55 protein-coding genes and 2 pseudogenes (1 of these 57 running past the window's edge) are annotated in these 54998 nt (G+C 62.9%); 33 read left to right on the top strand and 24 right to left on the bottom strand.

The features are described from left to right. Nucleotides 1–153 precede the first annotated feature (153 nt). Nucleotides 154–1302, bottom strand: a complete 1149-nt coding sequence (locus ACZXDY_RS26815) for an acyl-CoA dehydrogenase family protein (RefSeq protein ID WP_464347576.1) — start codon at nucleotides 1300–1302, stop codon at nucleotides 154–156. Between the two features lie 112 nt (nucleotides 1303–1414). On the opposite strand from ACZXDY_RS26815, the gene ACZXDY_RS26820 reads away from it, so the two are divergent. The 4 genes and pseudogenes from ACZXDY_RS26820 to ACZXDY_RS26835 all read left to right on the top strand — a co-directional run bounded on the left by ACZXDY_RS26820 (nucleotide 1415) and on the right by ACZXDY_RS26835 (nucleotide 4229). After that, the gene (locus ACZXDY_RS26820; protein ID WP_028166359.1) at nucleotides 1415–2323 is read left to right on the top strand and encodes a LysR substrate-binding domain-containing protein; all 909 of its coding nucleotides are present in this window, start codon (nucleotides 1415–1417) and stop codon (nucleotides 2321–2323) included. A gap of 130 nt (nucleotides 2324–2453) precedes the next feature. After that, nucleotides 2454–2681, top strand: a complete 228-nt coding sequence (locus ACZXDY_RS26825) for a hypothetical protein (protein WP_035691221.1) — start codon at nucleotides 2454–2456, stop codon at nucleotides 2679–2681. Nucleotides 2682–2932: 251 nt separating this feature from the next. Beyond that, nucleotides 2933–3100, top strand: a pseudogene (locus ACZXDY_RS26830) (serine hydrolase); the annotation flags it as partial. A 67-nt stretch (nucleotides 3101–3167) separates the two neighbouring features. Further along, nucleotides 3168–4229, top strand: a complete 1062-nt coding sequence (locus ACZXDY_RS26835) for a serine hydrolase domain-containing protein (protein ID WP_051396992.1) — start codon at nucleotides 3168–3170, stop codon at nucleotides 4227–4229. 78 nt (nucleotides 4230–4307) lie between these two features. Here the strand turns inward: ACZXDY_RS26835 and gcvA are convergent, their stop codons facing one another. Continuing rightward, nucleotides 4308–5216 carry a transcriptional regulator GcvA gene (gene gcvA / locus ACZXDY_RS26840; RefSeq protein WP_245287452.1) on the bottom strand — a complete coding sequence of 303 codons (909 nt, stop codon included), beginning with the start codon at nucleotides 5214–5216 and terminating at the stop codon, nucleotides 4308–4310. An 89-nt stretch (nucleotides 5217–5305) separates the two neighbouring features. On the opposite strand from gcvA, the gene ACZXDY_RS26845 reads away from it, so the two are divergent. Beyond that, on the top strand, nucleotides 5306–6118 hold the full coding sequence (locus ACZXDY_RS26845) for an SDR family oxidoreductase (protein WP_464347577.1): 813 nt from the start codon (nucleotides 5306–5308) through the stop codon (nucleotides 6116–6118). A 52-nt stretch (nucleotides 6119–6170) separates the two neighbouring features. On the opposite strand, the gene ACZXDY_RS26850 is transcribed toward ACZXDY_RS26845, so the two are convergent. Further along, nucleotides 6171–6734: a GrpB family protein gene (locus tag ACZXDY_RS26850; RefSeq protein WP_028166362.1), complete on the bottom strand. Its 564-nt coding sequence runs from the start codon at nucleotides 6732–6734 to the stop codon at nucleotides 6171–6173. 387 nt (nucleotides 6735–7121) lie between these two features. On the opposite strand from ACZXDY_RS26850, the gene ACZXDY_RS26855 reads away from it, so the two are divergent. After that, nucleotides 7122–8657, top strand: a complete 1536-nt coding sequence (locus tag ACZXDY_RS26855; protein WP_464347578.1) for a L,D-transpeptidase family protein — start codon at nucleotides 7122–7124, stop codon at nucleotides 8655–8657. Between the two features lie 55 nt (nucleotides 8658–8712). Here ACZXDY_RS26855 and ACZXDY_RS26860 read toward each other — a convergent pair whose 3' ends face one another. Together ACZXDY_RS26860 and ACZXDY_RS26865 are read right to left on the bottom strand one after the other, a co-directional pair. Continuing rightward, nucleotides 8713–9474, bottom strand: a complete 762-nt coding sequence (locus tag ACZXDY_RS26860; RefSeq protein ID WP_464347579.1) for a bestrophin-like domain — start codon at nucleotides 9472–9474, stop codon at nucleotides 8713–8715. Between the two features lie 369 nt (nucleotides 9475–9843). Next, entirely contained in the window at nucleotides 9844–10125 is a 282-nt protein-coding gene (locus ACZXDY_RS26865) for a hypothetical protein (protein ID WP_155255368.1), read from the bottom strand. Nucleotides 10126–10572: 447 nt separating this feature from the next. Between ACZXDY_RS26865 and ACZXDY_RS26870 the strand changes: the two genes are divergently transcribed. Genes ACZXDY_RS26870 through ACZXDY_RS26880 form a run of 3 tightly spaced genes read left to right on the top strand, consistent with a single transcriptional unit; the run spans nucleotide 10573 to nucleotide 13734 of the window. Then, complete coding sequence (locus tag ACZXDY_RS26870) at nucleotides 10573–11586, top strand: catalase (RefSeq protein ID WP_464347580.1); 1014 nt, start codon at nucleotides 10573–10575, stop codon at nucleotides 11584–11586. A gap of 4 nt (nucleotides 11587–11590) precedes the next feature. After that, on the top strand, nucleotides 11591–12307 hold the full coding sequence (locus ACZXDY_RS26875) for a hypothetical protein (RefSeq protein WP_155255369.1): 717 nt from the start codon (nucleotides 11591–11593) through the stop codon (nucleotides 12305–12307). Continuing rightward, a complete protein-coding gene (locus ACZXDY_RS26880) occupies nucleotides 12304–13734 on the top strand; it encodes a Dyp-type peroxidase (RefSeq protein WP_464347581.1) in 1431 nt (476 codons plus the stop codon). The genes ACZXDY_RS26875 and ACZXDY_RS26880 overlap by 4 nt, the downstream gene beginning before the upstream one ends. A gap of 219 nt (nucleotides 13735–13953) precedes the next feature. On the opposite strand, the gene ACZXDY_RS26885 is transcribed toward ACZXDY_RS26880, so the two are convergent. Both ACZXDY_RS26885 and ACZXDY_RS26890 read right to left on the bottom strand, forming a co-directional pair. Further along, on the bottom strand, nucleotides 13954–14418 hold the full coding sequence (locus ACZXDY_RS26885; RefSeq protein ID WP_245287455.1) for a DUF3455 domain-containing protein: 465 nt from the start codon (nucleotides 14416–14418) through the stop codon (nucleotides 13954–13956). A 187-nt stretch (nucleotides 14419–14605) separates the two neighbouring features. Beyond that, complete coding sequence (locus ACZXDY_RS26890; RefSeq protein WP_028166370.1) at nucleotides 14606–15820, bottom strand: NADP-dependent isocitrate dehydrogenase; 1215 nt, start codon at nucleotides 15818–15820, stop codon at nucleotides 14606–14608. Between the two features lie 371 nt (nucleotides 15821–16191). Here ACZXDY_RS26890 and ACZXDY_RS26895 point away from each other — a divergent pair, with 371 nt between their 5' ends. Then, nucleotides 16192–17403: a TrmJ/YjtD family RNA methyltransferase gene (locus tag ACZXDY_RS26895; RefSeq protein WP_464347582.1), complete on the top strand. Its 1212-nt coding sequence runs from the start codon at nucleotides 16192–16194 to the stop codon at nucleotides 17401–17403. A gap of 101 nt (nucleotides 17404–17504) precedes the next feature. Here ACZXDY_RS26895 and ACZXDY_RS26900 read toward each other — a convergent pair whose 3' ends face one another. Together ACZXDY_RS26900 and ACZXDY_RS26905 are read right to left on the bottom strand one after the other, a co-directional pair. Then, nucleotides 17505–18719 carry a diguanylate cyclase gene (locus ACZXDY_RS26900; RefSeq protein WP_464347583.1) on the bottom strand — a complete coding sequence of 405 codons (1215 nt, stop codon included), beginning with the start codon at nucleotides 18717–18719 and terminating at the stop codon, nucleotides 17505–17507. A 57-nt stretch (nucleotides 18720–18776) separates the two neighbouring features. Beyond that, nucleotides 18777–20735 carry a sigma 54-interacting transcriptional regulator gene (locus tag ACZXDY_RS26905; RefSeq protein ID WP_464347584.1) on the bottom strand — a complete coding sequence of 653 codons (1959 nt, stop codon included), beginning with the start codon at nucleotides 20733–20735 and terminating at the stop codon, nucleotides 18777–18779. Nucleotides 20736–20908: 173 nt separating this feature from the next. Here ACZXDY_RS26905 and ACZXDY_RS26910 point away from each other — a divergent pair. From ACZXDY_RS26910 to ACZXDY_RS26935, 6 genes and pseudogenes are all read left to right on the top strand, one after another. Beyond that, nucleotides 20909–22290: pseudogene (locus ACZXDY_RS26910) on the top strand (CmpA/NrtA family ABC transporter substrate-binding protein). Between the two features lie 28 nt (nucleotides 22291–22318). Further along, nucleotides 22319–23158, top strand: coding sequence for a nitrate ABC transporter permease (gene ntrB, locus ACZXDY_RS26915; RefSeq protein WP_464347585.1), 840 nt, complete (start codon nucleotides 22319–22321; stop codon nucleotides 23156–23158). Nucleotides 23159–23162: 4 nt separating this feature from the next. Next, on the top strand, nucleotides 23163–24089 hold the full coding sequence (locus ACZXDY_RS26920; RefSeq protein ID WP_464347586.1) for an ABC transporter ATP-binding protein: 927 nt from the start codon (nucleotides 23163–23165) through the stop codon (nucleotides 24087–24089). A gap of 64 nt (nucleotides 24090–24153) precedes the next feature. Next, nucleotides 24154–24642, top strand: coding sequence for a cyanase (gene cynS, locus ACZXDY_RS26925; protein ID WP_208828608.1), 489 nt, complete (start codon nucleotides 24154–24156; stop codon nucleotides 24640–24642). A 131-nt stretch (nucleotides 24643–24773) separates the two neighbouring features. Then, a complete protein-coding gene (locus ACZXDY_RS26930) occupies nucleotides 24774–24962 on the top strand; it encodes a hypothetical protein (RefSeq protein ID WP_455998053.1) in 189 nt (62 codons plus the stop codon). 36 nt (nucleotides 24963–24998) lie between these two features. Further along, nucleotides 24999–25157: a hypothetical protein gene (locus ACZXDY_RS26935; protein ID WP_245287454.1), complete on the top strand. Its 159-nt coding sequence runs from the start codon at nucleotides 24999–25001 to the stop codon at nucleotides 25155–25157. A gap of 17 nt (nucleotides 25158–25174) precedes the next feature. Here the strand turns inward: ACZXDY_RS26935 and ACZXDY_RS26940 are convergent, their stop codons facing one another. Further along, entirely contained in the window at nucleotides 25175–25498 is a 324-nt protein-coding gene (locus ACZXDY_RS26940) for a DUF1476 domain-containing protein (RefSeq protein ID WP_028166375.1), read from the bottom strand. Between the two features lie 334 nt (nucleotides 25499–25832). Here ACZXDY_RS26940 and purC point away from each other — a divergent pair, with 334 nt between their 5' ends. The 5 genes from purC to ACZXDY_RS26965 all read left to right on the top strand — a co-directional run bounded on the left by purC (nucleotide 25833) and on the right by ACZXDY_RS26965 (nucleotide 30213). Further along, the gene (gene purC / locus ACZXDY_RS26945) at nucleotides 25833–26600 is read left to right on the top strand and encodes a phosphoribosylaminoimidazolesuccinocarboxamide synthase (protein ID WP_008974302.1); all 768 of its coding nucleotides are present in this window, start codon (nucleotides 25833–25835) and stop codon (nucleotides 26598–26600) included. Between the two features lie 16 nt (nucleotides 26601–26616). Beyond that, on the top strand, nucleotides 26617–26856 hold the full coding sequence (purS, locus tag ACZXDY_RS26950; RefSeq protein ID WP_028166376.1) for a phosphoribosylformylglycinamidine synthase subunit PurS: 240 nt from the start codon (nucleotides 26617–26619) through the stop codon (nucleotides 26854–26856). After that, nucleotides 26856–27557, top strand: a complete 702-nt coding sequence (gene purQ / locus ACZXDY_RS26955; protein WP_456644461.1) for a phosphoribosylformylglycinamidine synthase subunit PurQ — start codon at nucleotides 26856–26858, stop codon at nucleotides 27555–27557. Before purS ends, purQ begins: the two co-directional genes overlap by 1 nt. Continuing rightward, entirely contained in the window at nucleotides 27554–28522 is a 969-nt protein-coding gene (locus ACZXDY_RS26960; RefSeq protein WP_463327624.1) for a tripartite tricarboxylate transporter substrate binding protein BugD, read from the top strand. The genes purQ and ACZXDY_RS26960 overlap by 4 nt, the downstream gene beginning before the upstream one ends. Before the next feature lie 86 nt (nucleotides 28523–28608). Further along, entirely contained in the window at nucleotides 28609–30213 is a 1605-nt protein-coding gene (locus ACZXDY_RS26965; protein WP_464347587.1) for an ABC transporter substrate-binding protein, read from the top strand. 15 nt (nucleotides 30214–30228) lie between these two features. On the opposite strand, the gene ACZXDY_RS26970 is transcribed toward ACZXDY_RS26965, so the two are convergent. Together ACZXDY_RS26970 and ACZXDY_RS26975 are read right to left on the bottom strand one after the other, a co-directional pair. Beyond that, nucleotides 30229–31224 (bottom strand): DMT family transporter, encoded by a 996-nt coding sequence (locus ACZXDY_RS26970; protein ID WP_464347588.1) that lies wholly within the window; start codon nucleotides 31222–31224, stop codon nucleotides 30229–30231. Between the two features lie 70 nt (nucleotides 31225–31294). Continuing rightward, entirely contained in the window at nucleotides 31295–31774 is a 480-nt protein-coding gene (locus ACZXDY_RS26975; RefSeq protein ID WP_464347589.1) for a PaaI family thioesterase, read from the bottom strand. A gap of 180 nt (nucleotides 31775–31954) precedes the next feature. Here ACZXDY_RS26975 and purL point away from each other — a divergent pair, with 180 nt between their 5' ends. Then, nucleotides 31955–34162, top strand: coding sequence for a phosphoribosylformylglycinamidine synthase subunit PurL (gene purL / locus ACZXDY_RS26980; RefSeq protein ID WP_464347590.1), 2208 nt, complete (start codon nucleotides 31955–31957; stop codon nucleotides 34160–34162). Nucleotides 34163–34212: 50 nt separating this feature from the next. On the opposite strand, the gene ACZXDY_RS26985 is transcribed toward purL, so the two are convergent. Continuing rightward, nucleotides 34213–35397, bottom strand: coding sequence for an acyltransferase family protein (locus tag ACZXDY_RS26985; RefSeq protein WP_464347591.1), 1185 nt, complete (start codon nucleotides 35395–35397; stop codon nucleotides 34213–34215). A gap of 173 nt (nucleotides 35398–35570) precedes the next feature. Here ACZXDY_RS26985 and ACZXDY_RS26990 point away from each other — a divergent pair, with 173 nt between their 5' ends. Together ACZXDY_RS26990 and ACZXDY_RS26995 are read left to right on the top strand one after the other, a co-directional pair. Beyond that, nucleotides 35571–35936 (top strand): hypothetical protein, encoded by a 366-nt coding sequence (locus ACZXDY_RS26990; RefSeq protein ID WP_464347592.1) that lies wholly within the window; start codon nucleotides 35571–35573, stop codon nucleotides 35934–35936. A 109-nt stretch (nucleotides 35937–36045) separates the two neighbouring features. Continuing rightward, entirely contained in the window at nucleotides 36046–36219 is a 174-nt protein-coding gene (locus ACZXDY_RS26995; RefSeq protein WP_028166384.1) for a DUF1328 domain-containing protein, read from the top strand. 121 nt (nucleotides 36220–36340) lie between these two features. Here the strand turns inward: ACZXDY_RS26995 and ACZXDY_RS27000 are convergent, their stop codons facing one another. Further along, complete coding sequence (locus ACZXDY_RS27000) at nucleotides 36341–36700, bottom strand: DUF427 domain-containing protein (RefSeq protein ID WP_028166385.1); 360 nt, start codon at nucleotides 36698–36700, stop codon at nucleotides 36341–36343. Nucleotides 36701–36873: 173 nt separating this feature from the next. Here ACZXDY_RS27000 and ACZXDY_RS27005 point away from each other — a divergent pair, with 173 nt between their 5' ends. Both ACZXDY_RS27005 and ACZXDY_RS27010 read left to right on the top strand, forming a co-directional pair. Beyond that, nucleotides 36874–37119: a BolA/IbaG family iron-sulfur metabolism protein gene (locus ACZXDY_RS27005; RefSeq protein ID WP_028166386.1), complete on the top strand. Its 246-nt coding sequence runs from the start codon at nucleotides 36874–36876 to the stop codon at nucleotides 37117–37119. 83 nt (nucleotides 37120–37202) lie between these two features. After that, a complete protein-coding gene (locus ACZXDY_RS27010) occupies nucleotides 37203–38405 on the top strand; it encodes a low temperature requirement protein A (RefSeq protein WP_464347593.1) in 1203 nt (400 codons plus the stop codon). Here the strand turns inward: ACZXDY_RS27010 and egtD are convergent. Both egtD and egtB read right to left on the bottom strand, forming a co-directional pair. After that, nucleotides 38381–39352, bottom strand: a complete 972-nt coding sequence (gene egtD, locus ACZXDY_RS27015; RefSeq protein ID WP_028166388.1) for an L-histidine N(alpha)-methyltransferase — start codon at nucleotides 39350–39352, stop codon at nucleotides 38381–38383. The two genes, ACZXDY_RS27010 and egtD, sit on opposite strands and share 25 nt — an antisense overlap. Before the next feature lie 109 nt (nucleotides 39353–39461). Next, entirely contained in the window at nucleotides 39462–40715 is a 1254-nt protein-coding gene (gene egtB, locus ACZXDY_RS27020) for an ergothioneine biosynthesis protein EgtB (protein WP_464347594.1), read from the bottom strand. Between the two features lie 302 nt (nucleotides 40716–41017). Here egtB and grxD point away from each other — a divergent pair, with 302 nt between their 5' ends. The 3 genes from grxD to ACZXDY_RS27035 are packed head-to-tail and all read left to right on the top strand — an operon-like array spanning nucleotide 41018 to nucleotide 43228. After that, entirely contained in the window at nucleotides 41018–41350 is a 333-nt protein-coding gene (gene grxD, locus ACZXDY_RS27025; protein WP_028166390.1) for a Grx4 family monothiol glutaredoxin, read from the top strand. Nucleotides 41351–41355: 5 nt separating this feature from the next. Beyond that, nucleotides 41356–41901, top strand: a complete 546-nt coding sequence (locus ACZXDY_RS27030; RefSeq protein ID WP_464347595.1) for an O-acetyl-ADP-ribose deacetylase — start codon at nucleotides 41356–41358, stop codon at nucleotides 41899–41901. Nucleotides 41902–41944: 43 nt separating this feature from the next. After that, nucleotides 41945–43228, top strand: coding sequence for a serine hydrolase domain-containing protein (locus tag ACZXDY_RS27035; RefSeq protein WP_464347596.1), 1284 nt, complete (start codon nucleotides 41945–41947; stop codon nucleotides 43226–43228). Between the two features lie 149 nt (nucleotides 43229–43377). Here ACZXDY_RS27035 and ACZXDY_RS27040 read toward each other — a convergent pair whose 3' ends face one another. The 4 genes from ACZXDY_RS27040 to ACZXDY_RS27055 all read right to left on the bottom strand — a co-directional run bounded on the left by ACZXDY_RS27040 (nucleotide 43378) and on the right by ACZXDY_RS27055 (nucleotide 47278). Further along, entirely contained in the window at nucleotides 43378–44445 is a 1068-nt protein-coding gene (locus ACZXDY_RS27040) for a threonine aldolase family protein (RefSeq protein WP_464347597.1), read from the bottom strand. A 183-nt stretch (nucleotides 44446–44628) separates the two neighbouring features. Next, nucleotides 44629–45246: a 30S ribosomal protein S4 gene (rpsD, locus tag ACZXDY_RS27045; protein WP_130226225.1), complete on the bottom strand. Its 618-nt coding sequence runs from the start codon at nucleotides 45244–45246 to the stop codon at nucleotides 44629–44631. A 302-nt stretch (nucleotides 45247–45548) separates the two neighbouring features. Next, complete coding sequence (locus ACZXDY_RS27050; protein ID WP_464347598.1) at nucleotides 45549–46322, bottom strand: acyltransferase; 774 nt, start codon at nucleotides 46320–46322, stop codon at nucleotides 45549–45551. 179 nt (nucleotides 46323–46501) lie between these two features. Further along, nucleotides 46502–47278 carry an HpcH/HpaI aldolase family protein gene (locus ACZXDY_RS27055; RefSeq protein WP_464347599.1) on the bottom strand — a complete coding sequence of 259 codons (777 nt, stop codon included), beginning with the start codon at nucleotides 47276–47278 and terminating at the stop codon, nucleotides 46502–46504. A 167-nt stretch (nucleotides 47279–47445) separates the two neighbouring features. Between ACZXDY_RS27055 and bla the strand changes: the two genes are divergently transcribed. Next, a complete protein-coding gene (gene bla / locus ACZXDY_RS27060) occupies nucleotides 47446–48303 on the top strand; it encodes a class A beta-lactamase (protein ID WP_464347600.1) in 858 nt (285 codons plus the stop codon). An 18-nt stretch (nucleotides 48304–48321) separates the two neighbouring features. Here the strand turns inward: bla and murI are convergent, their stop codons facing one another. After that, nucleotides 48322–49107: a glutamate racemase gene (gene murI / locus ACZXDY_RS27065; protein ID WP_464347601.1), complete on the bottom strand. Its 786-nt coding sequence runs from the start codon at nucleotides 49105–49107 to the stop codon at nucleotides 48322–48324. A gap of 198 nt (nucleotides 49108–49305) precedes the next feature. On the opposite strand from murI, the gene ACZXDY_RS27070 reads away from it, so the two are divergent. Then, nucleotides 49306–49857 carry a cytochrome b gene (locus ACZXDY_RS27070; RefSeq protein ID WP_464347602.1) on the top strand — a complete coding sequence of 184 codons (552 nt, stop codon included), beginning with the start codon at nucleotides 49306–49308 and terminating at the stop codon, nucleotides 49855–49857. A gap of 15 nt (nucleotides 49858–49872) precedes the next feature. Here ACZXDY_RS27070 and purB read toward each other — a convergent pair whose 3' ends face one another. The 3 genes from purB to ACZXDY_RS27085 all read right to left on the bottom strand — a co-directional run bounded on the left by purB (nucleotide 49873) and on the right by ACZXDY_RS27085 (nucleotide 53370). After that, nucleotides 49873–51180, bottom strand: a complete 1308-nt coding sequence (gene purB / locus ACZXDY_RS27075) for an adenylosuccinate lyase (protein WP_464347603.1) — start codon at nucleotides 51178–51180, stop codon at nucleotides 49873–49875. Between the two features lie 166 nt (nucleotides 51181–51346). Next, on the bottom strand, nucleotides 51347–52000 hold the full coding sequence (locus ACZXDY_RS27080) for a response regulator (RefSeq protein WP_464347604.1): 654 nt from the start codon (nucleotides 51998–52000) through the stop codon (nucleotides 51347–51349). Then, nucleotides 52000–53370 (bottom strand): sensor histidine kinase, encoded by a 1371-nt coding sequence (locus tag ACZXDY_RS27085; protein WP_464347605.1) that lies wholly within the window; start codon nucleotides 53368–53370, stop codon nucleotides 52000–52002. The genes ACZXDY_RS27080 and ACZXDY_RS27085 overlap by 1 nt, the downstream gene beginning before the upstream one ends. Nucleotides 53371–53635: 265 nt before the next feature. On the opposite strand from ACZXDY_RS27085, the gene ACZXDY_RS27090 reads away from it, so the two are divergent. Together ACZXDY_RS27090 and ACZXDY_RS27095 are read left to right on the top strand one after the other, a co-directional pair. Continuing rightward, complete coding sequence (locus ACZXDY_RS27090; RefSeq protein WP_464347606.1) at nucleotides 53636–54397, top strand: MotA/TolQ/ExbB proton channel family protein; 762 nt, start codon at nucleotides 53636–53638, stop codon at nucleotides 54395–54397. Further along, nucleotides 54387–54998, top strand: the 5' portion of a protein-coding gene (locus ACZXDY_RS27095) for a hypothetical protein (protein WP_464347607.1). 60 nt of this gene lie beyond the right edge of the window; only the first 612 of its 672 coding nucleotides appear in the window; its start codon is at nucleotides 54387–54389; its stop codon lies off the right edge, out of view. Before ACZXDY_RS27090 ends, ACZXDY_RS27095 begins: the two co-directional genes overlap by 11 nt.

The raw sequence follows: 54998 nt of genomic DNA on the forward strand, positions 1-54998 counted from the left end.
AGCGAGACCCCGGCGAGTGGATGACGCAAAAGGGATTGACTGAGCAAGGCCCGTTACAGAAGGGTGGGCAAAGCGACTTGTCTGCCGTAGCTCAACGAGTGAAGGTGGAAGCGTGCCCACCATCACGAGCGGTGCGCCAGCTCCTTGAGCACTTCAAAGTCTCGCCGTGCCGGGATCGAGGCCGAGGCGGATGCGGCCGGAGACGACGTAATTGTTCGGGCTCATCGCCACGTGCTGGCTTGCGGCCTGGATGTCGCGGAGCGCCCGCTCCAGCGGGCAGGATTCGAAGATTGAGATCGCGCCTGCCTCCGCCGCGAGCAGATGGACGATGCGCGATGCGCTCTCCGCCGCATTCGTGCATGCCGTGCGATAAGCGGCGCGTGCGCTCGTCGATGGTTCGCCACGCTCGGCGTCCGCCATGAGGTCCGTGATCGCGTCGGCAAGGAAGGCCCGCGCCGACCTGTACAGCGTTTCGGCTCGCCCGACGCTGGCCTGCACCGTTTCGCGGTCGCGAAGCACGGCGGAGCTGCCGCTGCGGGATCTGCTTTCGGCGAGGGTGACGAAGGTCTCGATGGCGCCACGGGCGATCCCGAGCGGGACGGCCGCGATCGTCCAGGGAAACAGGGTTGCGGGCGGCAGGCGGAACATGAGGCCGGGCTGTGATGGACTTGGCTCCAGAAAGCTGTGCGTGTGCGCGGCAGGCACGAACACATCCCGCGCCTGGAAGTGACAGCTTCCGGTGCCGCGCAGACCCGATACCTGCCAGGTGTCGTCAAGTTCGACGGCCTCGCGGTCCATGTAGCAACACAAGAGCCGGCTTTCGCCATTCGTCTTGTCAGCGGCAAGACCCATGAACAGCGTCGCTCCGTGGGCGCCGCTGCCGAAGGGCCAGCGCCCGGAGACGCGGTAGCCGCCATCTGACGGCAGCGCTTCGCCGATGGCGCCGGTCGCGCTCGCGATGAAGGCGCCAGGATTGGAAAACCAGCGGCGCGCGGTCGGCTCGGGGACGTAGCCGCCGATCCGGCTCATGCCTGCGCCATTGCCGACGATCCAGCCGAGCGAGCCATCCAGCGTCGCGACTTGCTCGACCACCGCCATGAATTCGAGCGGCGACAATTCCGGCCCGCCCAATGCCTTGGGAAGCCACAGCCGGAACAGCCCGGCGGAAGCGAGTGCCGCGAACATCGCCGAAGAGAGCCGGCGGTCGCGATCGAACTGCTCGCGTAACTCGGCGACACCAGGAGCAAGGGCGGCAATGGCCTCCAGATAGTGCGCGATGACAGGAGAATGATCGATCCGCATGCTTGGGTCCGATTGATGAGGGCGGCGGCCATAATGCTCTCACGGCACTTTAGTCGCGGCAAAATCGAATATCTCAGTCGCTGGATGAATTGGATTCATCTAGACTGCGGGCATGAGAAAGCTTCCGCCGCTGGGATCCCTTCGCGCCTTCGAGGCCGCCGCCAGACGCCTGAGCTTCAGGGACGCGGCGGCCGAGCTCGGCGTCACGCCGACCGCCATCAGCCATCAGATCAGGATTCTCGAGGAGATCTGCGGACGGCCGCTGTTTCGCCGGCGCCCGCGACCGCTGGCGCTGACGGATGCGGGCGAGCGGCTATTTCCGGTGATCCGGAACGGCTTTGATACATTCGCGTCCGTGGTCACCGCGGTGTCGGCGAAGACCGCCAGGACCACGTTGCGCGTGACCAGTCCGAACGCGTTTGCGAGCCGCTGGCTGGTGCCGCGCCTGCCGCGATGGCGCAAGCTGTATCCGCAGATTCGGCTGGAGATCATCGGCACTGACGCCGTGCTCAATCTGCGCGCCGGAGATGCCGATCTCGCGATCCGCTACGCTCGGACGATGCCGACCGATCTGGCTGCGCGGGAAATCTTCCGCGACAGTTTCTTCCCGGTCTGCAGCCCGGCGCTATTGAGCGAAGGCGGCCCGGCGATCACGCGCGCCGCCGACCTCCTTCACTATCCACTGATCCATTACGACTGGCTGAACGGGGATCGCGAGGCGCCGAGCTGGTCGCGATGGCTCGCCGTCGCTCGCTCCGTCGATCCGGATATCCCTGCCGCGACCGAGCATTGGGACCTCAGCTTCCGCGAGGAGATCCACGCCATCGATGCGGTCGCAGCGGGACAGGGGATCGCGATCTGCAGCGACGTCGTGGTGAGCCATGAGATCGAAAGCGGCGCGCTGGTGAAGGCGCACGATCTGGCGCTGCCCGGCTACGGCTTCTACGTCGTCCACGTCCCGGACCACCCGCGGCAAGCCAGCATCGAAGCGTTTGCAGCGTGGATGCGGTCGGTGGCGTAGAAGGACTTATGCCTGTTATGACTTTTCTGTAACTTGCGCCAATGGACACTTGTGAATTAGGCAAGTTGCGATTGCTTCCAACGTCGTCCGCAATCGACTCAACCGCTTCCGCAATCGGCGCAGCGTCGTCTTGATCGGCGGCAATTTCTCCCACAACAATCGACGCATCGGCATTTCTGTCTTTATGACGGATTCGGACAATTCACATATCGAAGGCGCCATTCAGATGTTGCTCTGGGCCATCGAGGAGATTCAGAAGACTGGCAACAACAAGGCCGAACGCCACGCGCGCTCGGCGTTGAAGCATTTGCGGGCGGGCGCGCCGCCAAACGAACTGACATCTCGCCGACGTCCTTGACGATAACCGGAGAAAGTAAGGTCAGAAAATGACGGTCCGCGCGGCACCGCTGCGTCGTCGCCGCTAGAGACCAAGGCGTTGTTGACTATCATGAGTTCACCACTACAACCCTCGGTCGTCGCTACAATTTGGGAATGGGCCTCATGTCGACCTCAGCCCTGGAAGAACGAATCCGTCGGGTGATGTCGGACTTGCGCGAGGAGACCACCATTCCGGGCCAGTATGGTTCGCCCTCTCCAGTAGATCAAAGAATGGCGCAAACTTGCACACCGGCTCTGAGCGCAGGAGTGATCGATAACTTCGAGGTGGCGTGGGCAAGCGGCTTCGGCACGCTCGCCGCGGCGGCCGACCCCGCAACAGCGAATACGCCCTTCCAGTCGGGTTCGATCAGCAAGCCGGTGTTCGCGCTCGCCGTGATGAAGCTGGCCGAGACCTGGGACCGTAGATCTCGACGTCGACGTCAACGACTACCTCAAATCGTGGCACTTGCCTGGCAAAGACGGATGGCAACCACGCATCACGCTGCGGCAGTTGTTGAGCCACACCGCCGGCACCACCGTGCACGGATTTCCGGGTTATCCGGCTTCGGGGCCATGGCCCACGGTACCTGAAAGCCTGCGCGGCATTCCGCCGGCGAACACTCAGCCGGTCGTGGTCGATATTCTTCCTGGTTCGCAATTCCGCTACTCGGGTGGCGGGACGACGATTGCCCAGCAGGTCGTCGTCGACGTGACGGGAACGCCGTTTCCGGAACTCATGCGCGAGCTCATTCTCGATCCGCTTGGAATGAAGGATAGCGGCTACGAACAGCCCGCGCGTTCCGTTTTCGTCAAACGAGCGGCCAGGGGGCACCCTTTGAACGGCACCGAGATAGAGGGAGGCTATCACGTCTATCCCGAGATGGCAGCGGCGGAACTCTGGACCTCTGCCGCCGATCTTGCGCTGCTCGGCGCGGAGGTCATGCGCGCGTTGCGCGGTGACGCTTCGAAACTCGCGCTCGCGCCGGAGACGGTGAGCAGCATGCTTCGGCCTCAGCTTCCGGACCAGGAGATAGGGCAGGAGTTCGTCGGGCTAGGTTGGTTTTGCGCAGGTAAAGAGCAGAATTTTCGATTTTTCCACGACGGCTGGAACCATGGGTATGTGGCCTCAATGCTGATGCTGCCCACAATTGGCAAAGGCGCGGTCGTAATGCTGAATTCCAATCAGGGCTGGATGTTGCGAGGCGAGGTTACGGCTGCCGTAGGCCGTGAATACGGCTGGCCTGCGCTCAAAGATATTCCGGAGATCAGCGATATCGTACCAAACGTAGCGTATCCCGGAACCTATGAGAGCGTGAACGGCAAGATCATGGTGGCACGTGACGGCAACCGCCTTCTCGTCGAGTTCGCGCATCAGCAGGCGCTTCCGGTGTATCCTGCGGCCGCCGGGGAATTCTTCGCAACAGCGATTGACCTGCGATTGCGATTTGCCGGCGGCGATCAGGCAAGACCGTCCGAGCTGACGGTTGTCAATGGTAACAAGACGGCGTCGTTCAAGCGCACCGACTGAAGTCATTGTCGTCCGGGTGGCCGCAACGCGAACATTCCGTCGTCAGTTCTGATATCGCCATCGCTGTTTCGAAAGCCACTAGCCGACCTTCGCTTGATCAGTTTCCGCTTCGGCGCAGATCCACTCCTTGAACGCCACGATTTCCGGGTCGCCGTCGGCGCCGGGACGATGGACAACATAGTAGGCAAGCTCACAGTTGAGTGCTTCGCCGAAAGGACGAACAAGGCGGCCCGTCTCCAAATCCAGGGCGACCAGTGTCGTCCGACCCAGGGCAACGCCACTTCCATTCATCGCCGCCTGGTAGGCTGCTGCTGAATCATTGATCTGCAGCCCACGGTCGCAGTTGATGTCCGGAAAGCCTGCTGCTTGCAGCCATGTCCGCCATGTCGGGAATGCATTTTCAAACGCCATCGAACGATCATGGATAAGCGTGTGATGCTTCAGGTCTTCAGGGCGTCGTAGCGGGTGCGGCCCTTCGAGCAACGCTGGACTGCAGACCGGAAAAAATGCGTCGCGCAACAGGAAGGTCGATTTGAGGCCTGGCCAGTGACCACTGCCGTAACGAATGCCGAGACTCATTCTCTCTGCCGCGAAATCAACGAGCCGGCCGCTGGTATCGATGCGCAGATCATACAAGGGATGATCGGCCGCAAAACGCTCGACGCGCCGCAGTAGCCACTTGTCCGCAAAGGCTGGCGGCACGGTGATATTGATCGTGACGATCCCGCGCGATGCTTTCAAACGTTCAAAGGCCGCGGTCAGGTGATCGAATCCGGCTTGAAGCTCGGGTAGCGCAGCTTGCGCGGCTTCGGTCAAAACAAGTCGTGCGGGGCCAGCCTGAGAGCGGTGAAAAAGTTCGACTCCGACAACCGCTTCGAGGGTCCGCACGAGGCTTCCCACCGCCGCTGGCGTCACGTTGAGTTCGTCTGCCGCCGCAACGTAGCTGAGGTGCCGGGCAGCCGCCTCGAAGGCGCGGAGTGCGTTCAAGTGGTTGGGAGCCCGCATAAATCTCCGAACAAGTTTTTCTCTGCCGCCCGCACAGATCATCTCTGTTGCGGCAGCGAGGGTCAACGATCATGTTTGCTGACAACGGAACGCGCGCTCCGGTCACAAACCCAAAACCTTTGGACCAGGAGAGAATCATGAAACTATCGAACAAGATCGCCCTTGTTACCGGCGGAACCTCTGGCATCGGCCTCGAAGCGGCAAGGTTGTTTCGGGACGAAGGAGCTACCGTGATCATCGTCGGGCAGAATCCTGCCCGGTTGCAGTCGGCGGCAAGTCAGCTCGGGGACGGCGTTGTCGCGTTGCGCGGCGACGTGAGCAAGCCGGCAGAGATTGAAAATATCGTTCGTCAGATCGGCGAGACGTTCGGCCGTATCGACGTGCTGTTCGCGAACGCCGGCATGGGCATAGCGGCCCCGCTGGAAGCCGTCACGGAAGATCAGGTCGACACGCAGTTCAACGTGAACTTCAAGGGCGTCTTCTTCACCGTTCAGACGGTCGCTCCACTGCTGGCCAAGGGTGGAAGCATTATCATGACGACGTCGTTCCTGAACGAAGTTGGCTCACCGGGCCTTTCCATTTTGGCGGCCACGAAAGCGGCAGTGCGTTCGCTGGTGCGGTCGTTGGGCGCAGAGCTTGCGCCACGTGGCATCCGCGTGAATGCCATAAGCCCGGGTCCGATCAGCACTCCGTTTCATGGCAAGCTCGGGCTTTCCGAGAAGCAACTCAATGAAGCGGCCGCGACAATTGAGGATGAGATCCCGCTGCATCGTTTCGGTGAAGCGGAGGAAATCGCCAGGGCGGCCCTGTTCCTGGTAAGCGAGGATTCCTCCTTCATGACCGGATCGGAACTGGTTGTCGATGGCGGCATATCGCAGCTTTGACATGCTCGATGCAAGAAGGCGGCGGCTGAGAAATCGGCCGCCGACGCCGTGCTCAATTTGCGCGCTGGAGACGGCCAAGGCTCGCGCGCCATGCACGAGCCTTGGCCGTCGTCTCTTCGACGAAAATATCTTTGCCTGTTCGATAGGCCTCTATGTCGTCTTTTGAAGACGCAGCAAGGGCTCGCTTAACGCTGGCGTAGGCGCGTGCTGCGTCGGGATGTGCGCGAAGATAGTCGCGAAACACCAAACGTGCCTCCCAACGAGGATGGGACGGCTCCATCAAGTGCACATGGTGGGTCCACGGTCCCGGAGGCCCCTTACGGAAGAACAACTCACCGGGGAGCCATGACGCGTATTCCGGTATGTACTTGTAGCCAAGTGCCACAAACGGCTCGATGCAACGTTCCTTTGCCTCTTCAAGGCTAGGTACACCAACCAGCAGGTCAACGATGGGCTTTGATGGGAGACCTGGAACCGCTGTGCTCCCCATATGCTCGATGACCAGGACGAACGAGCCGAGAGCATGCTTGATCCTCATGCACTCCTGTTCGAACAACGCCGGCCAGTTGGGGTCATATTCGGAGACGACAATCGACCCGGCCCCGTATTTCTCCATGTTCGGCCCCCGATTGTGCCTTCATGCCAACATATCACGATGGTAGAGTTCGATGCATCACGACTGGGTCATCCAGCAAGATCCGGTTAGAGCGTGATCCGGAAAAGTGGAAACCGGTTTTCCGAAAAGATCATGCTCAAACAAAGAGATGAGATCATGATCCGATTCCGTCTAATCGGATCATGATCCAGGGTCAGAAGCCGGCGTTATGGCCAACCCAAGCTTGGCCCGCTTTACATCTGGGAGCGGAGCTTGCCAGCTTCAGCGGCCAAATCGGTCACGGGCTGAGCAGCCGACATCGGGTCGGTCTAGCCGTATCGGGGTGAGTCAAATAAGCTGGTCGCCGATCTCGATGGACGCGGACAGGCATTTCAACCGGGACATGGCATGGCAAATCGGTTCATCACGACGCAATCCACCGTGGAGACGCGGCGCTGGGGGAGGTCCGCCATTGTGGCGCTCGTGGCGATGGCGGCGCTGACCGCCGACGCCGCGGCGAGACAGGCGCGCCCCGCGCCGCCCACCGAGGCGACAGCGCCGCGCGATGCGGGCGAGCCGATCATGGCGATCGTGTCGATCAAGTCCCAGCAGGTCACTTTCTACGACGCCGAGGGCTGGATCCTGCGCGCGCCGGTGTCGACCGGCACCAAGGGTCGCGAGACGCCTGCCGGCATCTTCGCCGTCATCGAGAAGGACAAGGACCACCACTCGACCCTTTACGACGATGCCTGGATGCCGAACATGCAGCGCATCACCTGGAACGGCATCGCGCTGCACGGCGGCCCGCTGCCCGGGTATGCGGCCTCGCACGGCTGCGTGCGGATGCCCTACGACTTTGCGGAGAATTTGTTCGACAAGACGCGGATCGGCATGCGGGTGATCATCTCGCCGAACGACGCGGAGCCGGTCGAGTTTTCCCACCCGGCGCTGTTCGTGCCCAGCGCGGCGGCCATCGCGGCTGCGCCGGCGCGGGCCGAGACGCTTGCCCGCGAGGCGGACGAGGCTGCCAGGACAGCCGACCAGGCGAAGAAAGCCGCCGCGACAGCGGCGCGCGAGACAGCATCGCTCACGGCGTCGCTGCGCAAGCTGGAGGGGCTCAAGACTCGCGCCGACGCCGAGCTCGCAGCCGCCGACAAGAAGCTTGCCGCCGCAAATACGGACCAGGCCAAGGCGCAGGCCAGTGAGCAGAAGGAGAAGGCCGCCAATAAGGCCGCGGAAGCGGGGACGCAGCTCGACGCCGCCAAGGCCGACGCGACGTCGAAGCTTGCCGCCGTCGCCGCCGCAAAGGACGCCGCCAAAGCGGCCCAGACCAGGAAGATCGACACCGCCAAGGCGGCGAGCGAAGCGAAGCTCGCGCTCGAGCCGGTCTCCGTCTACATCAGCCGCGCGACGCAGAAGCTTTACGTGCGGCGCAACACTCACAAGGAGTGGCCAGACGGAGGCGAGGTGTTCGATGCGACCATTGAGGTTCCGGTCACGATCCGCGATCCCGACAAGCAGATCGGCACGCATGTGTTCACGGCGATGGCGCGCAACGACGCGGGCCTGCGCTGGACCGCGGTCACGATCGACAGCGGGGACGACGCCAAGCACGCGCTCGACCGCATCACCATCCCGCAGGATGTGCTCGATCGCATCGCGCCGACGGCATTGCCGCGATCCTCGATCATCGTCTCGGATGAGCCGCTGAGCCGCGAGACCAACTATCGCACCGAGTTCGTCGCGGTGCTGAACAACCAGCCCCAGGGCGGCTTCAAGATGCGCCGGCCTACGGTCGTCAACGTCCCGGTTGCGAGCGGCAACGACTGGGGCAACAACAACGGCTTCGGCTTCTTTTTCCAGCCCAATTGGAACCCCCAACCTGGCAATACACGCCCGCGCGCCGGCCAATACTATCAACCGATGCAACCGCGCTGGTGGTAAGACGCGGCCCGCCGCACGCAGGCCGCCTAGAGCGTTTTCGAGCGAAGTGGAGAACTTACGAGTTCAGCGGCGGGAGCGCACTCCGCAATGTCGAGCTTGAAATCCCCATCAGTCCCGTGAAGGGGTCATCCAGCTCCAAAACCAGAAAGATCGCGCCGGCAAACGACAGCGCGCATACAAACAGCGCGATCGTGACGACGATATTCGCTCGCACGAACAGGGTGGCGCTCACAAAGATCGCGCTCAGCCAAAATACCATGATGATCAGAAAAGGCGTCGGAATTGAACTTCCGGCCTGCGTAAACAACCGCAGTCGCATCTGCGCGCCTTCCGTGAAAGCCGCAATGGCGCGAGTCTGCAGGGAACGTTGCATATCGTTGTTCGGCGATAGCCGTTCGAGTTCATCATAGAATGTCCATGCCTCGACGCTGGACTCGAAGCGCGTGGGTTTCCCGTTTGAGTTCGCTTGCTCGTGCCAAATGCGATCAGCCATCGGCGGTATGCTCTGCCGCAGGAGCATTCGGACAGGGGTTGCTTCCGATCCATATTGCGTAACCAGATCGTCCAGAAGGATGATCGTTGCGGTCAACTGCCGGACCTGGCTTGCCTTCTGGTCGAACGTGGTTTTTGCGGATGCGATCAACAGACCCAGTACGAGTGCGGTCAGTGTGCCAATCAGGCCCGCGGTCAGCTTTACGACGTCCTTGGAGTCCGACTGCAGGTGATGTTCCGACAACAACGGCCGAACCGCCATCCCAGCCAAGGCGCCGCCAAATATCAGCGCGAACACAAGCAACGAAATCAATAGGTTCGTCATATTTTCGAATGCTCCACCATGTCGGTGAACATGCGGGTCCTAGCTCCGATTGTTCGGGCTCATCCAAAGACCCGTTCTTGAGACCAAGTTCAAGCAGAACCGGACGGGGCGCGTCTCAGCGCGAATGAGGGGGGCTCGCGATCGCCATGAGCATTGTGGGTGAGATGCGGTGGACGGGGTGTCACGACTGACGAGCGTGGCGCTCACGGACGGCTAAGTCATGCGGTCCTGTCATCCCGTCTCAGGGCGGGTCCCAATAGGCTCTGGTTCAAACCGATGATGTCCGCTTGTCCTGAGTAGCGAAGCAAAAGCGGCTGGGCCGCTAAATGGCGATGCCTGGCTACGCCACCGCTGCTTCACGAGCTCTCATCAACCGCGATCTACAGGCGGCTTGAAAAGCCAGTCGATGTTCCATTGCAAAGGAGCGGAACGAAGTCGGCATGTCGGTTGCGCGCGGGCAAGGTTAAGTTCGCTCGGTTGGGCGGTTGCGAGCGTCCTCTCCATCGCGAGATCGAATGGGGTTGGAATAGAAGCTGCGATGCCGGCCCGAATGGGCTGGCCCAGGGATATCGCCGCAATCGTGATTATCGCTACAGATACCAGTGCTACAAGCACATCGGTCATGATGCGCGTCGAAAAGTACTTCGTCATGGCTTGAGCCCTCACGGCCGATAGAAGCGCATGCTCGCAATTTAGTTCGTATGCAAATGGCATATGAATGGGAGTTCACCGCGCGGAGCGGGTCATCCATTAGTAGTATGGCAGCGACCAACTATGTAGCAGTGATCCAGACCTAAGGAGCCAATCCGTTCAGCCTCCTGTCGCTCGGAAATGGATGCGGCCACCGGATCGCGTTTGACGATCTCCGCTTGGCTCCGGACTCAGCCCATCGTTTTATCGGTGCGCGAGCACCGTCTGGAGCTATCAGATCCGAATTGCTTGGCGCTTCGTTCGGCTAATTTGTGAACTACGTCACATATCCGACTTCCGATCAAATGTAAGGTTTGGGGAAGGGCGCAGGCTGAATTCGATCGACATCGCCAACGCATCGAGCGCCAACGGCATTCGGGATGGCGGTCCGTTCGCAATGGAGGGGGCATGGGCGATTCATCGGAAGCAAGGCGGCTCGTCGACGCCATCATCGCCAATTTGCCGGAGCCTTGCCCCGGGCAAAGGCCGGTGCACACGATCGGCGTGGGCGTGGACGGCTATTTCATGGCTTCGGACGTGGCGCGCAACTATTGCATCGCAGAGCACTTCAAGGGACAGCGCATTCGCGTGTCGGTGAGGTTCTCCAACGGACAAGGGGGGCCGAAGCAGCATGATGGATGGTCCGATGTTCGGGGAATGGCGACACGTTTCCACCTGCAGGATGGGACGGCAGCCGACCTGATCGCTACGACGCTCGCCGAATTTTTCGCCCGCAATGTTGAGGATTTTTTCGAGTTCACCAAGGTCGCGAGGCCGCAGCCGGTTCAAAGAGAATCCCCGTGGCGGAAGATTCTCGACATGCTGCAGCTCAAGGAGCCTGCTCACGACCCGTACCCAAAGCAAACCACGAGTGACGGTGCGGGAATACTCAGTTACGCAAATCAACACCGGTTCGCCCAGTTGGCAGTGTTCGAAGCCGGGGTGATCGGCGCTCCGGTGAGCTATGCCCGCGCGGCCTATCACGCCATCCATACCTTCATGGTGGAAGATCCCCATGGAGTACGTCGTCCCGTTCGCTTTTCCTGGCAGCCGGTTGCAGGCGTCCGTACCACCGATCCCACTGCCACGCCGGTTGATAAATATCTGCGCCATGAACTTGAAGAGCGCCTGCGGCGGTGGCCGGCCCGGTTCATGCTGATGATGACAATCGGCGAAGCGGGCGACGCGCTCGACGATCCCACAAAGCCTTGGCCGGCCAGGCGAGTCCGGGTCGTCATGGGCACCCTTACGCTCACCAATCTCGCCAAGGATCAGGTCGCGGACGGCGAACGCATCAGTTTTAATCCCTGGCGTCTCGTACCTGGCATCGAGCCCTCCGGGGATCCGATCCTCCACGCCCGCCGGTGCGCTTATGAAGTCTCGCGTGAAATGCGCGACGGGTGTCCCTTCAGGTGGAGTTAAGCTGGTGCCAAGTGCGGAAGGATGGTTCGATCGGTTTGTGAACGGGTTGCCCGAGACGCGCATATTCCAGCGCTTGGCGTCGTGGGTCCTGGTGCCTTACTGGGCGTGGCGCACGCCGGTGAAGCCGCTGCCCGGTGGTCCCCACCAATCAATTCAGCCTGGCGACAATCTCCAGTGCATGATGAACCTGATCATGCCGCTCAAGGAGAAGTCGCCGATCGGTCGAGCGAAGGCAGCGCTGGCGATCGCGCAAAACAAGGATGCGATATATGCCGGATTGGACAATGTCGGCACGGTGCACTTTGCGCGCTTCGTCATCGTCGGCGACAATATTTGCATGTTCTCCGTCTACGACGGAGACTTCACCAACTACATTCGTGACTTCATCGCCACGATCGGCAGCGTGTTCAACGCCGTGGTCGAACTTGTCGAAGGAGGGGAGGCCGTGATTCCCTGCGAGCATAATGTCGAGGCGTTCATCCAATGGGTGCACGAGCGCGACCTGTACCAGGTGCCGGACACGGCCACCGATCTTCTGAGAGACCAGGAAGCTTTGAACGGCGACAAGGCCGCATCCGGCAATGACGATCTGCGCCTGCTTCCGCGCAAGGTGGTGCTCCAGCTCCGCGCCAACGCGAACGTTTCGCTCGGCAGCGGCTACCGGGCCTATCCCGGATTTTCGGCGGCTCAGGTCCGCAACCAACTGGGGATAGGCTGGTGAGCGCAGCATTCGACGCCGCTGATATACAGGGCAATATTTTGCGTGGCTATCGCAAGCCTCGCGTGCGGTACCTCATTCTTGAAGTCGCCGATCGCATCGCGGCCCGGCGCTGGCTCGCCGCCTCGACGTCGGGCCGCGGCGACGATGTTCCGCAGATCACGACCGGGAATTGGGGGAGAACCAAGCCGGACACCTGTTTCAACATTGGCCTGACCTACGAGGGACTGCGCGCCCTCGGCACGCCGAATTCTTCCCTTGAAATGTTCCCCAACGAATTCATCGAGGGCATGAACGCCCGCGCCTTGAAGCTTGGCGATGTCGGGCCGAATGCGCCGGAAACCTGGCCAACCCCCTTCGACGCCCCCAAGCGGATCCATCTCATCGCCACGATCTACGCCGACGAGGTCGCGCAATTGAACCAAGTCCAGCAGCGCGCCCTCTCCGACGGAAAAGCCTTCAGGCTGCTCGGCGCTCTCGAGGGGTGCGCCTTCCCCAAGGACGTCGTTCACTTCGGGTATCGCGACAACATCATGCAACCGAGATTCGCGGAGGTTCACGACGGACAACGCTATGAAGACGGACAACCCAAGGCGCCGCTCGGCACCGTGTTGCTGGGACATCCGACCAACTTCGAAGGTTTGACGTGGCGGGTGCCTCAACCCGAAGCATTGGGACACAACGGCACCTTCAATGCCTTTCGCGTGCTGGAACAGGATGTGGTCGGCTTCGAGGAGTATCTCGACCGAGCCGCAAGCGATTTGATCAAGCATCCGCAGGTCGACGAGTTGCTGCCACCGGGTGCTGAAGCGAAAATCGGCCAAGCCTTGTCAATCGAAGGCCTGTCGCGTCATGCGGCGTTGCGCGAGGTCGTCGCCGCCCATTTGTGCGGCCGGTGGCGCGATGGCACGCCGATGGCACTGTCCCCGGATGCGCCTGATCCCAAAGTGGATCAGGCGAATTTTGACTACGTTGGCGACTCCCGCTGCCCCTACGGAGCCCATATCCGGCGGTGCAACCCGCGGGGCGGCCAGATCGTGCAACGGGTGGCGAACAACAGTCGGCGTCTTGTTCGGCGCGGGATGCCTTATGGACCACTCTATGATCCGCAGAAGCCTCGTGATCCGAGCAAACCCGAACCGCAACGGGGCCTGCTCGGCAACTTCATTGGGGCGAGTCTCGGCGCACAGTTCGAGGCCATGTCCTGTGATTGGCTGAATCTTGGCTTGCAGGACCCACGCATCACCGGCTCCAACGATCCGATCACAGGCGCCAACGATCCTGGCACCAGTTGGTTCGACCTGCCGCTCAAATCCGGCACGACGATCCGCCTGCGGGGGTTGCCGCGGTTCGTCCGGACTCGGGGCGGCGCCTATGCGTTCCTGCCGAGCATCCCGGCGATCCGTTTTCTGGGATCGCTGATGGCGTGACTTGCCCACAGGCGCTTGTGGCGTGCTCCGCTGCAACGGTTGCTCGCTCCACAATACCTCGCTGTGGTTATCGATCCCTGCTTTCGCAGGGACGACATCGATGTGAGATTCGAGGGAATCGTAGGATGGGTAGAGCGAAAGCGAAACCCATCATCGCGCGGCTTGCTCCGAAGCTGATGGGTTACCCATTCCACGGCACCGCCCTTGCCGACGGGCCGCTCAGCCCTTGCGGAGAAACACGTAGTCCGCGGAATAGGGCGCGCTGTGGGTCGCGCCGGCCTTGTCGCAGGGGCCTTCGAGAATGCCACCCGCGGTGTTGATCCGCTGCACCGTCGTGACACCGGACAACGTGCCGCTGCCGCGCCGTGAGATCACATCAAGCTTGAGCCAGGGAATGTCGTTCGGTGTCGCGCCGGGCGCATTGCTGGAAGTCCGGCCGAGTACGACGCTGCCGTCGACATGCTCCCAGTTCGGTCCGGCATAGTGGCGGCCGACGGTCTTGCCGTCGGCCATCAGCGTTGCGATCGGTTCACGAAAGGCCCAGGCCAGCTTGCCTTCGAGGCCAGCCTTGCATTCGTAGACCTGCGCGCCTTCGGCGTGAACGCTGAGCACGATCGCTTCTCCCGGTGCAGCGATAGCCTCGGGAAGGGGGTCTGCGACGCAAGCTTCCGTCGCGGAACCCATTACCAGAAGGGCGATCGTGGCTGTCCTAAGCGACGGCATAAGATCCCCTTATTGGAGCGGCGCTTGCCAAATTCCGTCATTGCGAGGAGCAAAGCGACGAAGCAATCCATGGTGCCGCAGGGGGTAGATGGATTGCTTCGCTACGCTCGCAATGACGGGCGATAGAGCTTCGCGAGTGGAAGGCGGCTTAGGCCGCCATCGCCTTGGTGAGGTTCTCGGCGACCTTGTCGAGGAAGCCGGTCGTGGACAGCCAGCGCTGGTCGGCGCCGACGAGGAGCGCGAGGTCCTTGGTCATGTAGCCGTCCTCGACCGTCTGGACGCAGACCTTCTCCAAGGTGTCGGCGAACTTCGCGAGCTCGGGGTTGTTGTCGAGCTTGGCGCGGTGGGCGAGGCCCCGCGTCCAGGCGAAGATCGAGGCGATCGAGTTGGTCGAGGTCTCCTTGCCCTTCTGGTGCTCGCGGTAGTGCCGGGTCACGGTGCCGTGGGCGGCCTCGGCTTCCACAGTCTTGCCGTCGGGGGTGAGCAGCACCGAGGTCATCAGGCCGAGCGAGCCATAGCCTTGCGCCACGGTGTCGGACTGGACGTCGCCGTCATAGTTCTTGCAGGCCCAGACATAGCCGCCGGACCATTTCAGCGCCGAGGCCACCATGTCGTCGATCAGGCGGTGCTCGTAGGTCAGGCCCTTGGCGTCGAACTCCTTCTTGAATTCGCGGTCGAAGACATCCTGGAAGATGTCCTTGAAGCGGCCGTCATAGACCTTGAGGATGGTGTTTTTGGTCGAGAGGTAGACCGGATAGTTCCGCATCAGGCCGTAGTTGAAGGAGGCGCGGGCGAAGTCGATGATGGAGTCGTCGAGGTTGTACATCTGCATCGCGACGCCGGAGCCGGGCGCCTTGAACACCTCTTTCTCGATCACGGTGCCGTCCTCGCCGACGAACTTCATCGACAGCGTGCCCTTGCCCGGGAATTTGATGTCGGTGGCGCGGTACTGGTCGCCATAGGCGTGGCGGCCGATGATGATCGGCTTGGTCCAGCCGGGAACCAGGCGCGGCACGTTCTTGCAGATGATCGGCTCGCGGAAGATCACGCCGCCCAGGATGTTGCGGATGGTGCCGTTCGGCGACTTCCACATCTCCTTGAGGCCGAACTCCTTCACCCGGGCTTCATCCGGGGTGATGGTCGCGCATTTGACGCCGACGCCGACCTTCTTGATCGCTTCCGCCGCATCGATCGTGACCTTGTCGTTGGTCTTGTCGCGGTACTCCATCCCCAGGTCGAAATACATCAGGTTGATATCAAGGAACGGGTGGATCAGCTTGTCCTTGATGTACTGCCAGATGATCCGGGTCATCTCGTCGCCATCGAGTTCGACGACGGGGTTGGTCACCTTGATTTTTGCCATGGGAATAGGGCCTCTTGGGGGAACAGCACGCTTTGGGGCGCGACTAGCGGATTATCCTCGGGGCTATAGCACCGGGAACGCGCCGGCGGAAGCCAAGGGGTTATGCAGTTTCGGCTCATCTTTTAGCCGAGAATGCCGCCGCTATGTCTCATGCTTCAGGCGGCAGCGGAAGAGTGGAAGTGGGGTTGCGACGCTTCGCATCTCAGGTTTCGGATGAAGATTCAAGAACAGCCGTAAAGCCATTATTCCGCTTGAGAAATTTGCGCCCACGGGGCAATCCGGGCGTAGCAGGAAACTTGGCACTCTGATTCAACTCCTTCAGGACCTGAATCAGATTGTTCAGAGATTGAATCAGGAAGCGAAGTTTTAAGATGTCCGGCACCGACAAGACCAAGACCGGCCACGACCTCAGGGGGCCCGTGGTGATCCTGGTCGAACCGCAGCTTGGCGAGAACATCGGGATGGCTGCGCGCGCGATGGGCAATTTCGCGCTGTCTCGGCTCCGGCTGGTCAATCCGCGCGACGGCTGGCCGAACATCGCCGCGCAGCGCGCCGCAGCGGGCGCCGACCACATTCTCGACCATGTGGAGCTGTTCGACACCGTCACCGAGGCTGTCGCCGATCTCGACCTGTTGTTCGCCACCACCGCCCGCGCCCATGACCAGGCCAAGCCGGTGGTCGGGCCGGAAGCGGCCGCGCGCGAGATCGTGGCGTATGTCGCCGCCGGCGGCGGGGCCGGCATCCTGTTCGGCCGCGAGCGCGCCGGACTGACCAACGAGGAGGTCGCGCTCGCCGACCGCATCGTCACCTTCCCGGTCAATCCCGGCTTTGCCTCGCTGAACCTCGCTCAGGCGGTGCTGCTGATGGGCTATGAGTGGTTCAAGCTTTCGACCGCGGGCGTGCTGCCGTTTGCGATGCCTGAGCGATCCGAGCGCGCCTCCCAGCACCAGGTTCAGGCGTTCTTCGACAATCTGGTCGCCGAGCTCGACAAGGTCGAGTTCCTGCGGCCGCGCGAGAAGCGCGACACCATGCTGGTCAACCTGCGCAACATCTTCACCCGGATGGAGCCGACCAAGCAGGACATGCATACCCTGCACGGTGTGATCATGGCGATCGCCGAGGGACGCAAGGGGCCGGCCAAGGGCGGCGTGCTCGACGGCGAGCAGGCGACCCGGCTGCGGGCGCTCCTCGCCGAGCAGGGGCAGGGCGGCGGCGCCTCCGCCGATGCCAGCAGCACGGTGCGCGGACTGGCGCGGCTCCTCCGGCGCAACCCGACCGATGCGGAGCGCATCCTGTGGCAGGCGCTGACCAAGGATCGCCGCTTTGCCGGCCTGTTCAAGCGCCAGACCCCGGTGGGGCGTCATATCCCCGATTTCGTCTCCTTCATCCACCGGATCGCGATCGAGCTGGAAAACCCTGACGAGAGCGAGACCATCGTGGCCGACCGGGCCAAGCGACGGGAATGGCTGGAGGAGCGGGACTATCGCGTGCTCAACCTGCGCGCGGCCGAAGTCGAGCGCGATCTGGCCGGCGAACTGGACCGGCTCGCATCGAACCTGCCAGCCCGGCGAGACGCTCCGTAGCCCGGGTGGCGCGCCAGCGTAACCCGGGGCCGCTCGCAAGAGTCGACGCAGAAGTCCCGGGTTGCGCTGCGCTCCACCCGGGCTACGAGACCCTTCAAATTCTAGGCCGCCATCCCGGCGGCCTTGGCCGCGCTGCTGTGTTGGAGCCGCTGCAGGGCCGCGAGGTTGATCTCGAAGGAAGCGAGGCAGCAGCGGGACTTGCCGGTGGATTTCGCTTCATAGAGCGCGGTATCGGCGGCCGAGAGCAGCTCCTCGGCCTCGGTGCCGTGCTCCGGCGACATCGCAACGCCGACGCTGACGCCGACCTGGACGCAAATCTCCTCGCCTAGCCGATAGGACATCGCGACCTCATCGATGATCCGATGTCCGATGGCGAGCGCCTGCTCTGCGGTGATGCTGTCGGCCAGCACGACGAATTCGTCGCCGCCCATGCGCGCGATGACGGCGCTATTGGGCAGGGCGCGACGGAGCCGGTCGGCGACCAGCTGGAGCACCTTGTCGCCGGCCGCATGCCCGAAGGTGTCGTTGATCGGCTTGAAATTGTCGAGATCGAAGAACAGCACGGCAAAGGAGCCGTCGTCGCGACTGGAGGCTTCCAGCTTCCTGTTGAGAGCATCGACGATACCGGCGCGATTCCACAGCCCCGTGAGCGCATCGTGGTGGGCCATGTGGCCGTTCTCGCGCTCGGCGCGCATCGTCGCGATCAGCATCCTGTTGAGCCGGAAGGCCGCGTCCGTCATCGCCGCGAGATAGAGCGGCACCTGCAGGAACACGAGGTAAAGCAGCGGCTCGCCGGCAAGCGCGGCGCCGGGGACGATCGGGCCGAGGGCGAACAGGATCATCGTCCCGGCCAATCGCGGTGCGCTGAAATTGCGGAAGCAGATGCCGCCGACCATCGCCGCCGCCGACAGGCAGGCGAGCAGTGCGACGACCCGGTCGCCGCTGGCGAGGCTGACGGCCACGCCGAATCCGACGCTGGCGCTCCAGGCGACCGCGAGCAGCACATGCAGGTCGGTCGGGGTCCGGCGCCGGCCACGCGCCCGGCGATGGGCGACGACCAATACCGAAAGGCGGGCGAGGCAAATCGCGACTTCGAGGATGAACCAGGCGATGAACAATGCGGTCGGTTGCCGGATCGCGATCACGCCTGCCACCGCCATCGTGTTGACCGCGCCGGCCGCAAACACCGGTAGCGAGCCGTGGAGGTCGGCGATCAGCGCCGCGCGGATATCCTCAGGCGCGCCGGGACCGGCGTCGGCCAGCCAGCGCGTCACGCCCCAGCGCGGCCGGCTGTAAGGTCCCTTGTCGGACTTCATTGCAGAGCACCCCTGTCTTCCCGGGGTACAACAACACCGCGCCCGCCTAACAGGCTTTTAGGGTGCGCCCCGATCTCTTGCCGTGCTTGACGGGGGGTAAACCGGTCGCCGCCGCCCAGCAATTCCGAGCGCCTTGATCCGCGAGGCCAGCGTGGTCGGCTTCATGTCGAGCATTTCGGCGGCACCGCCGGGGCCGAACACCTTGCCGGCGCAGACTTCGAGCGCCGCGACGATGTTGGCGCGCTCGTGATCGCGCAGCTCCGTTGCCGTCATTACCGCGGGACGCGCGTCGGCCTTGGCGCGGGTCGAGCCCGGCGAGGCCTGGTTGCCGGGCGCATCGGGCAGGTCGATGCGCAGCCGGCCGTTCTGGGCGAGGATCGCCGCGCGTTCGATCACGTTCTGCAATTCGCGGACATTGCCCGGCCAGTCGTAGCGGGCAAGGCGCCTGGCGTCGCCCTCCGACAGGCGCAGATCGGATCTCGGCGCCTTGCTTTCGCTGCTCAGGAAATGCTGCGCCAAGAGCGGGATGTCTTCGCGCCGCTCGCGCAAGGGCACCGATTCGATCGGAAACACGTTGAGACGGAAATAGAGATCCTCGCGAAACCGGCCGCGCTGCACCTCCTGCTTGAGGTCGCGGTTGGTGGCGGCGATCAGCCGCACATCCACGGTGCGGGTGCGCTCTTCGCCGACCCGCTCGAAATTGCCTTCCTGCAGTACGCGCAGCAGCTTGCCCTGCAGCTCCAGCGGGATTTCGCCGACCTCGTCGAGAAACAGCGTGCCGCCGTCGGCCAGCTCGAACCGGCCGATGCGGTCGCGCGTCGCGCCCGTGAAGGCGCCGCGGACATGGCCGAAGAATTCGCTCTCGAACAATTCGCGCGGGATCGCGGCGCAGTTGACGCGGATCAGCGGCCGGTCGGAGCGGCTGCTCGCTTCGTGGATGGCGCGCGCGATCAATTCCTTGCCGGTGCCGGACTCGCCTGTGATCATCACCGCCGCCGACGTCGGCGCCACCAGCTTGACCTGGCGCAGCGTCTTCTGGATCGCCTCGCTCTGGCCGATGATGCCGCGCGGATTGGTCTCGATGCGGATTTCTTCTTGCAGGTAGGCGTTTTCCAGCTCCAGCCGCTCCCGCAGGCGATCGACCTCGGCAAGCGCGGCGTGCAGCTTCTCGTCCGCCTCGCGCCGCTGGCTGACGTCGCGAAACACCACGACGGCGCCGACCACGACGCCGCGGTCGCGGATCGGCGTCGAGGTATATTCGACCCAGACCGGCGAGCCGTCCTTGCGCCAGAACACTTCGCCGTCGACCTGGTGCACGGCGCCGTCGCGGAACGCCGCATAGATCGGGCAATCATGATCGGGATAGTGCCGCCCGTCATGATGGGTGTGGTGGACGACAGGGTGGATCTCCTTGCCGACCAGCTCCTCGGCGGTCCAGCCCAGCATCCGTTCGGCGGCGGGGTTGACGAAGGTGGTCTTTCCTTCCGCGTTGACGCCATAAATGCCTTCGCCGGCGGCGCGCAGGATCAACTGGTTCTCGCGCTCGATGTCCTGGAACACGCGCTCGACCCGCTGCCAGGTGGCAATGCCGCTGCGCATGTGATCCTCGGCGGCGGCATCGACATAGCGCCGGCGGCGCGCGTCGAGGTCGCTCATCGTCAGCAGCATCAGCGTACGCCCGTCATGCGGCACCACGCAGCCGGCATATTCGATCCGAAGATTCTGTCCGGTCGCATGTCGCGGTGTCAGCGCATCGGTCCAGTACGCGCCCTTGTCGAGCACCGCCTGGGTGAAGACGATCAAAGCCGGCAATTGGCCTGCATGCAGCGTGCTCACCTTGGTCTGGCGCAGCAGCGCGCGGTCATAGCCGAGCAGGGAACAGGCGGCGGGGTTGGCGTCGAGGATCACGTCGGCGTCGGGATCGAGCAGCAGCGTCGGCTCGATCGAGCACTCGAAGGCAGCGGCACGCAGGTCCGCATCGTGCGCGCTCGCGGTCGCGCTGAGAGCCAGGTCCATTGTGCAGGTCGCCCCGAAAAATCGTAATTTGATTACGATTTATCGTGTATCACGAATTCTTGTAGTCGCCAATGCGCCGATAAAAGCCTGCGACATCAATGCTATCGGCTCAAAAAAGAGGCTGGCATGGACCTTGCGTAAATCCACGGCAAACGCCGCGCGCAGGAGGTCCGATGTCCATATTCGACAATCTATTCGATCCCGACCGGAATCTCAGCACCGGCTGCAGTTGCGGCCGCCATGTCAGCGAAGCCGAGCACCGGAATGCTGAGCTGGCGCTGCGCTGCGAGCCCGCGGCAAGCGAGGACAAGCGTTACGAGGGCGTGGTCGCCTCAGCCGTAATGCGCGCGGTGTTTCCGCAGGACGCGACCCGGCGGGCATTCCTGAAATCGGTCGGCGCCTCCACGGCGCTCGCGGCGTTGTCGCAGTTCTTCCCGATCAAGACGGCGACCGAGGTGTTCGCGCAAGGCGCTGCGCCCGAGAAGAAGGACCTCAAGGTCGGCTTCATCCCGATCACCTGCGCGACGCCGATCATCATGGCCGCGCCGATGGGCTTCTACGCCAAGCACGGATTGAACGTCGAAGTCATCAAGACCGCCGGTTGGGCTGTCATCCGCGACAAGACCATCAACAAGGAATACGACGCCGCGCACATGCTGTCGCCGATGCCGCTCGCGATCACCATGGCGTCGGCTCCAACCCGCTGCCCTACACGATGCCGGCGGTCGAGAACATCAATGGGCAGGCGATCACGCTTGCGATCAAGCACAAGGACAAGCGCGATCCCAAGGATTGGAAGGGCTTCAAGTTCGCCGTACCCTTCGACTATTCGATGCACAATTACCTGCTGCGTTACTATCTCGCCGAGCACGGCCTCGACCCCGACGTCGATGTGCAGATCCGCGCGGTGCCGCCGCCGGAGATGGTCGCCAATCTCCGCGCCGACAATATCGACGGCTTCCTCGGGCCCGATCCGATGAATCAGCGCGCGGTCTATGACGGCGCCGGCTTCATCCACATCCTGACCAAGGACATCTGGGAGGGTCATCCCTGCTGCGCCTTCGCGGCATCGAAGGAGTTCGTCACCTCGATGCCGAACACCTATGGCGCGCTCCTGAAATCGATCATCGAGGCCACCGCGTTCGCGCACAAGGCCGAGAACCGCAAGCAGATTGCGGAAGCGATCGCGCCGGCGAATTACCTGAACCAGCCGCAGATCGTGCTCGAGCAGATCCTGACGGGCACCTTCGCCGACGGTCTCGGCAACGTCGTCACGCAGCCGGGCCGCGTCGATTTCGATCCGTTCCCCTGGCAGTCCTTCGCGGTCTGGATCATGACGCAGATGAAGCGCTGGGGCCAGATCAAGGGCGACGTCGATTACAAGACGGTCGCCGAGCAGGTCTATCTCGCCACCGACACCGGCAAGCTGATGGCCGAGATCGGGCTGACGCCGCCGACCATCACGTACAAGTCGTTCGCGGTGATGGGCAAGACATTCGATCCCGCCAAGCCCGACGACTATCTCGCAAGCTTCAAGATCAGGAAGGCGTCGTGAGGGCGCTCCCGCATACGGGGAGAGGGAGATGATGAACTCCCTTCGCCTGCGCGCGGCGATCGTCTCGATCGTGCTGTTCGCCGCCTTCATCGGCGTCTGGCATCTTGCGACCCGCAGCACCGGTCCGGCCACCAACATGAGCCCGGAATACGCGAAGCTGATGGGGCTCACCGCCACGCAAGGCAAATCGGCGATGCCGGGTCCGCTCGATGTCGGCGCCAAATTGTGGGAGCACTTGAGGCGCCCGTTCTACGACAACGGGCCGAACGACAAGGGGCTTGGCATCCAGCTCGCTTATTCGATCGGCCGCGTCGGGCTCGGCTATCTGATTGCGGTCCTGGTCGCGATCCCGCTCGGCTTCCTGATCGGCATGTCGCCGTTGATCAGCCGGGCGCTCGACCCGTTCATCCAGGTCTTGAAGCCGATCTCGCCGCTCGCCTGGATGCCGCTCGCGCTCTACATCATCAAGGATTCGTCGATTTCAGCGATCTTCGTGATCTTCATCTGCTCGGTGTGGCCGATGCTGCTCAACACCGCGTTCGGCGTCGCCGGCGTGCGCAAGGAATGGATCAACGTCGCGCGCACGCTCGAAGTCGGCACCGTCAGGCGCGCCTTCACCGTGATCCTGCCGGCCGCGGCGCCGACGATCCTGACGGGCATGCGGATCTCGATCGGCATCGCCTGGCTCGTGATCGTCGCTGCCGAAATGCTCGTCGGCGGCACCGGCATCGGTTATTTCGTCTGGAACGAGTGGAACAACCTCTCGATCACCAATGTCATCATCGCTATCCTCATGATCGGGATCGTCGGCATGCTGCTCGACCAGATCCTCGCGCGCTTCACGCGCATGGTCACGTTTCCGGAGTAGGGCGATGACCGACAAATTCATCTCGATCGAAGGCATCGCGCGGCGTTATCCGGGCGCGGGAGGCGGCACCACCACCGTGTTCGAGGACTTGTGGCTCTCGATGGCGCGCGGCGAATTCGGGTGCGTGATTGGCCATTCCGGCTGCGGCAAGACCACGGTGCTCAACATCCTGGCAGGCCTCGACGAGCCGAGCGAGGGCGCCGTGATCGTCGACGGGCAGGCGATCGAGGGCACAAGCCTCGACCGCGCCGTGATCTTCCAGAGCCACGCGCTGCTTCCCTGGCGCACCGTGCTCGGCAATGTCGCCTACGCCGTCAGCTCGAAATGGCGCAAATGGGACCGCGCGAAGGTCAAGGCGCATGCGCAGAAGTTCATCGATCTCGTCGGTCTCACCGGTTCGGAGCACAAGCGTCCTTCCGAACTGTCGGGCGGCATGAAGCAGCGCGTCGGCATCGCGCGGGCGCTGTCGATCACGCCGAAGATCATGCTGATGGACGAGCCGTTCTCGGCGCTGGACGCGCTGACGCGCGGCACGCTGCAGGACGAGGTGCGGCGCATTTGTCTCGAGACCGGGCAGACCGCGTTCATGATCACCCACGACGTCGACGAGGCTATCTATCTCGCCGACAAGATCTTCCTGATGACCAACGGCCCGGGCGCCGTGCTGGCCGAGATCGTCGAAAATCCGTTGCCCAAGGATCGCGGCCGCATAGATCTGCACCGCCATCCCTATTACTACGCGCTCCGCAACCACATCATCGATTTCCTGGTCAGCCGCAGCAAGAGCTTTGCGGCTGATGCCACCGACCACGACCCGCGCAACGTGCCGACGGTGCGGCCGGGTTTGCCTGAATTGGCGATCGCATCGGACGCCGAGCCGCCAACCGAGACGTCATGGCCGGGCCTGTCCCGGCCATCCACGTCGTCCTGAATCCGATCAACAATTTGGATGCCCGGGACAAGCCGGGGCATGACGAGCAGAAGGAGACCCTGACATGAAACGTTCCGACCTCACCGAAAAGCTGCTCGACATCAAGCGCGAGAAGGGCTGGAGCTGGAAATATATCTGCGAAAAGATCGGCGGCTATTCCGAGGTGCTGATAACAGGCGCGATCCTCGGCCAAATGAAGTTGACCAAGCCGCAGGCCGCGAACGCCGGCGAGTTGTTCGGCCTGTCCAAGTCGGAAATCGCGATGCTGAACGAGACGCCGATGCGCGGGGAGGGCGTGCCGATGCCGCCGACCGATCCCCTGATCTATCGCTTCTACGAGCTCGTGATGGTCAATGGCCCGGCCTGGAAGGCGCTGATCGAGGAGGAATTCGGCGACGGCATCATGTCGGCGATCGACTTCGACATGGTGATGGAGCGCCTGCCGAATCCCAAGGGCGACCGCGTCAAGTTCACGATGTCCGGAAAATTCCTGCCGTACAAATATTACGGCGCCAGCGGCAACGTACCGGAGTACGGGTTCAAAGAGGGATAGACAATACGGCGGTTAACGCGGGATGAAGTGGTGCATCGATTTTTCGCGGCATGGGTTCGTCTTGTTGCAATCCAAGGTCGCTATAGACCGGCGCGTCACTTCAACCGCAAGGGTCCGCCATAATGTCGCCGATGCGCCTTCTTCTCCCGGCAGCTATAGGCCTGCTGTTCCTGATCGCTCCTGCTTTCGCTCAGACGCCGGGGCAGCGGATCGTCGTCGAGCAATCCGGCAGCTCTCCGCGCCAGGAGGGGGCGGTGCGGGTTCAGAGCTCGATCAATTTCTTTATCGCCGGTCCGACCGGAGAGGGGGATGAGGCGTAGAAGCTCCGTGAACGCGCGCGCCGCATCGTCTATGAGATGGCGGCGCGCGAATGTGATCTGCTGCGGGAAGTGCTGGCCAAGGACTGCCGGATGGAATCGGTGACCAGCAACATCAACATCAACCGGCAATTTGGTCAGCAGCAGGAGGGCTTGACCATCAACGGCTCGATGAGCTTTCAAATCACGTTGAAATAGCCCCGAGCAGCGGGGGCCTATGCCCCCGCCTTCACCTGCGCCACGGCCTGGACCAGCAGTTCGTCCATCTTGGCGCGGATTTGAGCTTCCGTGATGGCCTCGCCCTTCGCGGTGAGGTCCTTGAAGACCTTCTGCAGCACGTCCTGGTCGCCGGCTTCCTCGAAATCGGCGGCAACCACTTCCTTGGCGTAGGTGTTGGCGGCATCGCCCGCGAGGCCAAGCTTTTCCGCCGCCCACATGCCTAACAACTTGTTGCGGCGCGCCTCGGCCTTGAATTTCTGCTCCTCGTCGAGGGCGAATTTCTTCTCAAAACCTTCCTCGCGCTTATCGAATGTGGTCATCGGTGGTTCCAATTGCTGCTGACGGACGGATGGAGCTTGCGTTGCGGCAGCCCCAGCGGATGCCTAGATAGAAGGGACGAATCGGCAAGACAACGAGCCGTTAAGCCGCAGGCAGAATGGCAGATTTTGGCGCCCTAATCCAAGGCGGATAAGTCGGCCATAAAGGGTCCGGGTCGATTGTGCTGGATGGGCCAATCGGATAGGTTGCCATACGGCTTGGTTCTTGTTCTGTTTGGGGTTCCAGGCTTCCGCGGCAGCTCCGTCGTGGGTCGCGATCCCTAGTCAACCGGAGCACACCAGATTCATGGATTTCAACAAAACACGGTACATCCCAATGAGCCGTCGACGCCGCATTTATGAAGGCAAGGCCAAGGTCCTTTACGAAGGTCCCGAGCCCGGAACCCTCATCCAGCACTTCAAGGACGACGCGACCGCGTTCAATGCCAAGAAACACCAGGTGATCGAGGGCAAGGGCGTCCTCAACAACCGGATTTCGGAGTACCTGTTTCAGCACCTCAATGACATCGGGGTGCCGACGCACTTCATCCGTCGCCTCAACATGCGCGAGCAATTGATTCGCGAGGTCGAGATCGTGCCGCTGGAAGTGGTGGTGCGGAACGTCGCCGCCGGCTCGCTGTCGCAGCGCCTCGGTATCGAGGAAGGTACGCAGTTGCCGCGCTCGATCATCGAATTTTACTACAAGAACGACCAGCTCAACGACCCCATGGTGTCGGAAGAGCATATCACCGCCTTCGGCTGGGCGACGCCGCAGGAGATCGACGACATCATGGCGCTCGCTATCCGCGTCAACGACTTCCTGACCGGGCTGTTTTTGGGGATCGGCATCCGACTGGTCGACTTCAAGATGGAATGCGGGCGGCTGTTTGAGAACGAAATGATGCGGATCATCGTCGCCGACGAGATCTCGCCCGATTCGTGTCGGCTGTGGGACATCAAGTCGAACGAGAAGCTCGACAAGGACCGTTTCCGCAGGGATCTCGGCGGGCTGCTGGAAGCCTATACCGAGGTGGCAAAGCGGCTCGGTATCCTCATGGAGAACGAGCGGCCGGCGGGCTCCGGTCCGGTGCTGGTGAAGAGCTGAGAGGGGCTAGGTTTAAGTGAAGGCACGCGTCACCGTTACGTTGAAATCCGGCATCCTCGATCCCCAAGGCAAGGCGATCGAGGGCGCCCTGAAATCGCTCGGCGTCGATGGTGTCGCCAGCGTCCGCCAGGGCAAGGTGTTCGACATTGAACTCTCCGGCTCAGATCGCGCCAAGGCGGAAGCCGCGCTGAAAGAGGCGGCCGACAGGCTGCTCGCCAATACCGTGATCGAGAATTATCGGGTCGAACTGCTCTGATGAAATCAGCCGTCCTCGTCTTTCCCGGCATCAATCGCGAGCGCGACATGGCGCGGGCGCTCAAGCTCATCTCGGGCAAGGAGCCGGCCATGGTCTGGCATGCCGAGACCTCGCTGCCTGAAGGCACCGACCTCGTCGTGGTGCCCGGCGGCTTCTCCTACGGCGATTACTTGCGCTGCGGCGCGATTGCAGCGCGGGCGCCGATCATGAACGCGGTGCGCGACTACGCCGGCAAGGGTGGTCTCGTGCTCGGCGTCTGCAACGGCTTTCAGATCCTCTGCGAATCCGGCCTGCTGCCGGGCGTGTTGATGCGCAATGCGGGATTGAAGTTCATCTGCCACGACGTGCATCTGCGCGTCGAACGCTCCGACACGCCGTTCACCCGCGGCTACAATGCCGGCCAGGTGATCCGCGTCCCGGTCGCCCATGGCGAGGGCAACTACGAGGCGGATGAAGAGACGATCAAGCGATTGGAAGGCGAGGGACGGGTGCTCTATCGCTACTGCTCGCCGGACGGCGTGGTCGACGAGCGCCACAATATCAATGGCGCCGCGCAATCAATCGCCGGCATCGTCAACGACGGCAGCAATGTGCTCGGCATGATGCCCCATCCGGAAAATCACGTCGAGGACATCATGGGCTGCACCGACGGCCGCGGCCTGTTTGCGGGCCTGGTCCAGCATCTGGAAAAGGCCGCGTGAAGTCGGTCGTCGCGAGGTGGCTCGCGGCGATTGCGTCGCTTTGGCTTGCGACTACGGCGCACGCCCAGGATTTCCCGAAACACCCCATCACCATGATCGTGCCGTTCGCGGCCGGCGGCACCTCCGACGTGATTGCGCGCGTGGTTGCCGAGCAGATGAGCGTGGCGCTAGGGCAGCCGATCGTGATCGAGAATGTCGCGGGCGCCGGCGGCTCGACCGCGCTGTCCCGGGCCGCGCGTGCGGAGCCGGATGGCTACACGATTGCGATCGGCAACGCCGGCACCAGCGCCGCCACCTACACGATCTATCCGAAACTGCCGTTTACGCCGGACTCCTTTGTGCCGTTCGCGGTGGTCGCAAAGACCTTTGGCATCATTGCTTTGCGCAAGGATTTTCCCGCCAAGGATCTGCAGGAGTTCATCGCTTACGCGAAGAAGAATCCCGGCAAGATCAATCTTGGCCATGCCGGCGTCGGCTCCTCGAATTACCTGATCTGCAAGAGTTTTGTGAACGCCGCCGGAATCGACGTGACGCTGGTCGGCTATCGCGGCGCTGCGCCAGCGCTGACGGATGCGATCGGCGGCCAGATCGACGGCGTTTGCGATGCGGCGGCCTCGGTGTCGCAGGCGATCAACGAGAAGCTGGTGAAGGGACTCGTGGTCGGCTCGACCGTGCGGCTTGCGACGCTGCCTGATCTGCCGACCTCGGCAGAAGCAGGGCTGCCCGAATTCGAGGCACAGGGCTGGAACGGGTTATTCGCGCCAAAGGGTACGCCGCCCGAGATCATCGCCAAATTGAACGCCGCGGCGCGGACCGCCGTGGAGAGCGAGGCGGTGAAAAAACGCTTCACCGATCTGTCGACGGTTGCGCCCGACGCCAACGAGCATGCGCCGGACGTGCTGCAACAGCTCGTCGCGCGCGATGTCGAGAAATACAAAAAGTTGCTCGCCGACGACCAGAAATAATCGGCTCAGCACTGCTGGCCTGAAACTTGCCCGTAACTCCCCGATCCAGGCACGGATCTTTCCGATCGTTGGGCGGGAGGAGTTTTATGCTCATTCGCAAGGCTTGCTGCACGTTCACGCTCGCCGCCGCGCTGCTTTCGTCGCATGCGGTAATGGCCGAAACCACGCTGCGCATCGGCATGACAGCATCCGATATCCCCACGGCGACCGGGCTGCCGAACAACGGCTTCGAAGGAATGCGCTTTCTCGGCTACCCGATCTTCGAGGGATTGGTGCTGTGGGATTTGACCAGGACCGACAAATTGGCCAGCTTGCGTCCGGGGCTTGCGGAGAAATGGGAACAGGATCCCGAGAACAACAAGACCTGGATCTTCCATCTGCGCCATGGCGTGAAATTCCATGATGGCACGGATTTCAACGCCGATGCCGTGATCTGGAATCTCGAGCGCTATTTCAACACGTCCAGCCCGCAATTCGAGGCCGCGAGTTCGGCGATGTCGCGAGCGCGCGTTCCCGTGATGGGCAGCTACAAGAAGATCGATGACTTCACGGTCGCCATCACCACGACCAAGCCGGCGTCCTATTTCCCCTACATGGCGGTCTATCTTCTGTTCACATCGCCGGCGTCCTTCGAAAAGGCGGGGCGGGATTGGGCCAAGGTCGCGACCTTGCCGGCCGCCGGTACCGGACCGTTCCGCATCACCAAGGTCGTGCCGCGTCAGGAGGCGGATCTCGCGCGCTGGGATGGGTATTGGGACGCGAGCAAAAGGGCGAAGGTCGACAACGTCGTGCTCATGCCGATCCCTGAAGCGAACTCGCGCTTGGCCGCGCTTCGCTCCGGTCAGGTCGACTGGATCGAGGTGCCGCCGGCCGACGGCGTCGCTTCGCTGAAATCGGCGGGCTTCACCATCACCACCGGCTCCTATCCCCATGTCTGGCCGTGGTTCTACAATATCGGCGCGACCAACAGCCCCTTCAAGGACGTGAAAGTCCGCCAGGCCCTGAACTATTGCATCGACCGCGATGGACTCGTTGCACTGCTGAACGGGACCGCGGAGCCTTCGGTGGGCTGGCTCAAGGCCAGCGACCCCGATTTCGGCTCGCCAGCGAACCGCTACAAGTTCGACCCCGCCAAGGGCAAGGCGCTGCTCGCCGAGGCCGGATACACGGCGGCGAAGCCATTGTCCTTCAAGGTGCTGATCTCGAATTCCGGCTCGGGCCAGATGCTGCCTTTGCCGATGAACGAATTCCTGCAGCAAAACCTGAAAGAGGCGTGCGGTGTGAACGTGGCCTTCGACGTGATCGAATGGCAGGTTCTGTTGACCGCCGCGCGGGCGACGCCGGATAGTCCCACTTTGCAGGGCGCCATGGGGCTCAATATCTCCTCGCCATCCTCCGATGCCGGCATCATGGCGCGCTATTTCTCGTCCGAGAATTTTTCGCCGAACGGGTTCAATTTCGAGCAGTGGAAGGACCTTGAGTTTGACGATGCGCTCAAGACGATCTCGGAGGCCACCGACCCCAAGGTGATCGCGGCCGCCTATCGCAAGGCGCATGAACGCCTCGTCGACAACCCGCCCTGGCTCTACATCGTGCACGATCTCAACCCGCGCGCGATGAGCCCGAAGGTCAAGGGATTCGTCTCGCCGCAATCGTGGTTCGTCGATCTGACCCTGGTGAGCCTGCAGTAAAGGTTTTCGAGGCCCTCAACTCCTCAGCCGCGCTCGCAGCCAGTTCAGGGCAAGCTTGTAGCGGTCCGCGGGAACGGTCATTGCGGCGACGCCCGCCATGACGAGCACAAGCCCGAGGGCGAGGTTCGAGGGTACGGCTTCGCCGAGCAGCACCACTGACAAGCCGACGCCGATCGGGATGCGCAGATAGCCTTGCGCATTGGTGGTCAGCGTGCCGAGGCGGGGGAGGCACATGTAGAACAGCATCAGGCCGATCGCGCTGGAGAAGATGCCCATGGTGGTGACGGCGGCGAGCGCCTGCGGCGTCGGATGCAGCGTCCAGGGATGTTCGACGACGATGGCGGCTGGCAGCAGCACGAGGCCGCCGAACAACAGCGAGCCGGCGGCAACCACCATCGGGTCGTAATCGGACAGGCGCAGGCCGAAGATCGTGGCGCAGGCAAACGAGATGGTGGCGAGCAGGATCGCCATCTCGGCAAAGATCTCGCTGCCGAGGCCACCGAGCGCATCGAGACCGATGATCACGGCGGTGCCGGCGAGGCCAAGGATCGCCCCAGCGAGCTTCAACAGTGTCGCCGGCTCATGCCGCGTGATGGCCCAGGTGATCAGGAAGGCAAAAATCGGCGTGGTCGAGGCGAGCACCACGGTGGGAGCCGCCGCCACATATTGCTGCGCCCAGGTGATCACCAGGAACGGGATTGTCGAGTTGATGGTCTGCTGGAAGGCAAACAGCTTCCACGCCTTGGCGTCGGTCGGCATGCGACGGCCGCGGATGCGCAGGATCACCAGGAGGAACAGCGCCGCGATCAGGGAGCGGGCGGAGATGAAGGTGATCGGCGGGATCGAGCCGAGACCGATCTTGGTCAAGGGATAAGTCGAACTCCAGCAGCAGGCGAGCGCGAGCAGCAGCGCATAATCCTGCCAGCGATGGTGCGGCCGCTTCAGCGCTGATCGTGCAGACGTCTCCACGGCAGCCGTCACGCTACCCGTCCTTAATGTGCTCTTCGGCACCTCTTGCTCCCGGCGCATTGGCGCGCTGGAGCCAGTCTTAGCCTGAGAGCGCAAAAAGGAAAGGCGGGAGCTATGCGCTGGCCTCAAGCGGCGCCTTCAGCTTCACCCGCTTGATCGTCCCGGAGAAGGTGAACAGCGAGCGCTCATCCGTTTTCAGCATGCCGCGCAGGAAGATCAGCGAACCGCCCGCGCGGGTCACTTCGCCCACGCATTCGACCAATTCGCCCTCGCGTGCCGCGTCGAGGAATTCGCAGGAGAATGCCACCGTCACGCCCGGGCCTTCCAATTCGGCCGAGGCGATCGCGAACAGGCAGTAATCCGCAAAGGCCATGAAGCAGCCGCCATGGACGTTGCGCATGCCGTTGAGATGCTTTTTCTCCACCCGGAACGCGCACTGCACGCGGCCGTTCTCATCCATCCGGTGCCAGAACGGGCCGATATGGCTCTCGAAACTGTCCCGGATCCAGGTGCGCCAGCCCTTGAATTCGCCGTCGGTCGCGACATGCAGGTCGGGGCGGCGGAGGAATGCAGTCTTGGAGAGCTCGTTCACGCTGGCAGGCTTTCAAAATTGAGTTCCGGTCCTTAAATCCGATCCTGTCCGTTTCTGCAAATTCGCAAGCCTGCGGCCAGCCGCAAAACCCGCGGCCCGCCGCCGCAAAGCTCTGGACAGGGCGGAAAAGCGCCATAAAAGGCCTTTGCCCGCACCGCCGATCTACCTAATAAGGGACCCATGAACGAGCCCCAGATCACCCCCGAACTCGTCGCCGCCCACGGGCTCAAGCCTGACGAGTATGAGCGCATCCTGAAATTGATCGGGCGGGTGCCGAGCTTCACCGAGCTCGGAATCTTCTCGGCGATGTGGAACGAGCATTGCTCGTACAAGTCCTCGCGCATCCATCTGCGCGGACTGCCCACGAAAGCGCCATGGGTAATCCAGGGGCCCGGCGAGAATGCCGGCGTGATCGACATCGGCGACGGCCAGGCCGTGGTCTTCAAGATGGAGAGCCACAACCACCCGAGCTATATCGAACCCTATCAGGGCGCGACCACTGGCGTCGGCGGCATTTTACGCGATGTGTTCACGATGGGCGCGCGCCCCATCGCCTGCCTCAATGCGCTGAGCTTTGGCGCGCCGGAGCATCCGAAGACGCGCCATCTCGTCTCGGGCGTGGTCGCCGGGGTCGGCGGCTACGGCAATTCCTTCGGCGTGCCGACGGTCGGCGGGCAAGTCCGCTTCCACACCCGCTATGACGGCAACATCCTGGTCAATGCGATGGCGGTCGGTCTCGCTGACGCCGACAAGATCTTCTATGCGGCGGCCTCCGGCGTGAACATGCCGATCGTCTATCTCGGCTCGAAGACCGGCCGCGACGGCATCCATGGCGCGTCGATGGCCTCGGCCGAGTTCGACGACAATTCCGAGGAGAAGCGGCCGACCGTGCAGGTCGGCGATCCCTTCGCGGAGAAGCTGTTGCTCGAGGCCTGCCTCGAGATCATGGAAAAGGGCTGCGTGATCGCGATCCAGGACATGGGCGCGGCGGGGCTCACCTGCTCGGCGGTCGAGATGGGCGCCAAGGGCGATCTCGGCGTCGATCTCGATCTCGACGCGGTGCCGACACGCGAGACCGGCATGAGCGCCTACGAGATGATGCTCTCGGAAAGCCAGGAGCGCATGCTCATGGTCCTCAAGCCCGAGAAGGAGCAGGAAGCCGAGGCGATCTTCCGCAAATGGGGCCTCGATTTCGCGGTGGTCGGCTACACCACGCCGACCAAGCGGTTCGTTGTCAAGCATGGCGGCGACGTCATGGCCGATCTGCCGATCAAGGAGCTTGGCGACGAGGCGCCGGTCTACGACCGCCCGCACACGGCTTCCGCCGCGCAGCCGGTGATCCATGCGCGCGACGTCGAGGCGCCGCTTGGCATTCCGCAGGCGCTGGAGAAGCTGATCGGCACGCCCGAGCTGTGCTCGAAGCGCTGGGTGTGGGAGCAATACGATCACGTCATCCTGGGCAACACCGTGCAGCGCCCCGGCGGCGATGCGGCTGTTGTCCGCGTGCAGGATGGGCCGAAGGGGCTTGCGATGACCGTCGACGTGACGCCGCGCTATTGCGAGGCCGATCCTTATCAGGGCGGCAAGCAGGCAGTGGCGGAAGCCTGGCGCAACATCACCGCGGTGGGCGGCAAGCCGCTCGCGATCACCGACAACCTCAATTTCGGCAATCCTGAGCGGCCCGAGATCATGGGCCAGTTCGTCGGCTGCCTGCAGGGCATTTCCGAAGCTTGCCGCGCGCTGGACTTCCCGGTCGTTTCCGGCAACGTCTCGCTCTACAACGAGACCAACGGCCGCGCCATTCTGCCGACGCCCTCGATCGGTGGTGTCGGCGTACTCGACGATTTCACCAAGTCCGCGACGCTCGCGTTCAAGGCGGAAGGCGAGGCGATCCTTCTGATCGGCGAGACCCACGGCTGGCTCGGCCAGTCCGTCTATCTGCGCGACATCTGCGGTCGTGAGGAAGGCGCGCCGCCGCCGGTCGATCTTGCCGCCGAGAAGCGCAATGGCGATGTCGTGCGCGGCATGATTCACGCTGGTACGGCGACCGCTGTGCACGACATCTCCGACGGCGGGCTGTTGATCGCGCTCGCCGAGATGGCGATCGCAAGCGGCATCGGCGCGCGCCTGCTCGCAGCGCCGACGGCGCTGGTGCCGCACGCCTACTGGTTCGGCGAGGATCAGGCGCGCTACATCGTCACGGTGCCCGAAGCGGACGCCGGCCGTGTGCTCGCCAAGATGCGGGGTTGCGGCATGCCGTGCGCGCGCATAGGCACCACCGGCGGCGACGCGATCTCAATCGTAGGCGAAACGCCGGTGGCGATCACGACGCTGAACGAAGCGTTCGAGCGCTGGTTGCCGGCCTATATGAGCGGCAAGGCGGCGTAAGTTTGCTTTCGTAGCCCGGGGTTGCGCGGCGCTCCACCCGGGCTACCGCATCAGAGCACGTGCTTCGCGCCTGGAATCTTCCGCAAGCCCGCCGTCGCCGCCCAGCTCAGCAGCACCGTCAGCACGAACGCGATGGCCGCCTTCACGATTGCCGGCCAATTGAAATCAAACATCCAATATTGCAGCCAGAGCACGATCGGATAGTGCACCAGGAACATGCCATAGGCATCTGGCTGCATCGGATCGAGGATGCTCCAGCCGGATTGTTTGAATCGCAGGAAATAGGCCAGGATCACGAACATGATGGCGACGCTGAAGGAAGCGAAGAAGAGACCGTAGGTCGCCTCATACCAGTCCGGCAGCCGCACCGGATTGCCCAGGATTTCGCGCTTGATGTAGATCAGTACCCACATCAGGCAATACGGAACCAGCGCCGCGACCGCCCAGCCCCAGCTACTCTTCGCAAGTCGGCCGTCTGCAGCCAGCAGGCCGCGATCCAGATACATGGCGCCTATGCCCGCGCCAAAAAAGAAGTAGGTCGCATAGAGCAGCACGCGGCCATGCTGGACCGAGAACGGCCCGAACTCGAACCAGCTCCCTGCGCCAAAGTGAACGCGCCCCGGAATGTAGAGCACGGCGGTCACCGCAAGCATGACCACGAAGAACAGGGTGGCCTGCTCATGCCCCTTGAGCGACAGACGATTGATCGGGTCAATGATTTTGGGTGACAGCAGATACGCCGCGCTCGCAACGAGGTCGAAGGCGAGCAAGATCCAGAGAAACCAGATCGGGCCGCTCGGCCACGGCCCGACGGTGATTGTTTTCCACCAGAACTCGGAGAAGCTCAAATCCGGAGTTTGACGCAGCGCAAAGGAGTAATAGGCCAGCGGAATGAGCGTGAACGCGCAGATCACGAAGGGCAGGCCAAGCCGAACCAGGCGGTCGAGCAAGTATTGCACCGGCCCCTTCCGAGACAGGCCCGGCCACACGAACAGTCCCGACAGGAAGAAGAACATCGCCATGAAGAAGCTGTCGGTGGCGAGCACGATCATGTCGAAAACAATCGAGTACTTGGGATCGGTGTGTCCGAAATACGTGTAGGGAATCACCGAGTGATGCAGCAGCACGACCAGCGTCAGGAACGTGCGCGTACGATCGAGCGCGGCGTTGCGCGCTTTTGCTTTCGGTGCAGCGTGAGCTTCCGCGGTCGCCATGGTGTGGGAGATCGAGCTCATATGCGCCCCCCTCTCAGAGGTGATCGGTTGTGATGTTGCAATCCGGAACCGGATTGGGCAAGGCCCAATCGCTGCAATCCGGAAACGTCGATGTGATTGCGCGGTCGCCGAAACAACGGAACGAGGCGATTCACGGCACGTTGGTGCGGCCGCATGCAACGCGGAGAGTTATCATGCGACACAAATTGCATCTATCGGCCGTCATCGCGATGTCATTGATGACGGTGTCATCGGCCGCCTTCGCGCAAGCTCCAGGCGGCGGCGGCACCGGGGCAGCGCAGCAGGCCGGTGGCAGCACGCCTCCACCGGCGGCCACACCGACCAACCCGGGATCGGCCGGCATCTCGGCGGCGCCCGGCGGGCAGTCGAGCTCCACCACCGGAATGGGCACCGGCGGAACGGCCACCACGAATCCATCCCTGCACCAGCCAGGCACGCGCAGCACATCGCCAGGTGCAACCGGGACCGGTCTGTCGCCGAACGGCATCCCGGAAGACGATGCCATTCCGTCCGGTTCTTCCGGGCCCATCGAACGGTAGAGGAAGCTTGCAGGGTCAAGCGGGGCGGCGATCAATTCGCCGCCCCACTGCTTTGGAACTCGCGCTATCGCCCGAGGTTACCCCCGCGAAATAGCTGGAGAAGAGGGCGATGACGTTACTGAAATGGGCGCTGATTTTTCTTGTGGTGTCGATTATAGCCGGCTTGCTCGGCTTCACCGGCATATCGGCAGCCTCCGCCGATATCGCGCGGGTATTGTTCTATATTTTTGTCGTGATCTTCCTGGTGCTCCTTATACTCGGGCTCACGATATTCAGGGCGTAGTATTGAGCAGCTTCGTCGTCATGCCCGGGCTCCTCCCGGGCATCCACGTCCTCTTGTCGGGGAAGCGGCAGCGTGGATGGCCGGGTCAGGCCCGGCCATGACGAGACCTTGTCTTCCGCGCTTACGCCACTTCCTCGATCGTGACCTTGTCCGGATAGAACGCCAGGTGACCGGCGATTTCCTTCATCGCCGGGAAGGGCGTCTCATAGGTCCAGATCGAATTCTCCAGCGTCTTGCCGTTGGCATTGATGCTGAAATAGTTCGCATCGCCCTTGTAGGGGCAATGTGTGGTCCGCTCGGTCCGGGAGAGCAGGGCCATGTTGGCGTCTTCCCGCGGGATGTATTGCACGGCAGGATAGCTTGCTTCCTTCAGGGTCAGCACATGGGTGGAGTCGGCGATGACGACGTCCCCCGCCCGGACGCGGATGCGCTTGGGATTGGGGGCAATCGTGATCGGATGGTCGGGACCTGGGAGTTTCATGATTCTGCGCCTTTTTTGGTCAGTTCGTTGTGACCGAATGATGCAGCTAAAACGATTGGAAGCGGTATATAGTGGCTGATAGGATGACCTAGAAGAGCGCAATCGCTAGGTTTTGCTCCGTGTGGCCGGCCATGCCGGCCGCGATTTGAACGTCGAAATGGAGGTGTACTGGGATGCCGATGGACGCCCGCGATATCGAATCCATGATCAAGGCAGCCATTCCCGATGCCGTGGTGACGATCCGCGACCTGGCCGGAGACGGCGACCATTACGCGGCAACGGTGATCTCGGAATCCTTCCGCGGCAAGTCCCGTGTCCAGCAGCACCAGATCGTCTACCAGTCGCTCAAGGGACAGATGGGCGGCATACTGCACGCATTGGCGCTGCAGACCGGGGTGCCTGGCGGGCCCGAGGCCTGATCATCTCGTTAGGTCATGATCCGATTGGACGGAATCGGATCATGACCTCATCTTTTTGTTTGAGCATGCTGTAGGGGGCACCGATGGCTGCGGAGAACCGACGCGGCGCGATGTTTCGCGTCGTCGTGCCACATCAGCATAGCCGCGTCACCTATGTCGAACTGTTCTTCGATCTGGTGTTCGTGTTCGCGGTCACGCAGATCTCGCACACGCTGCTGCATCATTTCACGCCGATCGGCGCGGTCCAGGTCACGCTGCTGTTCCTCGCGGTCTGGTGGGTCTGGGTCTTCACGGCCTGGGTAACCAACTGGCTCAATCCGGAACTGACGCCGGTCCGCATCCTCTTGTTCCTGATGATGCTCGGCGGCCTCGTGCTGTCGACCACGATTCCGACGGCCTTTGAAGGCCGCGGCCTGTGGTTCGCCATCGCCTATGTGGTGATGCAGGTCGGGCGTACCGCATTCTGGCTGGTCTCGACGCCGCATCACTGGACGGCGGTGCGCCACAACGCCATCCGCATCCTGAGCTGGCTTTCCGTATCTGCCGTGTTCTGGATCCTCGGCGGCCTTTCTGAGGGTGAGTCCAGGCTATGGCTGTGGATCATGGCGCTCGTGATCGAGTATGTCTCGCCGGCAGCGCGGTTCTGGATCCCGGGGTTGGGGCCGTCGTCGCTCGAGGCTTGGGCGGTCGAAGGCGGCCATATGGCCGAGCGCTGCGCCCTTTTCATCATCATCGCGCTCGGCGAGGCTGTTGTCGTCAACGGCGCGACCTTTGCCGAGCTGAGCTGGACCACCGGAATCGTGCTGGCCTTCGTGTCCTCGCTGGTTGGCAGCATCGCGATGTGGTGGATCTATTTCCACAAGGGCGCCGAGGCCGGCTCAGAACTGATCTCGACATCGGCCGAATCAGGGAAACTGGCGCGCCTTGCCTACACTTATCTGCACATGCCGATCGTCGCCGGCATCATCCTGACGGCGGTGTCGGACGAGTTGGTGCTGAAGCATCCCAGCGGTCATTCCGATCTCAAGACAATCTTGAGCACGATCGGCGGCCCGCTTCTGTTCCTGGTCGGGACGATCCTGTTCAAGCTCTCGATCCGGGGCTTTCTGCAGCTGTCCCACATCGGCGGCATCCTCGCGCTGCTCGTGCTGGGCTGGTTTGCAAGCGAGCTGTCGCCGCTATGGCTCTCGCTCCTCACGACCGCGATCCTGATCTTGGTCGCGGTGTGGGAATCGGTGTCGCTGGGCTCGGCTTCGGAAGCTCATTCCGAAGCCACCAGCGCGTGAACCGAGAACATCTTTGCCGCATCGGTCCAGGACTGCCGCACCGTCCAGCCCGAGCTTCGGGCCAACTCCGTGAACCGTTCCAGCGAATATTTGTAGCTGTTCTCGGTGTGAATGCTCTCGCCGGGTCGGAACGAAAAGGTGTTGCCGAGGACCCGTACGCTCTGCGCCTTGCGGCTGATCAGGTGCATCTCGATCCGGTGGCGGTCGCGGTTGTAGATCGAGCGATGGGAGAAGGCGGAGAGATCGAAATTGCCGCCGAGCTCGCGGTTGATCCGCACCAGCACATTCAGATTGAAGCGCGCCGTGACGCCGGCTGAATCATTATAGGCGTTGTACAGCACGCGCTCGTCTTTCTCGAGGTCGACGCCGATGATCATCTGCGCGCCCGCACCCAGGATTTCGCGCGCGGTGCGCAGCAAATCGGTGGCTTCGTGCGGCTCGAAATTGCCGATCGTCGATCCCGGGAAGAAGCCGACTTTCGGCATCTCGGCGATCTCGGCCGGCAGCGTGAACGGGGCGGTGAAGTCGGCCGCGACCGGATAAACGCGCAGGCCGGGAAAGTCCTTGCGGAGGCCTTCCGCCTGCGCATTCAGGAAATCGCCTGATATGTCGACGGGCACGTAGGCGCCGAATTCGCAGTGCTCGAGCAACAGGCGCACCTTGGTGGTCGCACCCGCGCCGAACTCGACCAGCGCGGCGCCCGCAGGGATGATCGCGGCGATCTCGGCCCCGCGATCGCGCAAGATGCCGAGCTCGGTGCGGGTCGGGTAGTATTCCGGCAGCACCGTGATCTGCTCGAAGAGCTCCGAGCCTGTCGCGTCATAGAAATATTTCGGCGACAGGTGCTTGGGATGTTGCGCGAGATGTCCGATGACATCTTCCGCAAAGGCTGCGGTCTGTTCGTCAAAGGCATAGGCCTTGGCTAAAGCGCGGGTATGCACATTCATGATACTCTCCTGAACGCGCCTTCCCGCGCGCTATGATTTTTGGTTGTTCTTGCGCATGATTTTTTCGGAAAACCGGCATCCGCTTTTCCGGATCATGCTTGAGGACCGATCAGGCGTAATGGGCGAGCCGTAATCCCGTGAATTGCCAGCGGTGGTGCGGATAAAAGAAGTTGCGGTAGGTGATGCGGCTGTGGCCGCTCGGAGTTGCAAGCGAGGAGCCGCGCAGCACCAATTGATTGACCATGAACTTGCCGTTGTACTCGCCGAGCGCGCCCTCGATCGCCCGATAGCCCGGATAGGGTGAATAGGAGGAGCGGGTCCACTGCCAGACGATGCCGAAGGCGTCGTTGAGCTGCCCGGCGCGCGCGGCGACCTCCCATTCCATCTCGGTCGGCAGGTGCTTGCCGGCCCAGCGGGCGAAAGCGTCGGCCTCGTAATAACTGACGTGGGAGACCGGAGCTGCCGGATCGATCGGCTGCAGTCCGCCCAAGGTCATGATCTGCCATTGGCCGTCGACGTTGCGCCAGTGGCCGGGCGCGTCCCAGCCTTCCTTTTCGACGGTCGCAAAACCGTCCATCAGCCACAGCGTCGCTGTCGAATAGCCGCCGTCCTCGATGAAGGCGAGCCACTCCGCGTTGGTCACGAGATTCCGCGCCAATTTGACGGGGCCGACCAGGGCGCGATGCGCCGGCTTTTCATTGTCGAAATGAAAGCTGTCGTCCGCATGCCCGATGGTGTGGATGCCCTCGTTCAGCGTCACCCATTCCTCGCCGCTGCGGTTAGAGGCCGGGAAGTGCCAGGCCGGATCGTATGCCGGTGGGATCGGGTTCTGCGCGAAGGCATGCAGGATGTCGGTCCACATCAGTTCCTGATGCTGCTGTTCGTGATTGAGTCCGACCTCGACCAACGGGACCAGCTTGGCCAGCTTCTCCTCACCCGCAGCCTTGAAGAATTTCACCACGGCATCGTCGACATAGCGGCGATAAGCGGTGACTTCATCGGCACTTGGCCGGGTCAGATGACCGCGCTGGGCGCGGGCATGGCGAGGGCCGGCGCTGACATAATAGGAATTGAAGAGATAGGCGTAATCGGGATGGAAAGGCTTGTAGCCGTGCTGGTGCTCGCCGAGCAGAAACTGCTCGAAGAACCAGGTGGTATGGGCGCGGTGCCACTTTGCCGGGCTCGCGTCCGGCATGGACTGGATCAGTTGGTCCTCCGCAGACAGGGGAGCGGCCCGGCGTTCGGTTTCATCCCGCACCGCGAGAAACGCCTCCACCAGACGCCGGGACAGGAGACCGGAATCAGAAGCGCGTGATGGGGAAGGGGTGGCAAGGGTGGCGGCAGCGGATGCTGGTTTCGTCACGGGTGTCTCCGAATGCTGGAGAGAACGTTGCTCTGCCAAACTGGTTCCCTACGGACAGTCCGTCCTAGATAGGGGCTCCCGTTCGGGAAAAAAGCCTCCCGGGGCCATGATATTAGTGTCGTCAGACTATGGACCCGAAGCCCGGCCGCCGCCCGAAAAGGGCCTCATGCATGCCAGCCCACCGCCATTTTGCTTTGGATGCACAACGGTTTGGGCTACATATATAGTTAGTCGCGGGGTAAGCGGGTCGAGCCGGCCCACCAGCAATGCCGCAAGGGGCGGAGCCCCAAAGGGAAACGAAAATGAGCATCGAACAATTCATCGACAACGAAGTGAAGTCGAACGACGTCGTGCTGTTCATGAAGGGCACGCCGCAATTTCCGCAGTGCGGTTTCTCCGGCCAGGTGGTGCAGATCCTCGACCACATCGGCGTCGGCTATAAGGGCTTGAACGTGCTGGAGTCCGCCGAGCTGCGCGACGGCATCAAGGTCTATTCGAACTGGCCGACCATTCCCCAGCTCTACGTGAAGGGCGAGTTCGTCGGCGGCTGCGACATCATCCGCGAGATGTTCCAGGCCGGCGAGCTGCAGCAGCTTTTCGCCGACAAGGGCGTTCCGGTCGGCGCCGCCGCCTGAGCCTGATGGCGCGCCAATTCGGCAACGCGTGCCTCGAAGTCATCGTTGCCGACATCACCACGTTACGCGTTGACGCCATCGTCAACGCGGCCAATTCGTCCCTCCTGGGTGGAGGCGGTGTCGATGGCGCGATCCATCGCGCCGCTGGATCCGAATTGCTCGCCGAGTGCCGCTCCTTGCGCGGCTGTGCGACCGGCGACGCCAAGATCACACATGGTTATCGGCTTCCCGCCCGGCATGTGATCCACGCCGTTGGCCCGGTCTGGCACGGCGGCGGCCAAGGCGAGGATGGATTGCTCGCCTCCTGCTATCGCCGCGCGCTCGAGCTCTGTCAGGCGAACGGGCTTGCCACATTGGCGTTTCCGGCCATTTCGACTGGTGTCTATCGCTTCCCCGCCGACCGTGCCGCCGGGATTTCGGTTGGGGCGGTCGCGGAGGGACTTAGCTATGCGCCGGCGGTCAACCGGGTGATCTTCTGCTGCTTCTCCGAGGCCAGCGCCCGGCTGCATGAGCAGGCTTTGGCCGGTCTTGACGGCCCTTGTGCTGGTTGACGCGCCGCCGCTACACTCCCTGTCGAATTCGGGAGGGGTCCAAATGAATTCGTTTAAATCGCTGCGCCTGCTGGCGACAGGCGCGCTGATGCTTGTTGCATGGCCTGCCGCTGCTGCGGAAGGAACCTTCGATATTCCTGCAGGCGCGCATTTCAACCAGGACAAGCTTGCGAAGATCGGGGCCTTTTTCGACAACGAGGTGGCGACCGGTAAGATCCCGGGCGCGATCGTCCTGATCCAGCAGCATGGCAAGCCGGTCTATCACCAGTCCTTCGGCGTGCAGGACGTGGCGAGCAAGGCGCCGATCACCGACAAGACGATCTTCCGCCTGTTTTCGATGACGAAGGCGATCACCGCCGTCGTCTCGGTGCAGCTCCTTCAAGAGGGCAAGTTCAAGCTGGATGATCCGGTTGCGAAATACATCCCGTCCTTCGCTAATGTGAAAGTCGGCGTCGAGAAGAAGAACGAGGACGGCAGCAAGACGCTCGAACTGGTGCCGCCGGACCGGCCGATGACCGTGCTCGACCTGATGCGCCACACCTCCGGCATCACTTATGGCTTCTATGGCGACAGCCTGGTGCGCAAGGCCTATGCATCCTCCAATCTCTATGCCGGCGATTTCGATCTTGCCGAATTCGCCGAGCGGATCGCCAAGCTGCCGCTGCACAATCAGCCGGGCGCGCTCTGGCAATACGGCCACTCCACCGATGTGCTGGCGCGCATCATGGAGATCGTGTCCGGCAAGCCGCTGCTCGCGATCGAGCGCGAGAAGCTGCTCGATCCGCTCGGTATGAACGACACCCGCTTCCTCGTCACCGATCCGGAGAAGCAGAAGCTGCTGGCGCTCCCGATGCCGAACGACAGCGATTTCCGGGTCGGCCGCATCAACGATCCGACCGTTGTCAAGAAAATGGAGTTTGCCAGCGGCGGCATGGTCTCGACCATGGCGGATTTCTCCCGGTTTGCGCAGATGCTGCTCAACGGCGGCACGTTCGATGGCCGGACCTATCTGACCCCCGAGACCTTCAAGCTGATGACGACCGACCATGTCGGTCCCGGCTCGGGAGTGGGGCGGGATTACTTCTATTTTCCCGGCGATGGCTTTGGCTTCGGGCTCGGGCTCGCGGTTCGGACCGATCCTGGCAACGCAAAGCCGCCACCACCGGGCTCGCTGGGCGAACTGAAATGGGACGGCGCCAGCGGTTGCTATTTCGTGATCGACCGCAAGCAGGATATGTTTTTCGTGCTCCTGGAGCAGACGCCGACCGAGCGGCAACGTATCCAGCGGACGCTGAAGCAGCTCGTCTATGAAGCGATGGAGAACTGAAGCCTTTCCGCGCCGCCTCGTTCTCGTGGCGGCGCTCGCGCGCATCAGCGACTACATCAAGAACGAGATCGCGACCGGCAAGATTCCCGGCGCGATCCTCTTGGTCCAGCGTAGCCCGGATTTCGCTGCGCTCCATCCGCGCTACAGATCTACGCTCCGCGCACGACTTCCCGCACCAATCCGACCGTTTCCTCGATCATGCCGGCCGTCACGTCGAGATGTGTGCAGGCCCTGATGCGACCGTCCATCATCGCGAGCAGGACGCCGCGTTTGCCTAGTTCGGCGACCATGTTGTCGCCGGAGACGCCCGCACCATCGGGCTTGAAGAAGACGAGATTGGTTTCCGGCTGTTGCACCTCAATGCCCGCGATCTGCGACAGCCCGCGCGCCAGCGCCCTGGCATTGGCGTGATCGTTGGCGAGGCGGTCGAAGTGATGGTCGAGCGCATAGGTGCAGGCGGCGGCGCAGATGCCGGCCTGGCGCATGGAGCCGCCGAGGCGCTGCTTCCATCGCCACACCTCGTCGATGAAATCGCTGCTGCCCGCGATGACCCCGCCGATCGGCGCGCCCAGTCCTTTCGAGAAATCGATCCAGGCGGAATCCCAACCTGCGGCCATGTCGCGTGCGGAGATGCCGGTAGCAACGCAGGCGTTGAGCAGGCGGGCGCCGTCCATATGGGTGGCGAGCCCGTGGGCCTTTGCGATACTGACGATCTCGTCGAGATCGGCCTTCTTCCAGATCGTGCCGCCGCCGATATTGGCGGTCTGTTCGACGCTGACCAGCACCTGCGGCGGCTGGTAGCGCGAGCGCGGATGCAGTGCCGCGCGGAACGTCTCCGGCGCGAACTGGCCGTCGTCGCCGGGCAGAGGTGTGATCTGGAAGCCGCCGAGCGCGGCATGCGCGCCGCCTTCACGGGCGATGATATGGGCGGTAGCATGCGCCAGGATTTCATCGCCGGGCCGGCAGTAAGCGAGCGTTGCGGCGACGTTGCACATCGTGCCCGAGGGCATGAACACCGCGGCCTCCTTGCCGAGCAGGTCGGCAACGCGCTCGCAGAGCAGATTCACGCTCGGATCGTCGCCGATCTGCTCATCGCCGACCTCAGCCCGCGCCATCGCCTCGCGCATCGCCGGCGTGGGACGTGTTTGGGTGTCGGATAAAAGATTGATGCGAACGGGCGGAGCCTTGGGATCGCGCGGGGCAGGGGTGTAGGACATGGCTTTTCTCTTCACTGACCGCGTCATGGCCGGGCTTGTCCCGGCCATCCACGTTCTTCGTTCCGCGATGACCATAAGGTCGTGGATATCAGGGACAAGCCCGGCATGACGGAACAACGACGCGTCACAAACAAAAAGGCCCCGGGATCCCGGGGCCTTCGATACCTCGAACTTTCCGTCCGATCAGCGCGAATAGAATTCGACGATCAGATGCGGCTCCATCTGCACCGGGAACGGCACGTCGGACAGGCCGGGAATGCGGATGAACTTCGCGGTCATCTTGCCGTGATCGACCTCGATAAAGTCGGGCACGTCGCGCTCGGGAAGCTGCGAGGCTTCCAGCACGGTCACGAGCTGCTTGGAAGCTTCCTTGACCTCGATCACGTCGCCGAGCTTGAGGCGGTAGCTGCCGATGTTGACGCGGCGACCGTTCACCTTGACGTGGCCGTGGTTGATGAACTGGCGGGCGGCGAACATCGTGGGCACGAACTTGGCGCGGTACACGACGGTATCGAGACGGCGCTCGAGCAGGCCGATCAGGTTCTCGCCGGTGTCGCCCTTCAGGCGGCCGGCTTCGACGTAGATGCCATGGAACTGGCGCTCGGAAATATTGGCGTAATAACCTTTAAGCTTCTGCTTGGCGCGGAGCTGCACGCCGAAGTCGGAGAGCTTGCCCTTGCGGCGCTGGCCGTGCTGGCCCGGGCCGTATTCGCGGCGGTTCACAGGGCTCTTCGGGCGGCCCCAGATATTCTGGCCCATGCGGCGATCGATCTTGTATTTCGCCTCACTGCGCTTTGTCATCGCGGTCCTCTTCAGGTCAAAGTTGGGTTTGAGGAGACGCGCCCTCCTGTGCAGCCTGCCATGTGGCCGGTGCCGACAGGTCCGCCTCGAAAGCTCGAGGACGAACCACGGGTCGCGAAACGCTTCGCGGGCCGAAACCGGCCCGCGAGCATGGGGCTTTTAGGGGAAAGTTGGCCGTCCTGTCAACGAAAGAGGTGGCTTTTTCCGCCTGTCATTCCGGGACGATGCGCAGCATCGAACCCGGAATCTCGAGATTCCGGGTTCGGTCCTTCGGACCGCCCCGGAATGACGTGGATACGCCGTCAAGTCGCTACCGCCCGGACCACTCTCCCGGTTTCTTGCCGACAGGCCCGCAGTTCCGCTGCTATTTCGGTGTTCAGTACCTGTTCCAGCCGGCACAGCGTCCGGGCGACCAGGGCGGCGTCGGTAATCCGATGGTCCCAGCGCAGCACCACGCTGATCGTGCCGTCCTCCTCCACCCCATAGCTGAGGATGAACGGCCCCGGTGTGACGGCGTGCAGTTCCCCGGGGCCGATGGCCGCCACTGACGTCACGGAAAAACTGCCGAAGTAATTGGCGCGCTGGCGTCCGGAATTCAGCCCGATCCACCAGAGCAGGCGGCGCAGCGGCAGCGGCAGCCCGGTCGCCCTCAGCGCCTTCCTGAACGCCGCCACGTCCTCGACCGGCGCCTCCTTGGCGTGGTGGATCAGGGCGTCGATCTCGGCGAGCGGCTTGATTTCGGGGGTACCGATCTTTTGCGGCAGTACGCAATCCTCGCCGTCCACGACACGGGCGATCGCGACGGTGGCGGCGCTGCGTGGCAGCTCGTAGAAGCCGGGCCACGGCCATTTGACGTAGAGCGTCCGCAAGGCCGGCTCGTCCTTCGCAACCAGGGCAAAGGCTTTCACGAAGATCGCCGCCCAGCCGGGCGGACAGGCCGCCTCCGCGCGAGCTTCCACCAGGTCCCGGATGTTGAGGAGGCGCGTGAGCGACACGAAGGGGATGTCGAGCGATGCCCGCATCAGGTCGGCAATGAAACAGCGCGGGATAGAGATTTTTCGGGCCGTTCCGCGCATCACTCCGCCGGAGATTCCAGATTCAATAAAAGGCTGGCGAGCCGGACTATGCGCTCGCCAGCCCTGAACCGAGCATGAACCAACGGCCGGTTTCCGCGCCGGGATGGGTGTGGCGTCCCGCCGCACCGCCAGTGATCACGGCGAGCCTGGCAGCCGTGCTCGCGTCGGGAGAAGCAACCCTAGCGCCTGATTCCTGCAAAGCTGGCGGCAATGCCGCGCTGGAGCAGGGACCAGTCGAAGCCGAGCGCGAGGGCCACATAGCCGCGCTCGATCATCGCGTTGGCCTGCTCGGCGGACCGCGCCACCCCGCCGATCGGCACGCCGCTCTTCAGGATGCCTTCCTCGGCGCGCTGCATCAGCGCCACCACTTCGGGATCATCCGCGAGGCCACGCTTGTTGATGGAGGTGGCGAGGTCGCCGGGACCGATCACGGCGATGTCGATCCCGGGCGTGGCCATGATCTCGTCGATCCGTTCGACCGCCTCGACATGCTCGATCGTGATCATGCAGATCATGTCGTCATCGACAGTGGCCATGTAGTCCGCCATCGAGACGCCCCAGCGGAATGGCGCGTGGAACGGTCCCCAGAGCCGGTCGCCCTTCGGCGGATAACGCACGCTGCGCGCCGCCTTCTCGGCCTCGGCGCGGCTGCAGATCATCGGGAAATTGATGCCGAGCGCGCCGATGTCCATCGGCGCTTTGGCCAGCCATGGCTCGTTCGCGGCAATGCGCGCCATCGGCACGCATGCTGTGCCGGAGGTTGCCACGATCATCGCATGCGCGGTGCCAAGGTCGATCGGACCGTGCTCGAGGTCGACGATGATCCAGTCGAGCGACTGCGCCATGATTTGCACGGTCTGGATGCTCGGGATGGTGGCGATCGCGCCGAAGGTCGGGCGCCGCTCTCGCCATTGCTGTCGCAGCCGGTTGAGGGGAGTTGGCGTAGGTGAGGACAAAGCGGGTCTCCACAGTCTGTGTTGAGGGCGCGCTGGTCGATCGCCGATATCATAAAGACAAAATCTGCACGCATCGAGTGCTCGACCCCTCATCTTGGCGCTATGTCTCGTTGGCGGACGCGGCGACGGATGCCCACCCGAAGAAGCTTAAATTCGAAGGACGCCCAATGATTTTCACCAGACGCTCGCTGCTGGCCACTCTGTCGTGTCTGGCGATCTCGCCCGTGCGAGCGCAGGAGCAGCCGTCCCTGTTTGAAGCCTATGAGCGCGAGACCGGTGGGCGAATCGGCCTCTATGCCGAGGATGTCGCCACAGGTGCCAAGGTCACTTGGCGAAGCGGCGAGCGCTTCGTCATGTGCAGCACGTTCAAGGCCTCGCTTGCCGCGTGCGTGCTGGCCCGCATCGATCGCGGCGAAGACCAGCTTGAGAACGTGGTGCGATACCGTGCCGCCGATCTTCTCCACCATGCACCGGCGGCAAGGCAGAACCTGGCGAGCGGAGCGATGTCGGTCGCCGACATGTGCAAGGCTGTGGTCGAGCTCAGCGACAACACCTGCGCCAATCTGCTGCTGGCGCGGATTGGCGGTCCCGCCGCGCTCACTGCTTTTTGGCGCGATACGGGCGATACCGTCTCGCGCCTCGATCACTATGAACTCGAGCTCAATCGCTCTCCGCCCGGCGATCCGCATGACACGACCACGCCTGCAGCAATGGCCGGCAATCTGCGCCGTTTCGTGCTTGGCGAGGTGCTATCTCCGGCGTCGCGCGAACGCCTCACGGACTGGATGCTGAACTGCAAAACCGGAAACAACCGCCTTCGCGGTGGTTTGCCGAAGGACTGGAAGATCGGCGACAAGACGGGCAACAACGGCAAGGATGCTGCCGGCGACATCGCGGTGGTTTGGCCGAGGAAAGGTGGACCGGTGCTAATCTCGGCCTATACGCAGGGCGGCTCGCCGACCGCTCAGCAGCTCGAAGCCGTTTTCGCAGCGATCGGGCAAATGATCGGCCGGCGCTTCGGCTAGCCAAACGGGTATGCGGCCTCAGGCCGGGACCCGGCCGCCGAAAAACGGCATCAACGCCCGGCTCAGCGTGTGCGGGCGGTTGGACGTGAACAGCATTTCGGCGCCGGCCTCGTCTCCGCTGTCGCCGGGCGATCCGAGCAAATCGGAAACCCGTCGCGCGATGGCGGGCGCCGGGTCGATCCAGGCGACCGGCCATGGTGCGAGCTTCACCAGACGATCCAGCAGCAAGGGATAATGCGTGCAGGCGAGCACCACGGTGTCGGTGCGGGTAGCGCCGTCGACAAAGCAGGGCGCCAGTTCAGCGGCGATAGCGGTGTCGCTGACTTCCTCACCGCTCAGCGCCGCTTCCGCCAGCGAAGCGAGCTCGCCCGAGCCGACCAGCGTCACCTCGCAGCCCTGCCCGAAATCGTGGATCAGCTTTTTCGTATATTCGCGCTTGACGGTGCCCTTGGTGCCCAGCACGGACACTCGCTTGGTCTTCGAGCTGGCGCAGGCCGGCTTGATCGCTGGAACGGTTCCGACGAACGGCAGGTCGTAGGCGTCCCGCAGGTGTGACATGACGAGCGTCGAAGCGGTATTGCAGGCGATCACGACCAGATCGGGCGTGTGCCGCCGGATCAATTCGCCGACCAGCGGCACCACACGTGCGATGATCTCTTCCTCGCCATGGTGGCCGTAGGGGAAGAAGGCGTCGTCGGCGACATAGACGTAACGCGCGTCGGGCCGGGTGCGCACGATCTCACGCAACACCGTCAGCCCGCCAAGGCCGGAATCGAAGACCAGGATGGTTGGGGGTGTCGCCACGGTTCAACCTTGTCCCATTTCAGCGTTACGATTCAGTTGATTTGAGGGCACTGCCGGCCCTTGCGGATCGGTCGCGGTGCAGGGTGGAGTTTTTGGAACGATTCAAATCGCCTTGATCAGACCGGAGGGTTATCAGGACGCGCTGCAGCGCGGCAAGGGCCCGGCGGCAACGAACTCGAAGCCGATGGGGCCGGGCGCATGATCCGAAACACGACATCGAGCTGGGGCAGCGTTGCGCGCGGATTCCACTGGGCGCTGGCGGCGGCGATTATCGGCATGATCGCTTTCGGCTGGTGGATGAACCATATCCCCGCTCGGCCGGACCGCTTCTTCTATCGCTCGATCCATGCCGATATCGGCTATGTCGTGCTGCTCCTGACCCTGCTCCGGCTCGTCTGGCGCGGCGTCAATCCGACGCCGGCCTTGCCGGAGGATACCTCGCGCTGGCATCGGATTGCCGCCCGGGTCAGCCATTTGACGCTCTATGCCGTCACCATCCTCGTGGCGGTGCTGGGCTGGGCGCACTCGGGAGCGCGGACGCCCAACTATTCGGACTGGTTCGGGCTGTTTCACGTGCCCCAGATCACCTCGCCTGATCGCGCCGCGGCGCAGGCCTACGAGAACAGGCACATCTATCTCGCCTATGTGCTGCTGGCGCTGATCGGAATTCACATCGTGGCCGTAGCCTGGCATCACTTCATGCGCCGCGAGCGCGTCGCCGCCCGCATGGTCGACGGCGCGCCGGGTTAAGCCGCAGGGCCGGGGTCAGGTCTCCCCGAATACGCGCTTGAAGATCGTGTCGACGTGCTTGAGGTGATAGCCGAGGTCGAATTGCTCCTCGATCTCGGCGTCACTTAGATATTTCCTCACGTCCGGATCTTTCTTGAGCAACGTCAGGAAGTCGCCTTCGCCGCGCCAGACCGGCATGGCGTTGCGCTGCACGAATTTGTAGGCGTCCTCGCGGCTTGCGCCCTTTTGCGTCAGCGCGATCAGAACCCGCTGCGAATGCACGAGCCCACCGAGGCGATCGAGGTTCTTCTGCATGTTTTGCGGATAGACCAGGAGCTTCTCGACCAGGCCGGCGAGGCGCACCAGCGCGAAGTCGAGCGTCACGGTGGCGTCCGGGCCCATCATGCGCTCAGCGGAGGAATGCGAGATGTCGCGCTCGTGCCAGAGCACGACGTTCTCGAGTGCGGGCACGGCATAGGCGCGCACCATCCGCGACAGGCCGGAGAGGTTCTCCGACAGCACCGGGTTGCGCTTGTGCGGCATCGCCGACGAGCCCTTTTGCCCCTCGGAGAAGAACTCTTCGGCTTCCAGCACCTCGGTGCGCTGCAGATGACGGATTTCGACTGCGAGGCGCTCGATGGAGGCGGCGATCACAGCCAGCGTCGCGAAATACATTGCGTGGCGGTCGCGGGGGATCACCTGGGTCGAAATCGGCTCCGGCTCGAGCCCCATGGCTTTGGCGACATGTTCTTCGACGCGTGGGTCGATCTGCGCAAAGGTGCCGACCGCGCCGGAGATCGCGCAGGTCGCGACTTCCTTGCGGGCGGCGACGAGCCGCGCCCGGGCCCGGGAGAATTCCGCATAGGCATAGGCGAGCTTGAGGCCGAAGGTCACCGGCTCGGCGTGGATGCCGTGAGAGCGGCCGATGGTTGGTGTCATCTTGTGCTCGAAGGCACGCTTCTTCAGCGCGGCCAGGACCTTGTCGATGTCGGCGAGCAGGAGGTCCGCGGCGCGGGTGAGCTGCACGTTGAGGCAGGTATCGAGCACGTCGGAGGAGGTCATGCCCTGATGCACGAAGCGCGCTTCGGGGCCGACGATTTCAGCGAGGTGAGTCAGGAAGGCGATGACGTCGTGCTTGGTCTCCCGCTCGATCTCGTCGATCCGTGCGACGTCGAAGGTCGCGTCCTTGCCCTTGGCCCAGATCGTCTTCGCCGCCTCCTTGGGAATGACGCCGAGTTCCGCCAGCGCATCAGCCGCATGCGCCTCGATCTCAAACCAGATCTTGAAGCGGGTCTGCGGCTCCCAGATCGCGGCCATCTCCGGGCGGGTGTAGCGGGGGATCATCGAAAACTCCGGGAAAGTGTAGGGCGGGATCGCTAAGCGACTCCCAGCCAGTTTGTTTTTACGCCGTGCTTTAGCAGAGCGGGCTCGGAGAGGCCACCCATACGGGCTTGCTGCAGATAGAAAATGGGGCTGCGTCCAAGGCGGTGGCGCGACTGCCGGGGCGCGGCTACAGGCTGGTCAACCCACACTCGACGGCGAGGCGGACGAGCTGCGCGTCGGTCCGCATGCCGGTCTTGGTCTTGATCAGGTAGTGATAGTTCTGAACCGTCTTCATGCTGAGATTGAGGTTTACTGCGATCTGCTCTGTGGTCGAGCCGGCAGCCAATTGCCGCAGGATCTCGATCTCCCGTTCCCCCAATTGGTCAAGGACCGATCCTGACGGGGTCAGGCTTTCCATCGCCAGGACATGGGCGACGTCGTCGCTCATTGCATGTTCGCCACGCGCTACCGAACGGATCGCCGCGATCAGCACGGTCGGTTCATTGCTCTTGGTGACATAGCCGCTTGCCCCGGCGCCGAAGGCGGCTTTCACCAGCGCCGCCTCGCTGTGCATGCTGAAGACGAGAACGCGCGCGCCAGCGCTGCGCTGGCGGATGTTCCTGATAGCTTCGAGCCCGCTGGCACCCGGCATCGAGATGTCCATGACCACGACATCAGGGGCGTGGCTCTTGAATGCGCGGTAAGCGTCGGATGCGTTGTCGGCTTCGGCGACCACCCTGAAGTCGCCTTGGTGCTCCAGAACGCGTCGGTAGCCTTGCCGGACCACGGGATGGTCGTCGACAAGCAGGATCGAAATGCCACTGGTCTGCGACGCCGGCATCAGGCGGCAAGCGGGATGGTGGCGGCAACGCTCAGACCGCGCCTTGCGTGCGCGATCGACAGCGAGCCGCCGAGAGCGGTTACGCGCTCGCGTATTCCAGTCAGGCCGAAGCCGGCGGACTGCGCCACCTTGGCGGCATCGCCGCCGCCGTCGTCCTCGACACGGACCAGCAGCGCATTTTCCAGCCCCGTCCGCCGCTCGATCCGGAGCACGATCTCGCGCGCCGCACTGTGGCGCAACGAGTTGGTCAGGCATTCCTGAGCCACACGATAGGCGGTCGCGGCGACCGCGCCTCGCACGTCGGCAAAATCGCCTTTAAGATCGAGCTGGATCATCGGCTGCGTCGCGTTCTGCGATCGCCAGCTATCAACGAGGTTGATGAGGCTTGCCTCCAGCCCGAGTTCCTCGGCGGGCGGGTGACGCAACCGGTTCAGGGTGCCGCGCAGGCATGCCATGATGTGCAGCGTGGCCTTCGAGATCATCCGCGCGTCCTGCGCGACGTCGCCCCGGTCCTGCTCCTGCGCGCTGGCGGCTTCGATCGTGTTGGCGAAGGCCAGGATCGCTGTGAGGTTTTGCCCGAATTCATCGTGCAGTTCGCGCGCCAGCGCCCGTCGCTCGTCGCTGCGGATCTCAAGCAGCCGGCGGGTCAGGACGGCCCGTTCTTCCGTGGCCTGCGCAAGGCGATCTCCGAGCTCGCCGACGGCTTGCCCGATCATGGCAAGTTCCATCGATCGGAAGCGCGGAAGCGACGTTCGATAATGGCCATTCGCCATGCGCTGCAGTGCGGTAACGATCAACTGCGCCGGGGCCAGCGCATGCGCAATCGCGAGCGAGGCAAGCAGGGCGATAGCCACAGCCATCAGCAGCGCGACGTGGACGTTATCGAGGATGTGCTGCCAAGCGAGCGATATCGCGGCGTCCGGATCGGCAGTGGCCGTGACCGTACCTGCAGTGGTCGAGCGCGCACTGATCGGCCGGGCGACCGCGGCGTGGTCGCCAAGAAATGTCTCTACGGCAGCTGCGAACCAATGCGGTGGAGAAGCGCCGATCCCTTTGCTCTGGCCGCACAGCGGATTCTCGAACTCGCCCTTCGGCTCAAACTGGACGCAGACTCCAGGCGAAATCAGGCTCATCGTCTGGGTGGTGCGCCATTCCGGTACCGGCAAAAGGTGTTCGCGTGTCCTGTTGCCGCGCAACAGCAATTCGCGCCAGTAGAGCGCTTCCAGCGCTTGCGAGACCCGTTCGGCGGATGCAGCCGTGGCGCGGTCGACACTGTGGTAGGCGTCGATCGTTGCCCAAACGGTTGCGCCTCCCAGACACAAGATGACGATGACGAGCAGACGGGCGACGAGCTGGAGCACGAGGCGCATGCGATCACTCCGCGGCTTTCTAAAGCGTTTTCCAGCGAAGTGGCACCGGTTCGCGTCAAGAAAACGCGTCAAAACAACAATCCAGAGCGTAACAGCATCGCGATTTCACGCCAATTGCAAGGTGGCAGGTGAGGCGAAGCTCGGGAAATTTTCCCAACGAAGCGCGGGCATATGTCTTTGGACGCAACCTGTCGCCTCGGATTAACAAAAGCCGGGGAGCGTTTGCGGGCAGTCTCTCTTGGCCGCCCTCAGGGAGCAAAGCTGCATGAGTGCCACCGTTGGCGCCGAGCCTGTCTTGCCCGGCAAGGACAATTCAGAGCGAAGCGTCCTGTTGTTATGGATGATCTTCACGGGGCTTTCGATCTTCGCCGCCGTGCTGCTGTGGCGATACGGGTTGCTCCATCTCATGGTGACCTCGGACCGCACCTATATTTCAAGCCTGATCGCCGTTCTCTACGTCATCACCTGCTTTCATTGCTTCTGGCGGACGCGAGCGATTGCGCGTGAAGGCGAAGCGGCCAGACGCTGCCGGGCGATCCTGTCCACTCCCGGCGCTGCGAGGAAGCTCGACGAGAATGCGCGCGCTCTGCCTGGCGGGCTCGTCAGCGATCACATCCGCAACCTGGTGAAGAAGGCCGCGGCGCAGGCGAGCGGCCGCATCGATCAGACGCTGCTGCTGAGGTCGCTGGCGGACCGGTTGCGCGGCTCCAACGCCTTCGGTGCGTTCGTTTCCGATACGCTGATGAAGCTTGGACTGCTCGGAACCATCATCGGCTTCATCATCATGCTGGCGCCGATCGCGACCCTCGACGCGGCCGACAAGGTCGCGATGCGATCGTCGATGGGGCTGATGAGCGATGGCATGGCGGTGGCCATGTACACGACGCTGGCCGGCCTGATCGGATCAATCCTCGTCAGGATTCAATACTACATGCTCGATGCCGCCACCCAGCGGGTGTTCTCCGATGCCGTCATGTTGACCGAGACGCACGTCACCCCGGCCTTGGAACACCATCGTGATGGATGAGTTCGGCCTCTATCCACGGGAGGAACATTTCGATCCGCTCGGCGTGATGCTGTTCAAGGCGCTGCAGGTCGTCGCCTTCCTGTTCTTCCTCGCGTTGCTTGCGGTTTCGCCGGAGTCGAAGGAGGGGAAGATCGACTCCAAGGCCGAATTCATCATCACGATGGACTGGCCCGACAATCATCCCGATGATTTCGATCTGTTCGTGCAGGATCCCGCAGGCAACATCGCCTGGTATCGCCGCCGCGAAGCCGGCTTCCTCACGCTCGACCGCGATGACCGCGGCGGTGCCAACGATTTCATCATCGTCAACGGCAAGAAGATTCCGTCGCCGATCCGGGAAGAGATCGTCACCGTGCGCGGCATCATCCCCGGCGAATACACCGTCAACGTCTCGCACTTTCAGGCGACGACCGGGCAACCGGTTCCAGTCAGCGTGAAGGTGCAGAAGCTCAATCCGACCGCCCAAGTGATCTTCGACAACAAGTTGACGCTCGATCACACCGGCGATGAGAAAACCGCGCTGCGCTTCTGGGTCGATGCCGAAGGCAAGGTGGTCGACGTCCAGCAGCGGCAGAAATCCCTGATGGAGACGTTCCGCAAT

The organism is Bradyrhizobium sp. LeoB3, assembly GCF_055456055.1.

What these genes read in the sequence shown, in the direction of transcription:
- ACZXDY_RS26815 (WP_464347576.1), bottom strand. Translation starts at nt 1,302, where the DNA reads ATGCGGATCGATCATTCTCCTGTCATCGCGCACTATCTGGAGGCCATT.
- ACZXDY_RS26820 (WP_028166359.1), top strand. Translation starts at nt 1,415, where the DNA reads ATGAGAAAGCTTCCGCCGCTGGGATCCCTTCGCGCCTTCGAGGCCGCC.
- ACZXDY_RS26845 (WP_464347577.1), top strand. Translation starts at nt 5,306, where the DNA reads ATGTTTGCTGACAACGGAACGCGCGCTCCGGTCACAAACCCAAAACCT.
- ACZXDY_RS26850 (WP_028166362.1), bottom strand. Translation starts at nt 6,734, where the DNA reads ATGGAGAAATACGGGGCCGGGTCGATTGTCGTCTCCGAATATGACCCC.
- ACZXDY_RS26855 (WP_464347578.1), top strand. Translation starts at nt 7,122, where the DNA reads ATGGCAAATCGGTTCATCACGACGCAATCCACCGTGGAGACGCGGCGC.
- ACZXDY_RS26860 (WP_464347579.1), bottom strand. Translation starts at nt 9,474, where the DNA reads ATGACGAACCTATTGATTTCGTTGCTTGTGTTCGCGCTGATATTTGGC.
- ACZXDY_RS26865 (WP_155255368.1), bottom strand. Translation starts at nt 10,125, where the DNA reads ATGACGAAGTACTTTTCGACGCGCATCATGACCGATGTGCTTGTAGCA.
- ACZXDY_RS26870 (WP_464347580.1), top strand. Translation starts at nt 10,573, where the DNA reads ATGGGCGATTCATCGGAAGCAAGGCGGCTCGTCGACGCCATCATCGCC.
- ACZXDY_RS26885 (WP_245287455.1), bottom strand. Translation starts at nt 14,418, where the DNA reads ATGGGTTCCGCGACGGAAGCTTGCGTCGCAGACCCCCTTCCCGAGGCT.
- ACZXDY_RS26890 (WP_028166370.1), bottom strand. Translation starts at nt 15,820, where the DNA reads ATGGCAAAAATCAAGGTGACCAACCCCGTCGTCGAACTCGATGGCGAC.
- ACZXDY_RS26895 (WP_464347582.1), top strand. Translation starts at nt 16,192, where the DNA reads ATGTCCGGCACCGACAAGACCAAGACCGGCCACGACCTCAGGGGGCCC.
- ACZXDY_RS26900 (WP_464347583.1), bottom strand. Translation starts at nt 18,719, where the DNA reads ATGAAGTCCGACAAGGGACCTTACAGCCGGCCGCGCTGGGGCGTGACG.
- ACZXDY_RS26905 (WP_464347584.1), bottom strand. Translation starts at nt 20,735, where the DNA reads ATGGACCTGGCTCTCAGCGCGACCGCGAGCGCGCACGATGCGGACCTG.
- ntrB (WP_464347585.1), top strand. Translation starts at nt 22,319, where the DNA reads ATGATGAACTCCCTTCGCCTGCGCGCGGCGATCGTCTCGATCGTGCTG.
- ACZXDY_RS26920 (WP_464347586.1), top strand. Translation starts at nt 23,163, where the DNA reads ATGACCGACAAATTCATCTCGATCGAAGGCATCGCGCGGCGTTATCCG.
- cynS (WP_208828608.1), top strand. Translation starts at nt 24,154, where the DNA reads ATGAAACGTTCCGACCTCACCGAAAAGCTGCTCGACATCAAGCGCGAG.
- ACZXDY_RS26930 (WP_455998053.1), top strand. Translation starts at nt 24,774, where the DNA reads ATGCGCCTTCTTCTCCCGGCAGCTATAGGCCTGCTGTTCCTGATCGCT.
- ACZXDY_RS26935 (WP_245287454.1), top strand. Translation starts at nt 24,999, where the DNA reads ATGGCGGCGCGCGAATGTGATCTGCTGCGGGAAGTGCTGGCCAAGGAC.
- ACZXDY_RS26940 (WP_028166375.1), bottom strand. Translation starts at nt 25,498, where the DNA reads ATGACCACATTCGATAAGCGCGAGGAAGGTTTTGAGAAGAAATTCGCC.
- purC (WP_008974302.1), top strand. Translation starts at nt 25,833, where the DNA reads ATGAGCCGTCGACGCCGCATTTATGAAGGCAAGGCCAAGGTCCTTTAC.
- purQ (WP_456644461.1), top strand. Translation starts at nt 26,856, where the DNA reads ATGAAATCAGCCGTCCTCGTCTTTCCCGGCATCAATCGCGAGCGCGAC.
- ACZXDY_RS26965 (WP_464347587.1), top strand. Translation starts at nt 28,609, where the DNA reads ATGCTCATTCGCAAGGCTTGCTGCACGTTCACGCTCGCCGCCGCGCTG.
- purL (WP_464347590.1), top strand. Translation starts at nt 31,955, where the DNA reads ATGAACGAGCCCCAGATCACCCCCGAACTCGTCGCCGCCCACGGGCTC.
- ACZXDY_RS26985 (WP_464347591.1), bottom strand. Translation starts at nt 35,397, where the DNA reads ATGAGCTCGATCTCCCACACCATGGCGACCGCGGAAGCTCACGCTGCA.
- ACZXDY_RS26990 (WP_464347592.1), top strand. Translation starts at nt 35,571, where the DNA reads ATGCGACACAAATTGCATCTATCGGCCGTCATCGCGATGTCATTGATG.
- ACZXDY_RS26995 (WP_028166384.1), top strand. Translation starts at nt 36,046, where the DNA reads ATGACGTTACTGAAATGGGCGCTGATTTTTCTTGTGGTGTCGATTATA.
- ACZXDY_RS27000 (WP_028166385.1), bottom strand. Translation starts at nt 36,700, where the DNA reads ATGAAACTCCCAGGTCCCGACCATCCGATCACGATTGCCCCCAATCCC.
- ACZXDY_RS27005 (WP_028166386.1), top strand. Translation starts at nt 36,874, where the DNA reads ATGCCGATGGACGCCCGCGATATCGAATCCATGATCAAGGCAGCCATT.
- ACZXDY_RS27010 (WP_464347593.1), top strand. Translation starts at nt 37,203, where the DNA reads ATGGCTGCGGAGAACCGACGCGGCGCGATGTTTCGCGTCGTCGTGCCA.
- egtD (WP_028166388.1), bottom strand. Translation starts at nt 39,352, where the DNA reads ATGAATGTGCATACCCGCGCTTTAGCCAAGGCCTATGCCTTTGACGAA.
- grxD (WP_028166390.1), top strand. Translation starts at nt 41,018, where the DNA reads ATGAGCATCGAACAATTCATCGACAACGAAGTGAAGTCGAACGACGTC.
- ACZXDY_RS27030 (WP_464347595.1), top strand. Translation starts at nt 41,356, where the DNA reads ATGGCGCGCCAATTCGGCAACGCGTGCCTCGAAGTCATCGTTGCCGAC.
- ACZXDY_RS27035 (WP_464347596.1), top strand. Translation starts at nt 41,945, where the DNA reads ATGAATTCGTTTAAATCGCTGCGCCTGCTGGCGACAGGCGCGCTGATG.
- ACZXDY_RS27040 (WP_464347597.1), bottom strand. Translation starts at nt 44,445, where the DNA reads ATGTCCTACACCCCTGCCCCGCGCGATCCCAAGGCTCCGCCCGTTCGC.
- rpsD (WP_130226225.1), bottom strand. Translation starts at nt 45,246, where the DNA reads ATGACAAAGCGCAGTGAGGCGAAATACAAGATCGATCGCCGCATGGGC.
- ACZXDY_RS27050 (WP_464347598.1), bottom strand. Translation starts at nt 46,322, where the DNA reads ATGCGCGGAACGGCCCGAAAAATCTCTATCCCGCGCTGTTTCATTGCC.
- bla (WP_464347600.1), top strand. Translation starts at nt 47,446, where the DNA reads ATGATTTTCACCAGACGCTCGCTGCTGGCCACTCTGTCGTGTCTGGCG.
- ACZXDY_RS27070 (WP_464347602.1), top strand. Translation starts at nt 49,306, where the DNA reads ATGATCCGAAACACGACATCGAGCTGGGGCAGCGTTGCGCGCGGATTC.
- purB (WP_464347603.1), bottom strand. Translation starts at nt 51,180, where the DNA reads ATGATCCCCCGCTACACCCGCCCGGAGATGGCCGCGATCTGGGAGCCG.
- ACZXDY_RS27080 (WP_464347604.1), bottom strand. Translation starts at nt 52,000, where the DNA reads ATGCCGGCGTCGCAGACCAGTGGCATTTCGATCCTGCTTGTCGACGAC.
- ACZXDY_RS27085 (WP_464347605.1), bottom strand. Translation starts at nt 53,370, where the DNA reads ATGCGCCTCGTGCTCCAGCTCGTCGCCCGTCTGCTCGTCATCGTCATC.
- ACZXDY_RS27090 (WP_464347606.1), top strand. Translation starts at nt 53,636, where the DNA reads ATGAGTGCCACCGTTGGCGCCGAGCCTGTCTTGCCCGGCAAGGACAAT.